Consider the following 55,727-nt stretch of genomic DNA (forward strand, 5'->3'; position numbering starts at 1 on the left):
ACCGCCCTGCGCGAGGCGCACGAGGAAATCGGCCTTGACCCCGCGCAGGTCGAACTGATCGGCCGCATGCCGACGCATGAGACGGTGACCGGCTTTGCCATCACCCCGATCATCGCCCGCATCAATGGCCCCTTCACCCCGATCCCCGAAACCGGCGAGGTCGAAGAGGTGTTCCGCGTGCCCTTCACCCATGTCGCCGACCCCGCCCGCTTCCGCATCGAGCGGCGGATCTGGCAAGGCCAGTGGCGGGCCTATTACACCGTGCCCTGGGGCCCCTATTACATCTGGGGCGCAACGGCGCGCATCCTGCGCGGTCTGGCCGGCAGGCTGGCCCCATGAAGATCGCGGGCGACTGGCTGACCCGGTCCGGCACCCGCGCCCTGTGCACCGCCCTGGAGGCGGCCGGACACCAGGCGCTGTTCGTGGGCGGCTGCGTGCGCAATGCGCTGCTGGGCGCGCCGGTTGCAGATCTGGACATTGCCACCGACGCCACGCCCGATCAGGTCAGCCATATCGCTGCGGCCGCCCGGCTCAAGGTGGTGCCCACCGGGATCGACCATGGCACCGTCACCGTGATCGCCGGCCAGATCCCGCACGAGGTCACGACCTTCCGCCGCGATGTGGAAACCTTTGGCCGCCATGCCACCGTCGCCTTCTCGGACCGGATCGAGGAAGATGCCGCGCGGCGCGATTTCACCATGAACGCGCTTTATGCCCGGATCGACGGCACGGTCATCGACCCGCTGGACGGCCTGCCCGATCTTCTGGCCCGCCGCGTCCGTTTCGTCGGCGATGCAACCGCCCGCATCAACGAAGATTACCTGCGCATCCTGCGGTTCTTCCGCTTTCACGCCTGGTATGGCGACCCGGCCAACGGCCCCGACCCCGAGGCCCTGGCCGCCATCGCTGGCGGGCTGGACGGGCTGGCGCATGTCTCGCGCGAACGCATCGGTCACGAGATGCGCAAGCTGCTGGCCGCCCCCGATCCTGCCCCGTCGCTCGCCGCGATGCAGGCGACCGGCGTTCTGGCCCGCATCCTGCCCGGCGCCGATGCCCGCGTTCTGGCACCGCTGGTCCATCTGGAAGACGGCCGCCCGCCCCGCTGGCAACGCCGGCTGGCCGCGCTTGGCGGCCCTGCCCCCGATCTGCGCCTCTCGCGCGCCGAAAGCGCGGCGCTCGACCATATCCGCCGCGCCATGACGCTCCCGCTGCCCGAGGCCGCCTGGCGACTGGGCGCGGATGCCGCCACGGATGCCGCCCTGATCACGGCGGCCACACTGGGCCAGCCGCTGCCTGCGGATACAGAAGCCACCATCGCCGCCGCAGCAGCAGCCCGCTTTCCGGTGACGGCGGCCGATCTGCTGCCATCCATCCAGGGCGCCGCCCTTGGCGCCACGCTGAAACGGCTCGAATCGCGCTGGATCGCCTCGGGCTTCGCGCTGGACCGCGCGGCCCTGCTGGCCAACGACCAGACGGACTGACCCCGGCCCGCTTTCGCCTTGATCCAAATATCCTGCGGGGGAAGCGGGCCGGTTCCCCGAACCGGACCGCGCGGGGGTGCAAAACCCCCGCAGCAACATTGGCCAGACGGCGCTAGGTCTCGCGGTCCACGGAACGGATCAGCTTGCGCTCCAGCACCCGCAAGACCTGCGCCAGATCATGCCCGCGGCGCAAGACCTGGCCATCGGGACCGACGACTGCATATTGCCCCTGTTTCTGGCGCAGCTTCGGGCGCTTTTCGATCCGGTAGAGCGGCGTCTCGGCCGTGCGGCGAAACACCGAGAACACGGCCAGATCGCGCAAGGCGGAAATCGCATAGTCGCGCCATTCCCCGGCCGCGACCATCCGGCCATAGATCGACAGGATCTGCCCCAGCTCGTGCCGGTCAAAGCTGACCACCTCGGGCAGGCGTTGCGACAGCGGGAACGGGATGGGGCCTTGCTCTGTCATGGTGTTGTCATGTTACCCCGCCGCGCGACGGGATCAACGACAAACCGTCAGCCGTTCTCGCGCAGCACCGATCCGGCCAGATAGAGCGAGCCGCAGATCACCACCCGCGCGTGAGGGTCTATGGCCACGATGGCGGCCAGCGCGGCAGCGACGCTTTCGGCCACGTCGGCGACGATCCCGACACCGGCCGCCGCCGCCCGCGTATCCTCGGCCGGCAGGGTGGCCTTTTCGCCGGGGATCGACACGGCACGCAGGCTGGCCAGATGCGGCGCCAGCGGGCGCAGGAAGCCGGCGATATCCTTGGTGTTCAGCATCCCGCAAATCGCATGGGTCGGGCGCGCGGGCATGGCGGCCAAGGTCGCGGCCAGTGCCTCGCCCGCTGCCGGGTTGTGGCCGCCATCCAGCCACAGCTCGGCCAGCGGCGCGGCCTGCACCAGCGGCCCCTGACGCAGCCGCTGCATCCGGGCAGGCCAATAGGCGCGGCTTACCGCTGCCTCGCAGGCCGCCTCGGGCATGCCCAGATGGCGCAGCACCGCCAGCGCGGCCCCCGCATTGTCGATCTGATGCGGCCCCGGCAGGTTCGGCGGCGGCAGATCCAGCAGACCGTTCTGGTCCTGGAACACCAGCCGGTCGCGCTCGCGCCAGCTTTGCCAGTCACGGTTGGCAACGATCAGCGGCGCGGCAATCGCCTCGGCCCGCGCCTCGATCGCCTCCAGCCCCTCGGCGGTCTGGGGGCCGACCACGCAGGGCACGCCGGGCTTGAGGATGCCGGCCTTTTCGCCCGCGATCTCGCGCACGGTTTCGCCCAGGAATTGCTGGTGATCCAGCGACACCGGAGTGATCACGCAAACAGCGGGTTTTTCCACCACATTCGTTGCATCGAACCGCCCGCCAAGGCCCACTTCCAGCAACAGGTAATCGGCCGGCGTGCGGGCAAAGGCCAGAAAGGCCGCGCAGGTGGTGATCTCGAAATAGGTGATGGCATCGCCCGCATTCGCGTCCTCGACCTCTTCCATCAGCGCGGTCAGGTCGGCATCGGTGATCAGCTCGCCCGCGACCCGGATCCGTTCGTGAAACCGCGCCAGATGCGGCGAGGTATAGGCGTGGCAGACCTTGCCCGCCGCCTCGAGCCCGGCGCGGATCATTGCCTGGGTGCTACCCTTGCCGTTGGTGCCGGCCACATGGATCACCGCCGGCAGCCGCAGATCGGGCCGACCCAGCCGGTCCAGCAGCGCATACATCCGGTCAAGCCGCAGGTCGATGATCTTGGGGTGCAAGGCCATCAGCCGTTCCAGAACGGCATCCGACCCGGCGCGGGCGACGGTCGTGGTCATGTCAGGTCTTTCTGCTGCGGTCCGGTCAGAGCGGCGCGCGGGTGATCGCCGACAGATCGCCGTTCACATCGAAGGTATGCGCGACGATCCCGGTCACCCCAAAGGCGCCCAGCCGCGCCGCGTGCTTGTCGCGGTAGGCGGCGGCAGCGGCCGGATTGTCAAAGACGTAGATGCCGCCGGCGCGCCCTTCGGCTTCGTTCTCGGTCCAGATCTTCCAGATCAGGCCCGGCTCGGCCGCGATGTCCTGCGCCAGTCCGCCAAGCGCCTTGGTCATGCCGTCGCCCCAGGGGCCGGCAAAGGGGAAATCGAACTGAACCAGCGTGAGGGCCATGGCTGCATCCTCTGGGTTATCGCGACACGCGCAGCATAGCCGGGGCGCCCCCGGCAGGCAACGGGCCAGGCTCAGGCGGCCGGCGCCTCGGGTTCTTCGATGGGCTGCGGATCGGCCGGGGGCAGATCGCCCTTGATGGCCGGCGGCAGGTTGGTCAGCATCCGCAAGATGGTGACCAGCTCGTCCCGCAGGTTCTTGCGATGCGTCACCCGGTCCAGCATCCCGTGATCCAGCAGATATTCGGCGCGCTGGAACCCTTCGGGCAGCTTCTCGCGGATGGTCTGCTCGATCACGCGGGGGCCTGCAAAGCAGATCAGCGCGTTCGGCTCGGCGATCTGCACATCGCCCAGCATGGCATAGCTGGCCGTGACCCCGCCGGTCGTCGGATGCGTGAGCACGACGACATAGGGCAGGCCGGCCTCCTTGAGCATCTCGATGGCGACGGTGGTGCGCGGCATCTGCATCAGCGACAGAATGCCTTCCTGCATCCGCGCGCCGCCAGCCGCGGCAAAGACCACGAAGGGCCGTTTCAGTTCCACCGCGCGGCGGGCGCCAGCCACGAAGGCGTTTCCGACATACATGCCCATCGAGCCGCCCATGAAGGCGAAATTCTGCGCCGCGGCGACGATGGGGGTGCGCAGCACCTCGCCTTCGGCGACCAGCATAGCCTCTTTCTCGCCGGTGGCCTTCTGGGCGGACTTCATCCGCTCGGGGTAACGCTTCTGGTCCTTGAACTGCAGCGGGTCGGCCAGCGGTTCGGGCACCTTGACCTCGACGAAGATCCCGCCGTCGAACAGCGCCTTGAACCGATCACGCGGGGTGATGGCCATATGGTGATCGCAGTTCGAGCAGACGTTGAGGTTTTCCGCCAGTTCACGGTGGAACAGCATGGTCCCGCATTCGGGGCATTTGGTCCACAGGTTCTCGGGCACTTCGCGGCGCGAGAACAGCGAGTTGATCTTGGGTCGGACGTAGTTGGTGATCCAGTTCATCGCGGGCCCTCGAGATAGCGGCATAGAACCCCGCAGATAAGGGGTAGGGCCGGGAAATGCAATCGCAGCAAAGGCGGCGGGGCGGCGGCCCGGCGCCTTGGCCGGATCGACAGGCGATCAGCCTATGCGCGCGGCCCCGGCCCCGGAGGGGGTTTGCCCCCCTCCGGACCACCCCGCAGGGTATTTGGAAAAAGGCAAGGACGGGTGAGCGGGCGTGTCAGCCCCGCCGCCTTGCCGCGCGCTGGCGCAGGTCTTGCCGGATGCCGCGCCGCCCTAGTTGCCCTTGCGCAAGGCGAAGCGCTGGATCTTGCCGCTGGCAGTTTTCGGCAGTGCGCCCACGAAATGCACCCGGCGGGGATATTTGTAGGGGGCAATCGTCGCCTTGACGTGATCTTGCAGGATTCTCACCTCGTCCGGGCCCGGCTGAACGCCGTGGGCCAGCACGACATAGGCCGAAACGATCTGCCCGCGCGCATCGTCCGGCTCGCCGATCACGGCGCATTCCAGAACGTCCGGGTGCTTGAGCAGCGCCGCCTCGACATCCGGCCCTGCGATGTTGTAGCCGGCCGAGACGATCATGTCGTCGTTGCGGGCGGCAAAGTGGAAGTAGCCGTCCTCGTCCTGCCAGAAGGCATCGCCCGTCAGGTTCCAGCCGTTCTGGACGTATTTCAGCTGGCGATCGTCGGCCATGTAGCGGCAGCCGATCGGGCCGCGCACGGCCAGGCGGCCAATCTCGCCGCGCGGCTTCTCGTTCCCCTCGTCGTCGACGATCCTGGCCATGTAGCCGGTCAGCGGCTTGCCGGTGCAGGCGGGGCGGTGATCCTCGAAGCGGTTCGAGATGAAGATGTGCAGCATCTCGGTGGCACCGATGCCGTCCAGCATGGGCTTGCCGGTCCGCTCGATCCATTCCTCGTAGACCGGGCCGGGCAGGGTTTCGCCCGCGCTGACAGCGGCGCGCAGGGACGACAGATCCGCGCCTTCCTTCATCGCCTTGATCATCACCCGGTAGGCGGTGGGCGCGGTAAAGCAGACGGTCGCCTTGTATTGCTGGATCAGGTCGATCATGTTGGGGGGCGAGGCGTTTTCCAGCAGGCACGCCGCCGCGCCAAAGCGCAGCGGGAACACCGCCAGCCCGCCAAGACCAAAGGTGAAGGCCAGCGGCGGGGAACCCACGAACACATCTTCGGGCGTCGGGTTCAGCACCTCTTTGGCATAGGCATCCGCGATGATCAGGATATCGCGGTGGAAATGCATCGTCGCCTTGGGATGGCCCGTGGTGCCCGAGGTAAAGCCCAGCAGCGCCACATCATCGCGCCCGGTCCTGACCGCATCGAAGCGCACCGATTTCTTCAGCGCGGCGCGGTCAAGTTCGGCATCGTGGTTTGCGGTGCCGTCAAAGCCCACGACCGTATGCAGATGGACCGAACCCTTGGCGCATTCGACCATCTCGTCCATCAGGCGGGTGTCGCACAGGGCGACGCCGATTTCGGCCTTGTCGACGATCTGGGCGATTTCCCCCGCGCGCAGCATGGGCATGGTGTTCACCACCACGGCGCCAGCCTTGGTCGCCGCCAGCCAGCAGGCCACCATCGCCGGGTTGTTGGCGGACCGGATCAGCACCCGGTTGCCCGGCTTGACGCCGTAATCCTCGACCAGCGCATGGGCCAGACGGTTCGTCCAGTCCGACAGTTCCTTGTAGGTGCGCACCCGGCCATTGCCGATCAGCGCCGTATGGTCGCCAAAGCCCCGCTCGACCATGCGGTCGGTCAGTTCCACCGCCGCATTCAGCCATTCGGGATACTGGAAGCGGTCGAGCAGCAGCTCGGGCCACTGATCAAAGGGCGGCAGGTTGTCGCGCGTGAACGTATCGACATGCCCCGAAGGGCCAAGCACATGGCCAGTCATTGATGTCTCCCGGTTTGGTCGGCCTCTGACGGGCCATTATTGAAGGACGCGCCCCGATCTTGCGGGGCGCGCCAGATCCCGATCAGTCGGGAATGACGGCGGTTGCCTCGATCTCGACCTTGGCGCGGTCCTCGACCAGTGCCACCACTTGCACCAGCGCCATCGCCGGGAAGTGCTTGCCGATGGTCTCGCGGTAGGCGCGGCCGACCTCGCGAATGCCGTCCAGATATTCGCGCTTGCTGGTCACATACCAGGTCAGGCGCACGATATGTTCGGGCTTGCCACCCGCCTCGGCCAGCACGGTGACGATGTTCGACAGGGTCTGGCGGACCTGGCCTGCGAAATCATCCGTCTCGAATTCCTGCTGGCCGTTCCAGCCGATATGGCCGCCAAGGAAAACCATCTTGCCACGAGCGGCAACGCCATTGGCATAACCGACAGCAGGCTTCCAGCCCTTGGGGTTGAGGAATTCGTGCGGGCTTGTCGCCTCAGCCATCTTGGCCTCCCATCTCGAGTTGCGCGTGCAGTTTGCTGCGGATGTCCTCGGGCCAGGCAGCCGCCTTGCCATCGTCGATCCACACAAGGGTATTTTCGGTGATCAACCGCACCTCGTCGCCCATGGCGGCGGTGATGCGGACCTTCAGACTGGACCGGCCAACGCCGGTGACGACAAGCGTGAACGGCACCTTGTCGCCCAACCGCGAGGGCGCCATGAAGTTGCAGTTGATCGAGACCGTCGGCACCCCGTGATGGTTGCCGCCCGTGTGCATCCGGGCAAAGGAATAACCGACGTAGTCTTCGAAGAAATTCTCGACGACCGAATTGATCATCTCGAAATAGCGGGGATAGAACACGATCCCCGCCGGATCGCAGTGATTGAACTCGATCGGGACGATGCGGGTATAGCTCATGCGTCCAGCGCCGCCCGCGCGATGACCACCTTCTGCACGTCTGTCGCGCCTTCATAGATGCGCAGGGCACGGATCTCGCGATACAGGCTTTCGACGATGAAGCCCTTGCGCACCCCGTCGCCGCCATGCAACTGCAAGGCGGTGTCGATGACACGCTGCGCGGCCTCGGTCGCGTTCAGCTTGGCCATGGCAGCTTCGCGGCTGACACGGGGGGCGCCCATGTCCTTGGTCCAGGCAGCACGATAGACCAGCAGCGCGCTGGCATCGACGTCCAGCGCCATGTCGGCGATATGGCCCTGCACCATCTGCAACTCGTGCAAGGGCGCGCCGAACAGCTGGCGCTCCTTGACCCGTGCCAGCGCCTCGTCCAGCGCGCGGCGGGCAAAGCCCAGTGCAGCGGCGCCAACGGTGGACCGGAACACGTCCAGCACCGACATGGCCACCTGGAACCCGCGCCCCGGCTGGCCGATCATCGCACTGGCCGGCAGGCGGATGTCGTTGAACCGCAGATGCGCCAGCGGATGCGGCGCCACCACCTCGATCCGCTCGACGATTTCCAGACCGGGGGTATCGGCGGGCAGCAGAAAGGCCGACAGGCCCTTGGCGCCCGGCGCCTCTCCGGTGCGGGCAAAGACCACATACAGATCGGCAATCCCGCCGTTCGAGATATAGGTCTTCTCGCCGTTCAGGATGAATCCGTCGCCATCGCGCACCGCCGTCGTCGCGGTGCGCGCCACATCCGACCCCGATCCCGGCTCGGTCAGCGCAAAGGCGGAAATCGCCTGGCCGGCGCGGGTCTTGTCCAGCCACTTGCGCTGCTCGGGCGTGCCGAAAAGCGAGACCGCGCCCATCCCCAGCCCCTGCATGGCAAAGGCGAAATCGGCCAGCCCGTCATGGCGCGCCAGCGTCTCGCGAATGATGCACAGGCTGCGCACGTCCAGCGCCTCGCCCTCACCCGCGCCGGAATGCTTCAGCCAGCCGCCCTGCCCCAGCATCGCCACCAGCGACCGGCAGGCCGCATCGGTGTCGGAATGGTCCACATGCAGATTGGCCGCGCACCAAGCGTCCAGCCCCTCGGCCAGCGCGCGGTGCTTGTCCTCGAAGAACGGCCAGCTCAGAAAACTACGATCTGCCATTTTGCCTTTTCCCAAATACCCTCGGGGGTTTCCAAAGGGGGCAAACAGCCCCCTTTGGGCGGGGGGTGCGGGGGGCAGCTGCCCCCCGCGACCTCAATTCCCTTCGAACACCGGCTTTTCCTTGGCCACAAAGGCATTGTAGGCGCGCACGAAATCCTGCGTCTGCATGCAGATCGCCTGCGCCTGCGCCTCGGCCTCGATGGCCTGCTCCAGCCCCATGTTCCATTCCTGGTTGATCTGGGTCTTGGTGATCCCATGGGCAAAGGTCGGCCCGGCGGCGATCCGCTGCGCGAGCTTCAGCGCCTCGGCCTCCAGCGCCTCGGGGGCGTGCAGGGCGTTCCAGAAGCCCCAGCGCTCGCCCTCGTCGGCGCTCATCACCCGGCCGGTATACAGCAGCTCCGCCGCCCGGCCCTGGCCGATGATGCGCGGCAGCATGGCGCAGGCGCCCATGTCGCAGCCGGCCAGACCCACGCGGGTGAACAGGAAGGCGCATTTGGCATCGGGCGTTGCCACCCGCAGATCCGAGGCCATGGCGACAATCGCCCCTGCCCCCACGCAGATCCCGTCCACCGCCGAGATGATCGGCTTGCCGCAGCCGATCATCGCCTTGACCAGATCGCCGGTCATGCGGGTAAAGGCCAGCAGCTCCTTCATGTTCATCTTGGTCAGCGGGCCGATGATTTCATGCACATCGCCGCCAGAACAGAAGTTGCCCTGGTTCGAGGCAAAGATCACCACATCCACATCGGTCGCATAGACCAGCTTTCGGAAGGTGTCGCGCAGTTCGGCATAGCTTTCGAACGACAGCGGGTTCTTGCGCTCGGGGCGGTTCAGCCGGACGGTCGCGATGCGGTCCTTCACCTCCCACAGGAAATGCTGCGGCGTCAGGCCGGCCATCTCGAATTCGGTCATTCCTTTTCTCTCCCCATGCGTTTCAGGATGGCGGTCAGCGCATCCAGATCGGCCTCGTCCACATGTTCAAAAATCCGGCTCAGCTCGGATTCGTGCCCGGCGGCCCAGCCTTCAAAGACGCGCTCGCCCTCGGGGGTCAGCGCGACATAGACGGTGCGGCGGTCGGTTTCCGACGGCGTGCGCTTGGCCAGCCCGTCCTTTTCCAGCCGGTCCACCACCGTCGTTGCATTGCCGTTCGAGACCAGCAGCATCCGGCTGAGCTCGCTCATCGTCACCCCGTCGCGGCGGCGCCACAGCGCGGCCATCACATCGAACCGCGGCAGCGTGGTATCATGGGTCAGGCGCAGATATTCGCGCAACTGCCCCTCGGCCGCCCGGGTCACCCCAAGCAGACGGATCCACATCTTCAACCGGCGCTTCGACAACGGGTCTGTCATACCTCTCCCCCGGCAATCGCGATGGACTGTCCGTTCATGGCATCGGAACCCGGCCCGCACAACCACAAGGCGGCGGCCGTCACCTCGGCAGGCTGCACAAGGCGGCCCTGAGGGTTGGTCGCGGTCAAGGCGCCCAAGGCATAGGCACGGTCCTTGCCGGTCTTTTCCATGATATTGGCGATGGACCGTTCGGTCATCTCGGTATCGAGGAAACCGGGGCACAGCGCATTCACCGTGACCGGCTTTTTCGCCACCTCTTGCGCCACTGACCGCACCAGCCCCACAACCCCGTGCTTGGCCGCCGCATAGGGCGCGACATAGCCATAGCCCTTGAGCCCGGCCGTCGAGGCAATGGCGATCAGCCGCCCCCAGCCCGGGAACTGCCGCAGCCCTTCGCGAAAGGTCAGGAAGGTTCCGGTCAGGTTGACCGCCAGCATGGCGTTCCAGTGATCCATCGTCACCCGGCCCAGCGGCGCGCTGTCAGACGCACCCGCATTCGCGATCACGATGTCGCAAGGGCCAGCCTGGTCGAACATCGCCTTGACGCTGGCCTCGTCGGTCACATCGGCGGTGATGGCGCGGGCGCCCGGCAGGGCCCCCGCAACTTTTTCCAGCGGCTCGGCCCGGCGGCCGGTCACCACGACCTCGGCCCCGGCGGCGGCAAAGCCGCGCGCCAGATCCGCGCCCGTGCCGGTGCCGCCCCCGGTGATCAGAACCCGCTTGCCTGCCAGCATCATGCCCGGATCGTCTCCTGTTGCCGCTCGCGCAGACGATACAGCAGATCGCGCCCGCCCTTGTAGGGCTGCGGCCAGTCGACGGCGGTGTCGCCCTGCTCGGCCGCGGCATGCAGCGTCCAGTAGGGATCGGCCAGATGCATCCGCGCCAGCATGACCAGATCGGCCCGGCCCGCCATCAGGATGCCGTTCACCTGATCCCAGTCCGAGATATTGCCGACCGTCATGGTGGGTATCCCGGCCTCGTTGCGGATGCGGTCCGAGAACGGGGTCTGGAACATCCGGCCATAGATCGGCTTTTCGGCCGGATCGGTCTGGCCCGAGGACACGTCGATGATATCGGCGCCGGCAGCGCGGAAGGCCTTGGCGACCTCGACGGCTTCCTCGGGCGTGACGCCCCCCTCGATCCAGTCATGGGCCGAAATCCGCACCGACATCGGCTTGTCCGCCGCAAAGGCCGCACGCATCGCGCGGAACACCTCCAGCGGATAGCGCAGGCGGTTTTCCAGCGATCCGCCGTATTCATCGGTCCGGGTGTTGGTGATCGGCGAGATGAACGAGGCCAGCAGATAGCCATGCGCCGCGTGCATCTCGATCATGTCGGCCCCGGCGCGATCGGCCATCTGGGCCGCCGCGACGAACTGCGCCTTCACCGCCTCCAGGTCTGCCTTGTCCATCGCCTTGGGCGTCTGACTGGCCGGCTTGTAGGGAATGGCACTGGCGCTGAGGATCGGCCAGTTGCCCTCGGGCAGCGGCGCGTCGATCCCGCCGCCTTCCCACGGCACGCAGGTGGATGCCTTGCGCCCGGCATGACCGATCTGGATGCAGAACTTCGCGGTGGTTTCGGCATGGATGAAATCGGCCAGCCGCTTCCATGCTGCCTCGTGCTCGGGGGCATAAAGGCCGGGGCACCCGGGGGTGATGCGGCCGACATCCGACACGCAGGCCATTTCGGTATAGATCAGGCCCGCGCCGCCCTTGGCGCGCTCGGCATAATGGATCAGGTGCCAGTCGGTCGGGCAGCCGTCCACCGCCTTGTATTGCGCCATCGGCGACATCACGATGCGGTTCTTCAGCGTCATGTTGCCCAAGCGGAAGGGCGCGAACATCGGGCGGCGGCCCTTTTGCCCGCCAGCCTGGTCCTGGAACCAGTCCTCGGCCTCGGCCAGCCAGGCGGCATCGCGCTTGCGTAGGTTTTCATGGCTGATGCGCTGGCTGCGGGTCAGCAGAGAATAGGCGAACTGGATCGGATCCATGTCCAGATAGCGCTCGACCTGTTCGAACCATTCCAGGCTGTTGCGTGCCGCCGACTGCAGGCGCAGCACCTCGACCCGGCGCTCTTCCTGGTAGCGCTGGAAGGCCTTTTCCATCGTCGGTTCGGAATGCAGATATTCCGCCAGCGCGATCGCACTGTCGAACGCCAGACGCGAGCCCGACCCGATCGAGAAATGCCCGGTCGCCGCCGCATCGCCCATCAGGACGACGTTTTCATGATACCACTTTTCGCAGATCACGCGCGGGAACTGGATCCACACGGCCGAGCCGCGCAGGTGGTTGGCGTTCGACATCAGATCGTGGCCGCCCAGATGCTTTTCAAAGATCTTGCGGCAGGTCTCGACGATCTCTTCCTTGGACATATGCTCGAAACCCCATTTGTCCCAGGTCTCGGGCAGGGTCTCGACGATGAAGGTCGCCGTGTTGTCGTCGAACTGGTAGACGTGGGCCCACATCCAGCCGTGTTCGGTCTTTTCAAAGATGAAGGTGAAGGCGTCGGCAAATTTCTGGTGGGTGCCCAGCCAGATGAACTTGCACTTGCGCACGTCGATATCGGGCTTGAACACATCCTTGTATTCGTTGCGCACGATGCTGTTCAGACCGTCGCAGCCAACGACAAGGTCATAGTCCTTGCGGTATTCCTCGGCCGTCTTGAAGGTGGTTTCGAATTCCATCTTCACGCCCAGCTCGCGGGCGCGCTGTTGCAGCAAGATCAGCATGGCCTTGCGGCCGATCCCGGCAAAGCCATGACCACCCGACACGACGCGCGTGCCGTTGTGGATGGTGGCAATGTCATCCCAATAGGCAAAGTTCGACCGGATCGCCTCGGTCGAGACGGGGTCGTTCTTCTGCATGCGGCTCAGTGCATCGTCCGACAGCACGACGCCCCAGCCAAAGGTATCGTTCGCCTTGTTGCGCTCCAGCACGGTGACATCGTGCGAGGCATCACGCAGTTTCATGGAGATGGCGAAGTAGAGACCGGCAGGACCGCCGCCAAGGCAGAGAATCTTCATCGGGTTCCTCCGAATGGGCGTTATGGGGCTCAGGCTAGCGCCGCCCGGATATTATTTCAATCTTAAAATTTCACACCTTCAAGATTCCGCTTTGCACCGGGTGGCTTGCCTGCACACGGTTTCTTTGCGATTGCGCCCCTGTCACCAGTTCGGAGCCCGTCTCATGGAATTCCAGCCAGAGTTCGTCGAAACCATGACGGGCCATGCCCGGCTCGTGCTGGATCTGGCGATCGACTGGCTGACCAGCCCGGCCGCCTGGTCGCAGTTTGCCCTGCTGGTGCTTGCCTGGCTGCTGGCCCGGCTGATCACGGCGCGGATGCGCCCGCATCTGGTGCGGCTGCTGACCCCCGCGCCGGGGGCGGCCCGCCTGCTGGCGCCCTCGATGCGGGTGCTGTGCAGCCTGCTGCCGCTGATGATGCCGCTGCTGGCCTTTCTGTTCACCGCCGTGGGCGAGGAGCTGACGCGATCCGTCTTCGGGTCCGGCACGGTCATTGCCTTTGGCAAGCGCATCTTCCTGTTCCTTGCTGCCCGCATCCTGGTCAACGAGGTGCTGACCGACAGTTTCCTGCGCCTCATGGGGCGCTATGTGCTGCTGCCGATCATGGCGATCCATGCCGTGGGCCTGCTTGATCCGGTGTCGGCCCGGCTGCATGAGGTGCGGGTGGAACTGGGCGACATCCGCTTTACCCTGATGGGGCTGATCCGCGGGGTGATCGCCGGCGCGCTGCTGTTCTGGGCCGGGGCCTGGTCCAACCGGCACTCCGAGACCTACATCAATCGCCAGGACGAGCTGCGCCCCGCGACGCGCGAACTGGCCAGCAAGGCGGCGCAGATCGCCATCTTCGGCACGGCCTTCCTGATCCTGATGCAGATCATGGGGATCGACCTGACCGCCATCGCCGTTCTGGGCGGCGCGCTTGGCGTTGGCATCGGCCTTGGCCTGCAACAAATCGCGGCGAATTTCGTCTCGGGCGTGATCTTGCTGCTCGAAGGGCAGACGACCGTGGGCGACTATGTCGAACTTGACGACGGGCAGGCCGGCACGATCATCAAGATGACCGCCCGCGCCTGTATCCTGCAGACGGTCGATGGCCGCTGGATCGTGGTGCCGAACGAGAATTTCATCACCTCGCGCATCGTCAACTACTCTGACGCCGGGTCCGCCCACCGCTACGAGGTGGACTTCTCGGTCGCCTATGAAACCGACATCCACCGCGTGCCCCCGCTGATCGAGGCTGCCGTCGGCGCCCTGCCCTTTGTGCTGGACCAGCCCGAGCCGGTGGAATGCGAACTGAAGGGCTTTGGCGACAGCGCGGTGAATTTCAGCGTCGAATTCTGGGTCAACGGGATCGAGGATCTGACCGACAAGTTCCAATCGCGCGTGCTGTTCGCCGTCTGGGATGCGCTCAAGTCCGAAGGCATCCAGATGCCCTTTCCGCAGCGTGTCATCCATATGGCCAAGGCATGAAGACCGCGCTGGTCATCGGGGCTGGTCCCGCCGGGCTGATGGCGGCCGAGGAACTGGCCCGCGCCGGCTGGCAGGTGACGGTGGCCGAGGCCAAACCCTCGCCTGCTCGCAAGTTCCTGATGGCGGGCAAGTCGGGCCTCAACCTGACCCGCGGCGAGCCCTTGCCCGCCTTCACCGCCCGCTATCCGCAAGGCGCCGACTGGCTGGCGCCGATGCTGGCGGCCTTTGGCCCGGCGCAGGTGCAGGACTGGGCGCGCGGACTGGGGCAAGAGGTGTTCACCGGCTCGACCGGCCGGGTGTTTCCCGTGGTGATGAAGGGCTCGCCCCTGCTGCGCGCCTGGCTGGCCCGGCTGTCGGGCTTGGGGGTGGTGCTGCGCACCCGCTGGCGATGGACCGGGTTTCAAGGCGCGGCGCTGGCCTTTGACACCCCCGACGGGCCGCGCCTGCTGACGCCCGACCGCACGATCCTTGCGCTTGGCGGCGCCAGCTGGCCGCGCCTCGGGTCCGATGCTGCCTGGGTGCCCTGGCTGGCCGCGCGCGGGGTGGTGATCGCGCCGTTCCACCCCTCGAACGCCGGGCTTGTCGTGGACTGGTCCCCCCATATGGCCCGCCACTTTGGCGCGGCGCTCAAGGGGATCCGGTTAACAGCTGCCGACTTTTCCAGCCGGGGCGAGGTGACGATTTCCGCGCGCGGGCTGGAAGGTGGCGGCCTTTACCCGCTGACCCCGGCCCTGCGCGATGGCGCGGCGCTGATCATCGACCTCATGCCGGATACAGACGCCGCCACACTGGCCGCCCGCCTGACCCGGCGCGGCAAGGACAGCCTGACCAACACCCTGCGCAAGGCCGGCCTTGACGCTGCCAAGATCGCACTGGCCCAGGACTGCGCGCGCCCGCTGCCAACCGATCCGCAGGCGCTGGCCAGGCGGCTCAAGGCCCTGCCCATCCCGCACAAGGGCCCCCGCCCGATGGACGAGGCGATCTCGACCGCAGGCGGCATCCGGCGCGATGCAGTGGACGACGGGCTGCAACTGCGCGCCTTGCCGGGGATATACGCGGCAGGCGAGATGCTGGACTGGGATGCCCCGACGGGCGGCTATCTGCTGACGGCCAGCCTGGCCAGCGGCCGCTGGGCGGGCCGCGCGGCGGCGGGTGTCGATCCGGCCACAGCCTTTTCGACTTGATCCAGATATCCTCGGGGGCTTCTCTGGGGGCTTCTCAAGGGGGTGGAAAACCCCCTTGAGCGGGGGGCGCGGGGGGCTGGCCCCCCGCCCGCCCTCAGCCGCGCCCAGGCACCAGCAAGCCGCGCTGAACGGCGGGGCGGCTCAGGAACTGCTCCAGATAGGCCGGGACGTTCTTCAAGGTATCATACCCGGTGATGTCCCCTGCCTTGTAGAAATCGCGCAGCGTCCGCAGCCAGGGGGCAATCGCCATGTCAGCGATGGAATAGTCGCCCGCCACCCAGTCGCGCCCTTCCAGACGGCCCTCCAGCACCTTCAGCAGACGCTCGGCCTCGGCGCGGTAGCGCTCTTTCGGACGCGGGTCCTCGATCTCCTTGCCGGCGAAGGTATGAAAGAAGCCCAGTTGCCCGAACATCGGCCCAAGCCCGCCCATCTGGAACATCAGCCACTGGATGACCTCGTAGCGGTTCGCATCGGGCAGGAACTTTCCGGCCTTTTCCGCGAGGTAGACCAGGATCGCCCCGCTTTCGAACAGCGCCAGAGGCTTGCCGCCCGGCCCGTTGGGGTCAAGGATCGCCGGGATCTTGTTGTTCGGATTGAGGCTCAGGAACTCGGGCGACATCTGGTCGCTGGTGGCGAAATCCACCAGATGGGCATCATAGGGCAGCCCGCATTCCTCCAGCATGATCGACACCTTGACGCCATTCGGCGTTGCCAGCGAATACAGCTGGATCGCATCAGGATTGCGGGGGGGCCATTTGTGGGTGATGGCAAAATCGGCAAGTGCGGTCATCGGGGGCTCCATTGCGCTTCGGGACAGAGCTAGTCCGAAATTCCCCCTGATAAAAGCGCCTGCCCTGTGCGATACTGCGCGAAGGCTTGTGCCTGGCGTTCCATGAGGGCCCGCGCCGGCTGAAACAGCACGTGCAGAAATTGCATAGGGGACAGTAATGCTTAACGAATTCAAGACATTCATTGCCCGCGGCAATGTCATCGACCTTGCCGTCGGGATCATCATCGGTGCCGCGTTCACTGCCATCGTGAACTCGCTGGTGGCAGACCTGATCAACCCGATCATCGGCCTTGTCACCGGCGGGATCGACTTTTCCAACCTGTTCATCGACCTCTCCGGCACCGATCCCGCCTCGCTGAAGGCGGCCCGGGATGCCGGCGCGCCGGTCTTTGCCTATGGCTCGTTCATCACGGCGGTGATCAACTTTCTCATCATCGCCTGGGTGGTCTTCATGCTGGTCAAGGGCGTCAACCGGCTGAAAGCGCCGCCGCCTGCCCCGGCGCCCAAAGGGCCCACGACCGAAGAGCTGCTGATCCAGATCCGCGATGCACTGAAGGCCCGGGCCTGATCAGCGCCTCACCCCGGCGGCTGCAACTGTGGCCGGCCGGGGCCTCCGGCGGGGATATTTGGGGCAAGGCGAAATGACACAATGCCCCACGAAGTGCCGCGCCGACGCGCCGCGGACCCTGGTGGGGCATTGGTTTGCTCAGGCCAGTGCCTCGGATGGCGAGATGGAGGGCAGGCCCAGTGCCTCGCCGACGGCGGCATAGGTCAGCTGGCCGGCATGGACGTTCAGCCCGGCCAGCAGATGCGGATCCTCGGCGCAGGCGCGGCGCCAGCCCTTGCCAGCCAGCGCCAGCATGAAGGGCATGGTCGCATTGCCCAGCGCCATGGTCGAAGTGCGCGCCACCGCCCCCGGCATGTTGGCCACGCAATAGTGGATCACCCCGTCGACCGTATAGATCGGATCGGCATGGGTGGTCGCCTTTGACGTCTCGAAACAGCCGCCCTGGTCGATGGCGACATCCACGATGACCGAGCCCGGCTTCATCGTGGAAAGCTGCGCGCGGCTGACCAGCTTTGGCGCGGCGGCGCCGGGGATCAGCACGGCGCCGATCACCATATCCGCCTCGGGCAGCAATTCGGCCAGCGCGGCGGCGCTGGAATATTGCGTGGTCAGGCGGCCCTGAAAAATATCGTCCAGATACGACATTCGCGGGATCGAGCGGTCCAGCACCGTGACATTCGCCCCCATGCCCACCGCAACCCGCGCCGCCGCGGTGCCGACGACCCCGCCGCCGATGATCATCACATTGGCCGGCCGCACCCCCGGCACACCGCCCAGCAACACGCCGCGCCCGCCATTGGCCTTTTGCAGCGCCCAAGCCCCCATCTGGGGCGCCAGCCGCCCGGCGACCTCGGACATCGGGGCCAGCAGCGGCAACCCGCCAGTGCGATCGGTCACGGTTTCATAGGCAATCGCTGTGACGCCCGAGGCCAGCAGATCGCGCGTCTGATCCGGATCCGGGGCAAGGTGCAGGTAGGTGAACAGCAATTGCCCCTTGCGCAGCCGCGCGCGTTCGACGGCCTGAGGTTCCTTGACCTTGACGATCATCTCGGCGCTGGCAAACACCTCATCGGCGGTCGGAACGATGCTGGCGCCTGCTGCCACATAGTCGGCATCGGCAAAACCGGCCCCCGTTCCGGCGCCAGCCTCGACCATCACCTGATGGCCGTGGGCGACGGCTTCGCGCGCGGCCTGCGGCGTCAGGCCCACGCGGAATTCCTGGGGCTTGATCTCTTTCGGACATCCGATCTTCATGGTTCCTCCCTTGAACTGAAACCGGTCTTGGCGCCGGATCCGCAGGAATGATGCGCGCGAATCGATGCAAACGGCTTGGGATTTTGCGGGACGCCAGCCCCGAACCGCGCAAGCCCCTTGCGCCATGGCCCAACTTCATCGAAAATTCTTCGCATGAACGACCTTGACCCCACCGACCGCCGCATCCTGACCGTCCTGCAGCGCGACGGGCGCATCTCGAATGCCGATCTGGCCGAACAGATCAACCTGTCCGCATCGGCCTGCCATCGGCGCGTACAACGGCTGGAAGAGGAAGGCTACATCGACCGCTATGTCGCTTTGCTGGACGCGCGGCGCATGGGGCGCCCGACCACGGTGTTCGTGGAAATCACGTTGCAAGGACAGGCGGATGAACTGCTCGACGCTTTCGAGCGCGAGGTGGCCAAGGTGCCCGATGTTCTGGAATGCAATCTTATGGCCGGCTCTGCCGACTATCTGCTGAAGATCGTCGCGCAAGATACCGAGGATTTCGCCCGCATCCACCGCCAATACCTGAGCCGTCTGCCAGGCGTGGCAAAGATGCAGTCATCGTTTTCGCTGCGGACCGTCCTGAAGACCACCGCCATCGCGGTCTGAGCCCGGCAGGCCCCTTCGGGCCCGCCAATTCCTCAGAAGGACAGCGATGCCCCTGCCGGAGCCCCCAGTTGCACCGGGCGGCCGACAAAGGTCTTTTCCCCGTCGCGGATCGCGATGCGACCATCGCCAAAGGCGCGGACAAAGATGCCCTGAACAGAAACGCAACTTCCCAGAGTAATCGTGCGAATCATGTGATATCCCCAGACTTTCCCCGATTGAGCCCTGATCCCAGAATTGCGCATTCCGGTAAACAAATCACCAAGGATCTTCCGCCGCTGCGCAGAATTGTGGCGATCTGGAAACAGTTTCATCACGACAAGACCGTGCCTCGCCTGTCGCTGCCCGAAACCGGGGGCTGAATGCAATGGCCCCGGGGCTTCCCCCGGGGCCAAAAGGTCACGCCGTGACGGGCTCAGCCCTCGGCGTCTTCCTTTTTCTTCTCGGCGATTTCCTCGCCGGTTTCCTGGTCGACCATCTTCATGCCAAGCCGGACCTTGCCGCGCTCGTCAAAGCCGAGCAGCTTGACCTTCACTTCCTGGCCTTCCTTCAGCATCTCGTTCGGGTGCTGGAGGCGCTTGTTGGCGATCTGGCTGACATGGACCAGCCCGTCACGCTTGCCGAAGAAGTTCACGAAGGCGCCGAAATCGACCAGTTTCACCACCTTGCCGGTGTAGATCTGGCCGATTTCCGGCTCTGCCACGATCGACCAGATCATGTCATAGGCCTTCTTGATCGCAGCCGCATCGCTGGAGGCGATCTTGATCACGCCATCATCGTTGATGTCGACCTTGGCGCCCGACACTTCGACGATCTCGCGGATGACCTTGCCGCCCGAGCCGATCACTTCGCGGATCTTGTCGGTCGGGATGGTCAGCGTCTCGATCTTGGGGGCGTATTCGCTGAAGCCCTGCGGGGCGGACAGCGACTTGGCCATCTCGTTCAGGATGTGGACGCGGCCGTCCTTGGCCTGGGCCAGAGCCTGCTTCATGATTTCCGGGGTGATCCCGGCAACCTTGATGTCCATCTGCAGCGAAGTGATGCCGTTCGTGGTGCCGGCGACCTTGAAGTCCATGTCGCCGAGGTGATCCTCGTCGCCCAGGATGTCGGTCAGCACGGCCCATTTGCCGTCTTCTTCCAGGATCAGGCCCATGGCCACACCGGCCACCGGCGCCTTCAGCGGAACGCCCGCATCCATCATCGCCAGCGAGCCGCCGCAGACCGAAGCCATCGAGGACGAGCCGTTCGATTCCGTGATCTCGGACACGACGCGGATGGTATAGGGGAAATCGGTCGGCGCCGGCAGCACGGCCTGAAGCGCGCGCCAGGCCAGCTTGCCATGGCCGATTTCACGGCGACCGGGCGAGCCCACGCGGCCAACTTCACCAACCGAATAGGGCGGGAAGTTGTAGTGCAGCAGGAAGTTCGACCGATAGTTGCCGTTCAGCGCGTCGATGATCTGCTCATCCTCGCCGGTGCCCAGCGTGGTGACGACCAGGCCCTGGGTTTCGCCGCGGGTGAACAGCGCCGAGCCATGGGTGCGCGGCAGGATCCCGGTTTCCACCACGATCGGGCGAACGGTTTTCGTGTCGCGCCCGTCGATGCGGATGCCGTTGTTCACAACGTCGCCGCGCAGGATCGAGCTTTCCAGCTTCTTGATCGCCGAGCCAAGGTTGATGTCGGCCAGGTCTTCTTCCGACAGGCTGGCCTTGATGGCGGCAACCGCGGCCGAAATGGCGTTGGTGCGCTCCTGCTTGTCCTTGATGGCAAAGGCGGCGCGCATCTGCGCCTCGCCCGCCGCTTTCACCTTGCCATAGATCGCGGTCAGATCCGGCGGGGTGAAGTCGAAGGGCTCTTTCGCGGCGACTTCGGCCAGGTCGATGATCAGGTCGATCACCGGCTGCATCTGCTCGTGGCCAAAGACCACGGCGCCCAGCATCTCTTCCTCGGTCAGCTCGTAGGCTTCCGATTCCACCATCATCACGGCGTCCTTGGTGCCGGCGACGGCCAGATCCAGTCGCTGCTCGGGCTTGGAGCGCAGCTGGGTCATGTCATCCATGGCCGGGTTCAGGACATATTTGCCATCGACAAAGCCGACACGGGCCGCGCCGATCGGGCCCATGAACGGCACGCCCGAAATCGTCAGCGCGGCCGAGGCGGCGATCATCGCGACGATATCGGGGTCATTCACCAGGTCGCACGACAGCACGGTCGCCATGACCAGCACTTCGTTCTTGAAGCCTTCGACGAACAGCGGGCGGCAAGGACGGTCGATCAGACGCGAGACCAGCGTCTCCTTTTCCGACGGCCGCGCCTCGCGCTTGAAGAAGCCGCCAGGGATCTTGCCGGCGGCGTAGTATTTTTCCTGATAGTGCACGGTCAGGGGGAAGAAGTCCTGGCCCGGCTTTGCCTGCTTGGCAAAGGTCACGTTGGCCATGACCGAGGTTTCCCCCAGCGTGGCGATGACCGAGCCGTCTGCCTGGCGGGCGACCTTGCCCGTTTCCAGCGTCAGCGTCTCGCCGCCCCACTGAATGGATTTCTTGGTTATGTTGAACATTCGGTTTCCTCTTCGGAGCTCTCCCGGCCCCTGCCGGGTCTCCGCTTTTATGGCGGCCCCATTGCCGCCGCCCCAATCCTTCGCATGTGCCCGGGGCCAAGGGCGTCACGTCACAGATGGGGGCGGCACATACAGGAAAACAGGGGGTTTGGGAAGCGTCACGTTCGATGCAGAACGGAAACACAAGGACATGCTCCATATTGACAAGGCGCGCAAAATCGCCATAATGAGCAATACCGCACGATTCATCAAAACGGATCACATTGGCAATTTGACGCAAATCCGTGGTCCGAGCGTAGGAGAGGCTAGTCGAACATGGCACTTAGGCAATTTGAAACAAGCGGCGAGTCCCAAGCTTCAAGAGCAAGGTGGATCTGGCAAATCCTCAGCGGCTATGTCGCTTTTGGAGGTCGCGATCCTTACGCCGACCATCTGCCACCCGGTGTAATGTCTTATCGTTACCTTCGTGAGATTATGGGCTACGAGCCAGGCGCTGAAAAAACGCTTGGGGGGCCCCTAGGCTACATCAAGAGGTATTGTGAGACTAATGACCTTCCGCTTCTTAACTGCGTGGTGGTCCGAAAGGACTCTGGAATTGCCGGCTGGGAGGATATGTTTCAGAGTCAGGAGGCCCATCTTCGAGAGCAAAAACGCGTCACCGACCTCAGCTATGGCTGGGTAAACATGCGTGCGCCTACGACTAGTGAATTTCGTAAGCTTGGAGCCTTCAATCCTGAGTGACGACGAACTTTGTTATACTTAGGCCAAAAAGAAAACGCCCGCGCCTTGCGGCACGGGCGTTTCCTGAAACCTTGCGGCTGGCCTTAGCGGCGCAGGCCCAGACGGCCGATCAGCGTGGTGTAACGCGACTCGTCCTTGCCTTTCAGATAGTCCAGCAGCTTGCGGCGCTGAGCCACCAGCTTGAGCAGACCGCGACGCGAGTGGTTGTCCTTTTTATGGGACTTGAAGTGCTCGGTCAGCGTGGCAATGCGCGAGGACAGGATCGCGACCTGAACTTCGGGCGAGCCGGTGTCGCCTTCCTTCGTCGCGTATTCCTTGATCAGGCGGTTCTTCTCTTCGACGGTAATCGACATCGGGGGCTCCTTTTCAGGTCTATGGCACAAGCCGGGATGTCGTCCAGCAAGGCCCGTGGAGATACCCGCCGTTGCAGCGGATGGGGGCTGATAGGGGAAATTGGCCGGAAAATAAAGACCCAAGTTCGGGCGCGGGCCCGCTGTGCCCGAAACCCGCGCAGTTCGCGCCTTGTTCTCGCCGCGATTCCATGATAATTTCCAATATAAATCAGCATGTTAACCTATATCATGGTTAATTTTCAACCTTGACGCGCGCGGGGGTGTGGCGATGTTCGGTCTGTTCGGTGTGCTGGGCTTGTTGATGGCCGGGGTGGTGGGCAGCAGCCTTATTGTGCGCCCGCCAGAGGGTGAGGCTGACGACGATGCGGCGCCGGCCGAGTCGACTGACTCTGCAGCTGACGACTCGGCGCCCGATGAACAGCTGTGGGATGCCGGGGCCGACGATCCGCCCGCCACCGACGACAGCTTGCAAGACGGCACGGCGGACCCGGCGCTGGCCGACACCGCGCCCCCGGCTGCTGCCGCGCCGCCCGCCGGGGAAGATGCGGGGGCCGAGGATCTGGCAAACCAGATCACCGGCAGCCCCGGCACTGACGGGCTGGAGGGCACGGCGGGGCGCGACATCCTTTATGGCGGGCGGGGCGACGATCAGCTGAACGGCGCTGCGGGCGAGGATCAGCTGTTCGGCGGGGCCGGGGCCGATACGGTTCTGGGCGGCCATGACGCCGACCATCTGTCCGGCGGCGACGGCGACGATACCCTGTGCGGCCAGGAAGGCGACGATCGGCTGGACGGCGGGGAGGGCAATGACACCCTGCTTGGCGGCAATGGCAACGACACGCTGCACGGCGGCGCAGGCGATGACTGGCTGTCTGGCGGCATGGGCGATGACCTGATGCAGGCCGGACCGGGGCAAGACACGCTGGACGGCGATGCCGGCAATGACACGCTTGTCGGGGCCTTTCATGGCACGGCGGGCGATGGCGCCAATTATCTCAATGCTGGCGAGGGCGATGACGTGCTGCGCATCGGGGCCGGCGATGTCGCCTCGGGCGGCAATGGCATGGACCGGTTCGAGCTGAGCCACGACATGCAGGGGCAGGTTGCGCGAATCATGGACTTCGACATCACGCAAGACGAGCTGGTCGTGGTCTATGACGGCGCCGTGCCGCTGGTCACGCTGGCGCCCGGCGGGGTCGCGGACGAGGTTGTCGTTCTGCTGAACGGCAAGCCCCTGGCCGAGGTGGTCGGGGGCAGCGGGCTCACGGTCGATGCGATCCGGCTGATGCCTGGCTAAGCGCCGCGAAAGAAGGGCACTAACAGATCCAGCACCGCCTGCGGGTTTTCCTCTTGCACGAAATGGCCCGAACGACAGGGGCCGCCCTGCACATCATCGGCCCAGCGCCGCCAGATGCCCAGCGGATCGCCGGTGCGCGCGGGAAAGCCATGTTCGCCCCACAGGTAGCACACAGGCGCCGCGATCCGCGCGCCAGCGGCCCGGCTTTCCCGATCAAGCCGCCGGTCGGTGGTGGCCCCGGCGCGATAGTCGGCGCACATGGCATGGATGCGCGCCGGGTCGCGGATCTGCGCCCGGTAGCTGTCCAGCGACTCGGGCGGCAGGGCGTTCAACGTGTGGTCCAGCGTCCACGCCGCCAGGGTATGATCCAGATAGGCCACCGGATCGGCGCCGATCATCCGCTCGGGCAAGGGGGCGGGCTGGGCAAGAAAGGTCCAGTGATAGGCCGCCATCGCCAGATCGGCCGTCCAGGCCGCCCAGAAATCGCCGGTCGGCACGATCTCGATGATCCCCAGCCGGTCCACCCGCGCCGGGTGGTCCAGCGCCAGCCGATAGCTGACCCGCGCGCCGCGATCATGCCCCAGGATGTTCGATTTCCTCAGGCCCATATGGTCCATCAGGTCCACGATGTCCTGCGCCATGCGGCGTTTTGAATAGGTGGTATGGCCCGCATCGTCGGGCGGCGCCGCACTTTGGCCATAGCCGCGCAGGTCGGGGATGATGACATGGAAGTCGCGCGCCAGATCAGGCGCCACACGCGCCCAGCACATGCCGTTCTGCGGATAGCCATGCAGCAAGATCAGCGGCGCGCCGCTGCCGGCCTGCTGCACCGACAGATCGACATCGGGCAAGCGGATGGTGTCACGGACAAAGCCGGGGATTGTGGTCATGGGCGCTCCTCCTGCCCGCAAGGCTGCACCGGGCGCCGCCATCTGACAAGGACTTGCGCGGGGCCCTGCCCCGGCGCAGGCTGGCCATGATCGGTCCAGGGAGAAGCCGCATGACGCTTGCGCTGTATGGTCACCCGTTTTCCTCCTACACCCAAAAGGCGCTGATCGCGCTTTACGAAAGCGGCACGGATTTCGAGTTCCGCATCATCGGCCCGGACACGCCCGCCCATGTCGAGGACTGGATCCAGCGCTGGCCGCTGCGCAAGTTCCCCATGCTGCTGGACGACGAGCGGCAGTTCACCGAGACCAGCATCATCATCGAGTATCTGCACCTGGCGCATCCCGGCCCCGTGCCGCTGATCCCGGCCGACCCGATGGCGGCGCTGGCGGTGCGGTTCATGGACCGGGTGTTCGACCTGCATGTGATGGATCCGGTGCAACTGGCGGTGGATACCGCGCTGGGGCGTTACCCGATGCCGCCGGACGAGGGCCGACGCATGGCGGCCGAGCGGCTGGAGCGCGCCTATGGCTGGCTGGACAGCCAGATGACCGCGCGCGACTGGGCGACGGGTGAGGCGTTCACGCTGGCCGATTGCGCCGCGGCACCGGCGTTGTTCTATGCCGACTGGGTGCATCCGATCCCGCCAAGTTGCCCGGCGCTGCGGGCCTATCGCCGCAGGTTGCTGGCGCGCCCCAGCATCGCACCCGTGGTGGACGAGGCGCGGCCCTACCGCCATCTGTTCCCGCTGGGCGCCCCCGAACGGGACTAGTCCCAGGCCATCGGCGCCACGGAATAGGCGGTATACAGCGGATGGCGGGGCTGGCCCTGCCCGGTCAGGCCCAGATGGTGCAGCCGATGCCCTGCCCCGCGCAGCAGCGCGATCACCTGCGCATCGCGCCCCCGGTGCGCACCATGGTTGCCCCAGCCGCAGACCAGCAGATCGGCCCCCGCCAGCGCCTGCAGCAGGGCCGCGTCGGCATGGGGGCCGACCGGATCGCCCGCCCGCTTCAGATCACGCGGGTCGGTGGCGCGATAGGCAAACAGATTGCCGATGGCGATGCCGCCGAACCCCGTGGCCCGCGCCCGCGCGCTGCACCGGGCGATGGTCGGATCGTCCTGCGCCTCGGTCGCGGTCGAGGGGTTGAGCATCACCCAGCCCATCACCGGCCCATCGCCCCAACGGCGGTGCAAGGCATGGCGATAGGCCCCGCAATCGGAGTAGACAGCCTGAGAGCTGATGCCCCCCGTCCTGTGGTTGCGCAAGATCATCCCCCCGTGATGCCGCCTTGCGCGCCTGTTGACAAGCCGGCCCGCGCCGCGCAGAGGAAAGCGATGATCTGGACCCTTTCTCAGGTGGCTTTGGGCGGTGCCATTGGCGCCGTGGCACGGTTTGCAACCGTGTCCGGTGTCGCGCGGCTGGCCGGCATCGACTTTCCTTTCGGCACCATGGCGGTGAATGTCCTCGGCTCGTTCGTCATGGGCGCGCTGTGGATCTGGCTGGACATGCAGGGGCTGACCCGCCTTGCGCCCTTGCTGATGGCAGGACTGCTGGGCGGGTTCACGACGTTTTCGGCCTTTTCGCTTGACACGCTGCGCCTTTGGGAAAGTGGCGCGGCGTGGTCGGCGGCGGGCTATGCGGCAGGATCGGTCGTCCTGTCGATTGCGGCACTGGTCGCGGGTGCGACCCTGATACGGGGGATGGCGGCATGAGCAGCGTTCAGATGGTCACGGTTTCCGAAGCCGAGGGCGAACAGCGGCTGGATCGCTGGATGAAGAAGCGCTTTGCCCAGCTGACGCAGGGCGCGGTGGAAAAGATGTGCCGCACCGGGCAGGTGCGGGTCGATGGCGCGCGGGCCAAGGCCAGCGACCGGGTGGCCCCCGGCATGGTCGTGCGCGTGCCGCCGCTGCCCGATGCCCCGCCCCCGCCGCGGGCCGAGGCCGGAATCTCGGACGCCGATGCGCGGATGATCCAGGACTGCGTGATCTTCAAGGATCAGCACCTGATCGTGCTGAACAAGCCCGCCGGCCTGCCCAGCCAGGGCGGCAGCGGGCTCGATCATCGCCATGTCGACGGGCTGACCCCCGCGCTGATGTTCGGCTACAAGGAAAAGCCGAAACTGGTGCACCGGCTGGACAAGGATACCAGCGGGCTTCTGGTGCTGGCCCGCACCGACCGCGTGGCCCGCGCCCTGTCCGAGGCGTTCCGCCACCGCAATACCCGCAAGATCTATTGGGCCGCCGTTGCAGGCGTTCCGAACCCCAAGATGGGGTCCATCAAGTTCGCGCTGATGAAGGCCCCCGGCCATGGCAAGGCGGGCGAAGGCGAAAAGATGGTCTGCGTCCATCCTGCCAAGATGAAGGACTATCCCGACGCCAAGCGCGCCCATACCGATTATTCGGTGATGGAGGTGCTGGGCACCCGCGTATCCTGGGTCGGCCTTGCGCCGATCACCGGCCGCACGCACCAGCTGCGCGCGCACATGGCCGAGCTGGGCCACCCGATCATCGGTGACGGGAAATACGGCGGATCGAGCCAGGAAAACCTGGGCGATGGCTGGGGCTCGCAACTGGGGGGCGAGATCAGCCGCAAGCTGCACCTGCACGCCCGGCTGCTGAGCTTTGAGCATCCGATCACCAAGAAGATGATGACCTTCACCGCCCCCCTGCCCGATCACATGGCCAAGACCTGGAAAACGCTGGGCTGGGATGTGAACTCTGTCCCGCCCGATCCGTTCGACCTGACCAACTGGCCCGGCGTGACCGGCCCGAGGGGGCGCGGATGAGCGGCTGGAAGGCAAAGCGGTTCTGGTCGGCCGCCACGGTGGAACCCGACGGGGCGGGCTGGGGCATCCGGCTGGACGGGCGCCCGGTCAAGACCCCCGCCAAGGCCCCGCTGATCGTGCCGACCGAGGCGATGGCGCAGGCCATTGCCGCCGAATGGGACGCCCAGCAAGGCGAAGTGCGGCCAGAAACCATGCCGCTGACCCGCGCCGCGAATTCCGCGATCGACAAGGTGACGCCGCAATTCGATGCGGTCGCCGCCATGCTGGCCGATTACGGTGGTACCGATCTTCTGTGCTACCGCGCCGAAGCGCCCGAGCCGCTGATCGCGAGGCAATCCGCGGCCTGGGATCCGCTGCTCGACTGGGCGGCGGTGGAACTGGGGGCGCCGCTGACGGTCGCCACCGGGATCCTTCCGGTTGCCCAGCCCTCTGACAGCCTTGCACGCCTGACGCAGGCCGTGCAGGCGCACGATCCGTTCCGCCTGACCGCGTTGCACGATCTGGTGGCCATCTCGGGCTCGCTGGTGATCGGCCTTGCCATCGCGCGGGGCCGGCTGGATGCAGCGGCCGGCTGGCAGGTCTCGCGCATCGACGAGGACTGGCAGACCGAACAATGGGGCGCCGACGACGAAGCCGCCGCAGCTGCGGCCGTCAAGCGCCAGGCGATGCAGGACGCGGCACGATTCCTGTGGCTTTGCGGGCCCGTGGCCGAGCCTGCGCAATAGTATTTCGCGCAAGGCAGCCCATCGGCAAGGTTTCGCCCCGGAAACGCTTCATTCCAAAGAACTTTCTGCAAATGCGAAGGGTTCTGCGACGCGAGCCTTGACGCCACATGTGGCTTCGTCGCACTATCCCCGACACCCCATGTCTGGGAGGCTGAAGGCGATCTTCGGCTACCGCGGGGCTCAAAAACAAAGATCCGCCGCTCTGCCGGCGGCAACTCAGGAAGAGGTACGCATGAAAAAATCCGTATTCCTTGGCACGCTCTCGCTGACCGCCCTTGTGGCCGGTTTCGCGTCGGCTGCCACGCTGGACGATGTCAAGGCGCGTGGAACCCTGAACTGCGGCGTGTCGACCGGCGTCAACGGCTTCTCGGCGCCTGACTCGAACGGCGTCTGGCAGGGCTTTGACGTGGCCATCTGCCGTGCGGTCGCAGCGGCCGTCCTGGGCGATCCGATGAAGGTCAACTTCATCACCACCACCGGCCAGACCCGCTTCTCGGCGCTGGCGTCGGGCGAGATCGACATGCTGGCCCGCAACACCACCTGGACCTTCAGCCGTGACACCGACCTGAAGTTCACCTTTGCCGGCGTCAACTACTATGACGGCCAGGGCTTCATGGTGAAGAAGGAGCTGGGCGTTTCCTCGGCCAAGGAACTCGACGGCGCGACCGTCTGCATCCAGACCGGCACCACGACCGAACTGAACCTGGCCGACTACTTCAAGTCGAACAACATGAAGTATGAGCCCGTTCCGATCGAGACCAACGCCGAAGCGCAGCAGCAGTATCTGGCCGGCGCCTGCGACGTCTACACCACCGACGCTTCGGGCCTTGCCGCGACCCGCGCGACCTTCGCCGATGCGGAAAACCACATCGTCCTGCCGGAAATCATCTCGAAAGAGCCGCTGGGGCCGCTGGTTCGCCAGGGCGACGACCAATGGGCCGACATCGCCCGCTGGACGCTGAACGCGCTGATCGCCGCGGAAGAATACGGCGTGACCTCGGCCAATATCGAAGAGCTGGCCAAGGGCACCGAGAACCCGGAAATCAACCGTCTGCTGGGCACCGAGGGTGAGCTGGGCGCGATGATCGGCCTGGACAAGGATTGGGCCAAGCGCGCCATCAAGGCGGGCGGCAACTATGGCGAGATCTTCGCCGCCACCATCGGCGAGGCCACTCCGATCGGCCTGGCTCGCGGGCTGAACGCACAATGGACCCAGGGCGGGCTGATGTACTCGCCGCCCTTCCGCTAAGACCACCGAAGGGGCGCGCACACCGCGCCCCTTCCGCCTTTTCGTTCTGCGACAATCAATCCGCCCCGGCCATGGCCGGAGAGTGCAAAGCGCCTGGCGGATCAGGGGGTACATCAATGGCGACCATGCCCGACGTCCGCAAGGACGGGTTTCGGCTCAGCATGCTGCTTTACGATACGCGGTATCGCTCGATCACCTTGCAGGTCATCTTTCTGGTGCTGTTCGCAGCCGCCGCCTGGTGGCTGATCCACAATACGGTTGAAAACCTCAAGGCGCTTGGCAAGGACTTCAGCTTCGGCTTCCTGACGGTCCGGTCCGGCTATGACATCAACCAGCGTCTGATCGAGTACAGCAGCGACAGCCCGCATTGGCGCGCCTTTCTGGTCGGGCTGCTGAACACGCTGCTGCTGGCGGCGCTGTCTTGCGTGACGGCCACCGTTGTCGGCGTTCTGGCCGGCGTGCTGCGCCTGTCCAAGAACTGGCTGGTCGCCCGGCTGATGACGGTCTATGTCGAGACCTTCCGCAACATTCCCCTGCTGATCTGGATCTTGCTGATCTTCGCGATCATGACGGAATCCATGCCGGCCCCGAATGCGTTCCGGGGGGAAAATCCCGCCTCGTCCATGCTGCTGTTCGACAGCATCGCGGTCACGAACCGCGGGGTTTACGTCCCCGAGCCGCTGTTCACCCGCTCGCTTGGCAATCTGGATCTGGGCGTGTTCCTCGTCTCGTGGGACTTGCTGGTGATCATTGCGGTGCTGCTGGCCTGCGTCCTTGCCAATCGGGCCCTGCGCAAGAATGCCGAAACGGTGCAGAACGCGACCGGCGTGCGGCCCGTGACCTGGTGGAAATCGCTGCTGATCTTTCTTGTCCCGCTGGCGGCGCTGAAGTTCGCGCTGGGGTTCCATCTGGGCCTGCCCGAGCTCAAGGGCTTCAACTTTGCGGGCGGCACGCATCTGCGCAACTCGCTGATCGCCATGTGGTTCGCGCTAACGGTCTATACCGGCGCCTTCATCGCCGAAACCGTGCGCGCCGGGATCCTGGCCATCTCGCGCGGTCAGTCCGAAGCGGCAGCCGCCCTTGGCCTGCGCCCCGGCCGCATCATGAGCCTGGTCATCCTGCCCCAGGCGCTGCGGGTGATCATCCCGCCGATGATCTCGCAATATCTGAACATCACCAAGAACACCTCGCTGGCGCTGGCCGTGGGCTACATGGACATCCGCTCGACGCTGGGGGGCATCACCATCAACCAGACCGGCCGCGAGCTGGAGGGGATGCTGTTGATGATGCTGACCTATCTGGTGATCAGCCTGGTCATCTCGATGGCGATGAACCTCTATAATTCCTCTGTGAAGCTGAAGGAGCGCTAAGATGGCCGTGACCTTCGTGCGCAAGGAAATGCTGCCCCAGCAACCGCCGCCCAGCAGTCAGGTGGGCCCGGTGCGCTGGGTGCGGGAAAACCTGCTGTCCAGCCCGCTGAACATCTTTCTGACGCTGGCCGCGATCTATGTGATCTATGTGATCATCGACCATGTCGGCCCCTGGCTGATGAATTCGGTCTGGAACGCGGGCAGCCTGGCCGAATGCCGCCAGATTCTGGCTGGCGAATCCGGTGCCTGCTTTGCCGTGATCAACGACCGCTGGCGCCAGCTGCTGTATGGATTCTATCCATCAGACATGTACTGGCGGCCCAACTTGGCCATGGTGCTGCTGCTGGTGGCCGTGGCGCCTGTCCTGTTCGACAAGCTGCCGCGCAAGATGATCTGGTTCTCGGCGGTCTATCCGTTCATCGCCTTCTGGCTGCTGTGGGGCGGCTCGCTGTGGCTGCCGCTGGCGGTGATCGCGGGCTTTGCCATCGGCTATGCGGTGTTCCGTGGGCTGAGCCCGATGACGAACGGCGCGCTGGCCGTGATCGCCGGGGCGCTGGCCGCGCTGATCTGGTGGTTCGTAGCCGCCGCAGCGGTGTCGGACGTGCTGCAGTCGGTGATCCCGCTGGGCATCGCTGCTGTTCCCAGCCGCGAATTCGGTGGGTTCATGCTGTCGATCATCATTGGTGTGACGGGCATCGCACTGTCGCTGCCGCTGGGCATCATGCTGGCGCTGGGGCGCAAGTCCGACATGCCGCTGATCAAGATGATCTGCGTCGGCTTCATCGAGTTCATCCGGGGCGTGCCGCTGATCACGCTGCTGTTCACGGCCTCGCTGCTGCTGAACTACTTCCTGCCGCCCGGCACCAACTTTGATATCATCCTGCGGGTGATCATCATGGTGACGCTGTTCGCCGCCGCCTATATGGCCGAGGTGATCCGGGGCGGTCTGGCTGCCCTGCCCCGCGGCCAGTATGAGGCGGCGGATGCGCTGGGGCTGGATTACTGGAAGGCGCAGCGGCTGATCATCATGCCGCAGGCACTGAAAATCTCGATCCCCGGCATCGTGAACACCTTCATCGGCCTGTTCAAGGATACCACGCTGGTGGTGTTCATCGGCCTTCTGGATCCGATCGGCCTGTCGAACGCCATTCGCGCCGACAGCAACTGGAACGGCATCTACTGGGAGCTGTTCATCTTCATCGGCGCCTGCTTCTTCATCTTCTGCTTCGGCATGTCGCGCTATTCCATGTATCTGGAACGCCGGCTGAAGACCGACCATCGGTAAGGAACCCCCCATGTCCGAACTTGCACTCGACCATGAAATCGACCGCAGCAAGATGACGGTCTCGAACGAGGTCGCCATCCAGATCGCCAGGATGAACAAGTGGTACGGCCAGTTCCACGTTCTGCGCGACATCGACATGACGGTCCATCGCGGCGAACGCATCGTGATCTGTGGCCCGTCGGGGTCGGGGAAATCGACGCTGATCCGCTGCATCAACCGGCTGGAGGAACACCAGTCCGGCCAGATCGTGGTGGACGGAACGGAACTGACATCGGACCTCAAGAACATCGACAAGGTGCGGTCCGAGGTCGGGATGGTGTTCCAGCACTTCAACCTGTTCCCGCATCTGACAATCCTGGAAAACTGCACGCTGGCGCCGATCTGGGTCCGCAAGGTTCCCAAGAAAGAGGCCGAGGAAACCGCGATGCACTTCCTGCGCAAGGTCAAGATCCCCGAGCAGGCGCACAAGTATCCTGGCCAGCTGTCGGGCGGCCAGCAGCAGCGGGTGGCGATCGCGCGGTCCCTGTGCATGAAGCCGCGCATCATGCTGTTCGACGAGCCGACCAGCGCCCTTGATCCCGAGATGATCAAGGAGGTGCTGGACACCATGATCGAGCTGGCCGAGGAAGGCATGACCATGCTGTGCGTGACCCACGAGATGGGCTTTGCCCAGGCGGTGGCGAACCGGGTGATCTTCATGGATCAGGGCCAGATCGTCGAACAGAACGAGCCCAAGGAATTCTTCAACAATCCCCAGTCGGACCGCACCAAGCTGTTCCTGAGCCAGATCCTCGGGCACTAGGCGCGCAAGCGGGGGTTTTGCACCCCCGCGCCGTCTGGTTCACGAACCAGACGGCTTCCCCCGCAGGATATTTGCAGACAGATGAAGGAGCGGCGGGTTTGCCATGACCCGCCGTTCCTGCTTTATGGCCGCAAGTCAGTGGAGGCGGGCATGAGCTTTACCGTGGCAATCGACGGGCCGGCAGCGGCCGGCAAGGGCACCATCAGCCGGGCCGTGGCCGCGCGGTTCGGCTTTGCGCATCTGGATACCGGGCTGCTGTATCGGGCCGTCGGGGCGAAGGTGGCGGCCGGGGCCGCGCCCGAGGCTGCCGCGCTGGCGCTGGTTCCAGCCGATCTGGAAGGCCCCGGACTGCGCACGCTGGAGGCGGGCCAGGCCGCAAGCCGTGTCGCCACCATTCCCGAAGTGCGCGCCGCGCTGGTCGAATTCCAGCGCCGCTTCGCCCGCCAGCCGGGTGGGGCCGTTCTGGACGGGCGCGACATCGGCACGGTGATCTGCCCCGAGGCCGAGGTGAAGCTCTATGTCACCGCCAGCGCCGAGGTGCGGGCGCATCGCCGCTGGCTGGAGGTGGGGGGCGAGCCGGCGCAGGTTCTGGCCGAAGTGCGCGAGCGCGATGCCCGCGACATGGGCCGCGCCGATGCCCCGCTGCGCCCGGCTGACGATGCCGTGATCCTCGACACCTCGGATCTGTCGATAGACGCCGCGGTTGCGCAGGCGGTCGCGCTGATCGAGGCGCGGCGGAAAAGCGGGTAAGATTGAACCTGTTAAGGCGCCCCTAACGCTGCCTGTGCCACGACTGGTCTCGGGTGAGACGAAAGGGTGAATGAAATGGCCAGGCCAGGCAATGCCGCGCCGGTCATCATCAAACGAAAGAAGGTTGTAGCGGGCGGTGGGCACCATGGCGGGGCATGGAAGGTTGCCTATGCCGACTTTGTGACCGCCATGATGGCCTTCTTTCTGCTGATGTGGCTGCTGAACGCGACGACTGAAAAACAGCGCAAGGGAATTGCGGATTACTTCAACCCCGTGGTGCCGGTGAACCGTGTATCGGGCGGCGGCGATGGTGCCTTTGGCGGCGAGAGCCTGTTTTCCGAAGAAGTGCTGGCCCAGTCCGGCACCGGCGCCAGCGCGATGCGGCCCAGCGACGAACGTCAGGCCATGGGGCTTTCCGGCGAGAACGAGGCTGCGGCCGAAGAGCGGGCGCTGAAGGCGCTCGATTCCGCGCTGCGGGCGGTCGGGGGCGAAAGCATGACGATGGAGCGGCTGATGCGCCATGTCGTCACCCGCCTGACGGATGAGGGGCTGGTGATCGAACTGTTCGACTTGCCTGATTCCCCACTGTTCGAAGGCACCACTGCAACCCCCCGTCCGGTGCTGGAAGATCTGTTGCGCGTGGTCGTCGACAGCTTTGCGATGGTCGGAAATCAGATCGCCGTGCAGGGATTCGTGCAAAGTTATCCGATCACGCTGATCGAAAACCCGGCCTGGGAACTTTCGGCAGCACGGGCACAGGCGAGCCGTGAAATCTTGCAAAGGGCGGGCTTCACACCCGAACGAATCCAACGGGTTACCGGATTTGCCGATCGCAAGCCGGTCGTTGCCGACCCGATGGCCGAACGCAACAACCGGCTGGAACTTGTGCTGCTGCGCAATCGCAGGTGACAGGCTTTGGCCGCGTTAGCCGGAAATTAAGCCCCCGGGCGCATTCTGCCTTGCGACAGATGAAGTCGCAGCAGCAGAAAGGTGCGATCCGATGACGATTTCCTCCTCGCTCAATGCAGGCGTGGCCGGACTGAATGCCAATGCGGCGCGGCTGGCCACGATATCCGACAACATCGCCAATTCGGCGACCTATGGCTACAAGCGGAACACCGTCGATTTTCACGCCATGGTGGTGGATTCGGCCAATGCCGGCAAGTATTCGGCTGGGGGCGTGCGCACGACGGCCCTGCGGCTGATCGACGATCGCGGCCCGCTGGTGCGCACTGACAGCGCGACGGACCTTTCGGTCGATGGCCGCGGCTTTCTGCCCGTGACCTCGCTGGCCTCGCTGGCGGGCGATGGCAGCCCGACGCAGATGCAGCTGGTCACCACCGGATCGTTCAAGGCCAATGCTGACGGCTATCTGACCACGCCGGCCGGCCAGGTGCTGATGGGCTGGCCTGCTGCCGCCGATGGCAGCATCGGCACCCAGACCCGTGAAGCGCTGACGGGGCTGGAGCCGATCCGGCTGAACATGAACCAGTTCACGGCCAACCCGACCACGGCGATCGGCCTGTCCGTCAACCTGCCCGCCACCTCGACACTCGCGGGTGCCGACGGTGCCGGGCAAGAGGTGGCGATGCAGTATTTCGACAATCTTGGCCTGTCGCAGACGCTGACCTTCAGCTTCACGCCCTCGGTGCCGGCCAGCGGTGCCTCGAACAGCTGGACACTGAGCGTGCATGACTCCGCCTCGGACACGATGATCGGCGAATACACCATGACGTTCGAGGACAGCCAGACGGGCGGCGGCCTGCTGCAATCGGTGACCACGACCTCGGGCGGGGCCTATGATCCGACGACGGGCACGATGGAGCTGACGGTCGCCAGCGGCCCCATCGCGCTGACCATCGGCAAGCCGGGGCAGCTGGACGGGATGACGCAGCTGTCCTCGGCCTTCTCGCCGGGCACGCAGACCAAGAACGGCACCCCGGTCGCCTCGATGATCTCGGTCGAATTCGATGCCGATGGCAACCTTTATGGCGTTTACGATCAGGGCTTTACCCGCAAGCTCTATCAGGTGCCGGTGGCCGATGTGCGCAATCCCAACGGCCTGACCGCCGTCGGCAATCAAGCCTATGAGGTGTCGCTTGCCTCGGGTGGCTTCTATCTGTGGGATGCCGGTGATGGGCCGACCGGCGCGATGTCGCCCTATAGCCGCGAGGAAAGCGCGACCGATGTTGCGACCGAACTGACCCAGCTGATCCAGACCCAGCGCGCCTATTCGTCGAACGCCAAGATCATCCAGACGGTCGACGAGATGCTGCAGGAAACCACCAACCTGAAACGCTGACCTGACGGAGGATCGCGATGAGCCTGTCGCAAAGCCTGTCCGCCGCCGTCTCGGGCCTGACCGCTGCATCGCGCGGCGCCCAGGTGGTGGCGACCAACCTTGCCAACCTGCGCACCGAAGGGTTCGGGCGGCGCGACATGTCCCTGACCAGCCTGACCGGAGGCGGTGTTCTGGCCAATGCTGTCTTGCGCACCAGCACGCCCCTGATCACCGCCGACCGGCGAAACGCACAGGCCGAGGCGCAAGCCCAGGGAACGCAGGCCGACTTCCTGCAATCGCTGGAGGGGTGGCTGGGAACACCCGGCACGGCCGGGGCATTGACGACCAGGATCAATGCGTTCGGCGCCGCGCTGACCTCTGCCGCCGCCGCGCCATCGTCCGAGGCGTCCCTGACAGGGGTGCTGGATGGCGCGCGCGGACTGGCCACCGCACTTGGGGATATCTCGGGGCGGATCCAGCAGGCGCGCAGCACCGCTGACCGCGCCATCGCGGCGGATGTCGCCAGCCTCAACGATTCGCTGATGCGGGTGTCGGACCTGAACCGTAGTATCGTCAAGATGACCGCGGCCGGACGCGACGCCAGCGCCCTGGTCGATCAGCGGCAGGTTCTGGTGGATCGCATCGCCGAAATTGTCCCCTTGCGCGAGGTGCAACGCGAAAACGGACAGATTGCGCTGTATTCGTCTGGCGGGGCAACGCTGCTGGATGGGCAACCAGCGACGTTCGGCTTTTCCCAGGCCGGGATGATCGCAGCAGACTCCGGGCCACTGTCCGGCCTGACGCTGAATGGCCGCCCGGTCTCGGCCAACGAGGGCGGCGTGATGGCAGGCGGCCGGATGGAGGCGAACTTTGCCATCCGCGACGATCTTGGCCCCGCAGCACAGCGCCAGATGGATGCCATCGCCCGCGATCTGATGACCCGGATGGAGGCAGCGGACAGCACGCGCGGAACCGCCGCCGGCCTGTTCACTGATGCGGGCCAACCCTTTGATCTTGGGCGAGAGGTCGGCCTTGCCGCGCGACTTTCGGTCAATGCGGCGGTCGATCCGGCCAGGGGGGGCGATTTGTGGCGATTGCGTGCGGGGGTGGGTGCGACAGTTCCGGGCGATAGCGGCGATGGCAGCCTGCTAAGCGCGCTTGCCGCCGCACTGGACGCCCCGCAACCCGCCGCCTCGGGCGATTTCCTTCCCGGGTCGCGCAGCCTGTCGGGCCTTGCCGCCGAATTCCTCTCGGGCACGGCGACGACGCGCCTGACAATGGAAAGCGCCAGCGCCGTGGCCGCCAGCCGCAGCACGACCCTGACCGCGCTTGAGGCCGAATCCGGCGTGGACAGCGACCGCGAGATGCAGCTCCTCCTGATGATCGAACGCGCCTACGAGGCGAATACCAAGGTCATTCAGGCGGTCGACGGAATGCTTGCCAGCCTGTTGGAGATCTAAGTCATGACCATGGTATCCTTGGGCGACCTTGCCCGCAGCCTGATGCTGCAACGCCACACCACCGCCAGCAACGACCGGCTGAACCGCGTGACGCAAGAGCTGGCAAGCGGGCGTCACAGCGACATTGCCGCGGCCAATCGGGGGGACATGTCGCCTTTGGCCGCGATCGAGGGCGCATTGTCGCGGATTGGCAGCTGGCAGGTAAGCGCGAAATCGCTTTCGGTCAAACTGGATGCCATGCAATCGGCGCTTGGGGCGCTGAACGGCATTGCCTCCAGCATGGCCGATACGCTGGTGACAGCTGGCGGCGCAACCCAGGAGACTCAGGTGGCCCTTGCCGCCCATAGCGCGGGCGAGCATCTGGAGGCGGCAATCGGATTGCTGAATGCCCGATCGGCCGATCAGTCGATTTTTGCCGGCACGCGCGGCGATGGCCCTGCGATGATCGGCGCAGATGCACTGATGGCGGCCCTGTTGCCTGCGGTTTCGGGGGCAGAAACGGCCGAAGAGGTGCAGGCCGCGGTGCAAGCCTGGTTCGACGATCCGGCCGGCTTCGATGCGGTCGCCTATCGGGGCGGGCAACCGCAACCGGCGATTGCCGTCGGCCCCGGCGAAAGTGCATCGCCTTCGGTCACCGCCACCGATCCGGCGCTGAAATCGCTGCTGTCCGGGCTTGCGATGTCCGCGGTGATGGATCACGGCGTGCTGAACGGATCGCCCATGGAATCGCGCAAACTCGCCCGTCTGTCGGGTGAGGCGCTGATGAGCACCGCGACCGAGCGCACCATGCTGGCCGCCCGGGTCGGGATCACCCAAAGCCGCCTGACGCAGGCCCAGACCCGCAACTCGGCCGAAGAAACCGCGCTTGGCATCGCCCGCGCTGGCCTTGTGTCCAGTGATCCCTATGCCGGCGCCACCGAACTCGAGGCCGCACGCACGCAGCTGGAAACCCTGTATGCGCTGACCGCCCGGCTCTCGGGGCTCAGCCTGATCGGGTCGCTGCGATGATCCGGCTGCTGCTCTTGTGCCTGATGATCGCCCTGCCCGCAGGGGCTGCGCCGGTCCGGTTGAAGGATCTGGTCGAATTCGACGGAGTTCGCGGCAATGATCTGGTTGGCTATGGCCTGGTCGTCGGCCTTAACGGCACGGGCGATGGATTGCGCAATGCCCCCTTCACCGAAGAGATCATGTCAAATCTGCTTGAACGGCTTGGGGTCAACGTGACGGGGGAACAGTTGCGCCCCAAGAACGTCGCCGCCGTGATGATCACCGCCAGTCTGCCGCCGTTCTCCCGCGCGGGGGGGCGCATTGATGTATCTGTTTCCGCCATCGGCGACGCCAAAAGCCTGCTTGGCGGAACACTGGTGATGACCCCCCTGAACGGTGCCGACGGACAGATTTATGCCGTGGCGCAGGGCGCCGTGCTGGCAGGCGGCGTCTCGGCCGAGGGCGAAGCCGCGCGGGTCGTTCAGGGTGTCCCCACCTCGGGCGTGATTCCCGGCGGCGGGCGTGTGGAACGCGAGGTCGATTTCGATTTCTCCTCGCTGTCCGCAATCCGGCTGGCCCTGCGCAGCCCGGACTTTACCACAGCAGCCAGGATCGAGGCCGCCGTCAACGCGGAATTCGGTCGTCCGATTGCCGCCATGCTGGATGGCGGGACAGTCGCGATCGATATTTCTGCCGCCCGCATGCGATCTGCGGCGCATGTCATGGGGCGGATCGAAAACATCCCGGTCGAACCGGAACGCCGAGCCCGCGTCGTGGTCGATCAGCGTTCGGGCACGATCGTCATGGGGGCCGATGTGCGCATAAGCCGTGTCGCTGTCGCACAAGGCGGCCTGACCCTGCGGGTCGAAGAAGCCCCGATCGTCGTGCAACCCAACCCCTTCAGCCGCGGCGAAACCGTCGCCGTGCCCAGAAGCACCGCAGGCATCGACCAACGCAACGGAACCGGCCTGGCCGAGGTCTCTGGCGCGACAAGCCTGTCCGAGGTCGTGGCTGGTCTCAACGCACTTGGGGTGGCACCGCGCGACATGATCGACATTCTCAAGACAATCAACGCCGCCGGTGCATTGCATGCCGAACTTCTGGTCCAGTGAGCGCATCGGATGAACTGCTGCATGGTCAGGCACCGCCTATCCTGGGTCCAGTCTCAAGACAGTCGCAGCGTGCGCGATGGAGGAAAGGAAAAGCGTTGGGCACCTGTCGCACCGCGTTGCAATCGGGCGCCGGTCCTTGAGCCTGCTGAAGATGATCTCGATCCGATTGCGCCCTGTGTCGCGGCGCCTGTGATGGCGTACGAACAGGGTGCACGACCTCCGACCGGCGAGGCAGGAACGTATCCCCCGGTCTTTCAACGCTTCCCCGAACCAGTTGGCAAGATAAGCCCGGTCCGCAATCTTCCATGCCTCGGCGGGCAGACCATGCAACAGAGCGGTGGCTTCGGCATGGTCGCTGGCCAAGCCCGCCGACATCAGGAAGCGGATCGGGCGGCCCATGGCATCCGCCAAAGCAAGCAGCCTGATGTTCAGCCCTCCCTTGGTCCGCCCGATCAGGCGCCCGCGTCGGTCATCAGGCCCCCCTTTTCGCCCGCAGGCTAGGGACCGTGCCATGCGCCTTCAGACATGTCGCATCGCTCATGACGACCTTGTCCTTGCACCGCCAGAGGCCAGAACCGCCCCCCGGAAAGCTGCATCGCCCCCCTGCGGTTGCAGAGCGTCTTGGGGGGGCATGTCCCGGCCGGGCGTCATGGCACCGCAGCCTATTGCGCGTGATGCTGCGTCGTCGGGAAAACAGTCCCCGATGGCTTGGCTACCCTCCTGCGTCTTGCCCATGCCGCGCCACTCCTCGGCATCTGGATGACCATGGCCCTTGTGCGGATGAAGCCGCGATATCTGCGTATCGCGCGGCCTGAACAGTTGCGCCTCCTCCGTTTCATCGGTTTGCGCTATCGGCTCAGGTGCGCCGACCCTGCTTCAGCAGATCAACGCGTCGTTACCCTGGGCTGCAGGGCGGTCCATGATCCTTGCCAAGACTGGCTTCACGCGGGGCCGCCTGGAACGTCGGCGAGGCCCACGCGTCTCGTGACGGCCGGTGCGGGTTCGGCTGGAAAGACGCGTCTTTGCTCTGATCCGTGTTCAAAAATGACCTGCGTGCCTGTCACGCGGCGATCAAGGAGACCACGCACCCAAGCGCAGGCCGAACAAGGCCTGATCAGACAGGCAAGGCCTGCGTCAGCCAAGACCTAACCGCTGTCGCGCGCCACGAGATCCGCACCGAAGATGCGAATTGTGCCCTGGACCGACTGACCCGCCGCCGCCGCCTCGAGCAGCGCGACCGTTTCCGTCGCCATGCGAAGAAGCGGCTGAGCAAGGGTCGTCAGTCGATAGGGTTGCCAGCCTGCATTCGGAATGTCGTCAAACCCTATGACCGCCAGGTCCTGCGGCACGTCGATCCCCAAGGCACGGCAGGCATCGAGCACCGCGAGGGCCATGATGTCGTTGGCGCAAAACAGCGCATCTGGCCGGTCAGGCCGGGCGAGCGCGGCATGCGCCAGATCAAAGCTGCGGCGATAGTCGTAGCCGCCGTTCCAGTCGAAGGCGAGTTGCTTCCCCGCCTCGGCCAGCTGGTCGCGAAAGCCCCGGCCCCGTTCCAGATGGGTCGAGGTGTTGACGATCCCGCCCATGAAACCGATCCGCCGCCGCCCTGCCTGCAGGAACCTTTGCGCCACCAGCCGCGCACCGCCATAGTTGTCGCAGGTCACCGCCGTCATGTCGGCGTCAATCTGCACCCGGTTGAACAGGATCGCCGGCACCCCGTTGGCCCGGCAGCGCTGTGCCAAGGTGGACGAGATCGTGGAGGACAGGATCACCACTGCCGGGCTGCGCAGATCCAGGATCTGGCGCAGCGCCTCGTCCAGGTCGACCCCTGGCGGCGCGACATAAAGCAGCGCACGCTTGCCCGCCCGCGCCAGTGCCGAGGCCATCACCTCGATTGCCATCGGATAAAAGGGGTTCGACAGGTCTGATGCGACCAGCGTCACGGTCTGTTCAGCCCCGCGCGACAGACGGTCGGCAGGGCTTTGATAGCCGATCTCGGCCGCGACGCGCAGGATCGCCGCGCGCTTGTCGGCCGCCAGCGGCGCCCCCGCCCGGAAGGCGCGCGACACGGCCGCAACCGAAACGCCCGCGCGTTCCGCCACCTGTTTCGCTGTTGGCCTCGTCATGACCTTGATGAAATTTTTTCACTCATGGATGATTCATTATCAAAGTCAGTGCGCCGCCGATAGACTTTTGCAAGACCCATCAGCAAGGCAATCGCAATGGCCATCACCTATCTCAAGCGCGGCAAACCCGAGGCGGACCGCGCCCGCGACGATCTCGCCACCCGCAGCGCGGTCGAGGCGATCCTTCAGGACATCGAGGCGAATGGCGATGCCGCCGTGCGCGCGCTTTCGGAAAAGTTCGACGGCTATTCCCCGGCCGCCTTTCGCCTGACACAGGCTGAAATCGATGCGCTGATCGCGCAACTGACCCCGCGCGAGATCGAGGACATCAGGTTCGCGCAAGAACAGGTCCGCAATTTTGCCCGCGCGCAGCTGGCCTCGATCCGCGACATCGAGGTCGAGACCCTGCCCGGCGTGATCCTGGGCCATCGCAACATTCCGGTGCAGTCGGTTGGCTGCTATGTGCCGGGCGGAAAATTCCCGATGGTTGCCTCGGCGCATATGTCGGTGGCCACCGCCTCGGTCGCGGGCGTGCCGCGGATCATCGCGGCCACCCCGCCCTTCAAGGGCAAGCCGAACCCGGCGGTGATCGCCGCAATGCATTTCGGCGGCGCGCATGAAATCTATGTGCTGGGCGGTATCCAGGCCATCGCGGCAATGGCGCTTGGCACCGAAACCATCGCGCCGGTCGACATGCTGGTCGGCCCCGGCAACGCCTATGTTGCCGAGGCCAAGCGCCAGCTGTTCGGCCGCGTCGGCATAGATCTGTTCGCAGGCCCGACCGAGACGATGGTGATCGCGGATGACACGGTCGATGGGGAACTTTGCGCCACCGACCTGCTGGGGCAGGCTGAACACGGCTACAACTCTCCGGCCGTGCTGCTGACCAATTCGCGCAAGCTGGCCGAGGCGACGATGGCTGAAATCGACCGCCTGCTAACGATCCTGCCCACCGCGGACACCGCCAGCCGCAGCTGGCAGGACTTTGGCGAAGTCATCGTCTGCGACACGCATGAGGAGATGCTGCAGGTCGCCAATGACATCGCCTCGGAACATGTGCAGGTGATGACCGACCGCGACGACTGGTATCTGGCGCACATGCACAGCTATGGCGCGCTGTTCCTGGGCCCCCGCACCAACGTCGCCAATGGCGACAAGGTGATCGGCACCAACCACACGCTGCCGACCAAGAAGGCGGGCCGCTACACTGGCGGACTTTGGGTTGGCAAGTTCATCAAGACCCACAGCTATCAGCGCATCCTGACCGACGAGGCGGCGGCGATGATCGGCGCCTACGGATCGCGGCTGTGCATCCTTGAAGGCTTCGTGGGACATGCCGAACAGTGCAACATCCGCGTGCGCCGCTATGGCAAGCGCAACGTGCCCTATGGCGCGGCGGCGGAATGACCCGCTTTTCGCTGGCGGGCAAACGCGCGCTGATCACAGGCGCGGGGCGCGGCATCGGCGAGGGGATCGCGCGCGGTCTGGCCGAGGCGGGGGCAGAGGTGATCCTTTGCGCCCGTTCCGCCCCTGAACTGGATGCGGCGGCCCAGGCGATCCGCGCCGCAGGTGGCCAGGCGCGGGTGCTGGTCTGCGATGTGACCGACACCCGCGCCTTTGCTGCTGCCGTGGCGGCGATGCCCGCGCCCGACATCTTCGTGAACAACGCTGGCACCAACCGGCCCAAACCGCTGTCCGAGGTAACGGAAGACGATTACGACGCCGTCATGGGCCTGAATGTGCGCGCCGCGATCTTTGCCGCACAGGCGGTCAGCGGGGCGATGGTGGCGGCGGGTCTGCGCGGCTCGATCATCAACATGTCCTCGCAGATGGGGCATGTGGGGGCGGCGAGCCGCACGCTTTACTGCGCCTCGAAATGGGCGCTGGAGGGGTTTACCAAGGCGCTTGCGGCGGAACTTGGCCCCAAGGGCATCCGCGTCAACACGATCTGCCCGACCTTCATCGAAACGCCGATGACCAAGCCGTTCCTTGAGGATGCGGCCTTCCGCGCCAGCGTGCTGCAAAAGATCAAGCTGGGCCGGATCGGCACGGTCGACGACATCGTCGGCGCGGCGATCTACCTTGCCAGCGATGCCTCCGGCCTGATGACAGGCTCTGCCCTGATGCTGGATGGCGGATGGACGGCGGATTGACCGCCGCCCGTCACGGCATGTAGCCGCCGCCGTTCACCCACAGCACCTGCCCCGTCATGAAGCCGCTGTCCGGCCCCAGCAGGAAGCGGATCGGGCCGACGACATCGGCGGGCGTCGCGATGCGTTGCAGCGGCGTCGCGGCGCGATAGGCCTCAAGGTTCACCACTGCCGGGCCATCCTCGGCCGACCGGCCGGTGCCGCCGCGCAGGAAGGCAGTGTCCACCACCGCCGGCGCAACCGCATTGACCCGGAGCTGGGGCGCATGTTCCAGCGCCAGCGTCTTGGTCATCGCCACCACCGCAGCCTTGGACGCCGAATAGGCCCCGAACCCCGGACGCACATGCGCCGCAAGGCCCGAGGCGACCATCACGAAACTGCCCGTGCCGTCCTTCACCAGCCGCGGCATCGCGGCGCGCGCGGCCAGATAGGCCCCGCGCAGATTGCCCGCGATGATGTCGTCGAAATAGGCAGCCTCGGTATCGGCCAGCGGCACCACGCGGCTGTTGTAACCGGCCAGGTTCACAAAGCCATGCACCGGCCCGCCCAGCGCATCCAGTTCGGCAAAAGCCGCCGCGATCGAAGCCTCGCTGGTGATGTCGACCCCGATCCCCGTCAACCCGTGCGCCGCGATCGAGGCTGGCAGGTCCATGACGACCGTGTCAAACCCATCGCCCTGCAACTGCGCCAAGAGCGCCCGGCCAATGCCGCCCGCCCCGCCCAGAAGAACGATCCGACGTGCGCTCATGCCAAAGCCCTCTGCGCAGCCAGGGTGGAAAGATAGGCAAGCGTTTCGGATTCCGTCACCACATCGGCGTATTTCGCGTTCATGTCGAACAGGTTCGCCTCATGCGGGCCGGGGTGGCGATCGCCGCAAGCCTCGGCCACGACGATCGTGCGGAAGCCGTGCGACATCGCATCCACGCACGACGCCCGCACACAGCCCGAAGTCGTCAGCCCGGTCAGGATGACGCTGTCATGCCCGCCCGCTGTCAGGGTCGAGGCCAGCGAGGTGCCGAAGAACGCCGAGGGATACTGCTTGGACACAACCAGTTCATCCTCGCGCGGGGTCAGGCCGCAGGCAAAGGCGGCCGTGGGCTCGCCCTGCATGAATGCCTTGAGCGGCAGCGCCTTTTCAAAGAACCGCCCGCCATCACGCCCATGCAGCCCGCGCTGATAGGTTACCTCGGTCCAGATCACCGGCACACCCGCCGCATGGGCCGCCTCGCGCAGGCGCAGCGCCGAATCCAGCGCCGCATCGACCCCGGCATACAGGGTGCAGTCCGGGTCGAAATAGGCCTGCGCAAAGTCAATCAGGATCAGCGCCGGGGTGCGGCCAAACCCCACCCGGTTGCCATAGGCCTTGCGGTAATTCTCGTTCAGATCATCGGTCATCGGCTGTCCTTTCAGACCTGGGCAAAGCGCTTCTCGAACTCCCAGACCTCGGGGAAGCCCAAAAGCTCGTTGAAGCCTGCAAAGTTGTAAAGCTCGACCGCGTCGGTGGTCTCGCCGTGGTCCTTGAGATCGGCATAGGCCTTGCGCAGCGCAGCCCCCATGGCAAGGAAGCCGACGGCGGGATGGATGCCGATGGCATAGCCCAGGTCCTTCAGCCGGTCGGCCGGCAAAAGCGGCGTGCGCCCGCCGTTGACCATGTTGGCGAACAGCGGCGCGTCGATCTCTTCCGCCACGCGGCGCATCTCTTCCTCGGATTCCGGGGATTCGACAAAGACAATATCGGCGCCCGCCTTGGCAAAGGCCTTGCCGCGCCTGATCGCTTCATCAAGGCCCAGGCCAGTGCGGGAATCGGTGCGCGCGATGATCAGGAAATCGTCGCTGCGCCGGGCATCCACGGCCACCTCGATCTTGCGGACCATATCCTCCAGCGGGATCACGCGGCGGTTGGGGGTGTGGCCGCATTTCTTGGGAAATTCCTGATCCTCGAGCTGGATCGCGGACACACCCGCCTGTTCATAGCCCTGCACAGTGTGGCGCACGTTCAGCAGGCCGCCATAGCCCGTATCGGCGTCAGCGATCACCGGCGTCCTGGTGCGTTCGACGATGCGCGCGATCCGGGTGATCATATCGGTATAGGTCGCGATCCCGGCATCGGGCATCCCCAGATACGAGGCAACAGTGCCATAGCCCGTGACATAGAGCGCCTTGAACCCCATCTGATCGGCGATCAGGGCCGAGATCAGTTCGAACACCCCGGGCGCAAGGACGAACTCGCCCGAGGTGACAGCGGCCTTCAATGCTGGGTTCGCCATGTGCAGGTGCCTTTCCTTGGCTGCATCAATCAGACCGGCGGCCAGCCCGGCCTCAGTCATCATGCCCAATTGTCGCTATAAAAAATTATTTGTCCATATCAATATGAGGGGGCGAATAGGCTTTCCGCGTGGTCCCGGCCCCTCATTTTGCCATTTTTTCCGACACTTCCCGCCGCATCCTCCCGGAAGCCCTGTCATGACCGGACAACGTGGGCTATAAGGAGGGCAAAGTTCAAGGTGAAACGCGATGAAGGCTCCTGCACAATTCACTGATTCCGACAATGGCGGCCCGCGCTACTCGCGCATCCATAAGGAATTGAGCGAGCGGATCGTGTCCGGCCAATACCCCCTTGGCGAACTGATGCCGACAGAGATCGAACTGGCTGCGGAATTTGACACCAGCCGGTCCACCATCCGCGAGGCGCTGCGCTGCCTGACCGAGGATGGCTATGTCGAGCGCCGTCAGGGCATGGGAACGCGCGTCATCTCGACCAAGGCGCAGACCGGCTATTACCAATCCTTCAACTCGCTGCACGAACTGTTCCAGGTGGCGCTGGATACCTACATGGTGATTCTCGGCCAAGAGGCTGTGATCCTTGACGAAACCCTTGCCAGCCGCGTCGGCGGTCATGCCGGGGAACGCTGGTTCCACGTCTTTGGCATTCGCTGGACAGCGCCGGGCGGGCGGCCGATCTGCTACATCGAAAGCTATGTGCCCGAGCGGTTCGAGAGCCTGCTTCCCGAATTCTCGGACCTTCAGGGGCCGTTCTTCGACCTGCTCGAACGCCGCTCGCACGAAACCATCAAGGAAGCGCAGCAGGAGATCCGCGCGCTGGCCATGCCCACCTCGATCTCGCGCCTGCTCGGCCTGCCGGACGGGTCGCTGTCACTGCAATTGCTGCGCCGCTACATCACCGAAAACGGGGTGCTGATCGCCTCGTTCAACTGGCACCCGGCGGACCAGATGACCTACATGATGAAAATCAAGCGCGCCCGCCCGCAATCGGGCGAGTGATCACATGATCGACGGCCGCTCGACAGCCGGGCTGCGCGCGCCCGCAGCGGCGGCAGCGGGTTCCAAAGCCTCGTCCCACAGCCGCGCGATGAAGCGCGCGCCGGTCACGCCGTTCGATTGATCCGAACACAGCCAGCCGATGCCGCGCCGCATGATGGACGGCGGCAGCAGGTTGCCATCGGCCCCCTTGCGGTCCAGCCCGGGCGGCAACAGCGCCGTGTCGGCCGCACCGCCTGGCAGATAGACGTTCACATCGACCCCGGTTCCCGCCAGATCCTGCGCCCAGACGCGCGACGCCGCCTCCAGCCCGGCTTTCGAGGGGCCATAGGGGGCATAGCCGCGCCGCACCATGGTCTGGTCCGACGTCGAGATGTTGATGATCTTGCCGAACCCGCGGGCAATCATCCCGGGCGTGACCGCGCGCGCCATGTAGAAGGCGCCATTCAGGTTCACCTCGATGATGGCGCGCCAATCTTCGGGGCGGGCCTCCCAGAAGCGGGTGGGAACGGTGTTGAACGTCTCGCTGATCAGGCGCATGCCGCGCCCGGCATTGTTCACCAGCACATCCACGCGGCCAAAGCGCGCCTCGGCCTCGGCAACCACGCGCTCGGCCTCGGCAGGGTTTGCGGCATCGGCAATGATGCCCAGAGCGCGATCCGGGCCGATCCCGGCCAGGGTATCCTGCCAATCGGGGCTGTCGGCCGAAGCCGTCAGCACCACCCGCGCCCCGGCCTCGGCCAGGTCCAGCGCCATTTCCCGTCCCAGACCGCGCGAGGCGCCGGTGATCAGCACGACCCGGTCGCGCAACGATGGATGATGTGTCATGGGGCCCTCATATGCCCAGACGCGGCAGCGCGGGGGGCTGCAGCGCGATGATGGTGGATTTCATCTCGGTGAACATCGCGCGAGAGCCCTTGGCCCCCTCGCGCCCCAGCCCGGACTGGCGCACGCCGCCAAACCCCGTGCGAAGGTCGCGCAGGATCGGGGTGTTGACCAGCACCGTCCCGGTCCGAAGCCGCCCGGACACGCGCATCGCCCGTTCCAGTTCCTGCGTCCAGACATAGCCGACCAGGCCAAAGCGGCTATCATTGGCGCGCGCGATCACCTCGTCCTCGTCGTCAAAGACCTGGAAGGTGGCAAAGGGCGCGAAAATCTCTTCCTGGCAGATCGCCAGCGCATTGCTTGGCGCGCGCATCACCGTGGGCTCCAGATAGAACCCGCCGCCCGATCCCTCGCACGGCTTGCCGCCGGCCAGCAACTTGGCCCCCTCGGCAAGACCCGAGGCGACGTAGGATTGCACCCGGTCCAGCTGCGCCGCGTTGATCATCGGGCCGATCTCGGTTTCGGGATCGAACGGATCGCCAATACGCAACGCCTTGGTGCGGGTTGCAAATTCATCAATCACACGATCCGCGACCGAGCGATGCACAAAGATCCGGCTGCCCGCAAGGCACATCTGCCCGTTGTTCATGAAACTGCCCAGCATCGCCCCATCCACCGCCCGGCCCATGTCGGCATCGGCGAAGATGATCGAGGCCGACTTGCCGCCCAGCTCCATCGCGCCGCCCTTGATGCCGCGCGCAAGCGCAGTCAGGATGCGCGCGCCCGTCTCGGTCCCGCCGGTGAAAGACACCATGTCGATGTCAGGATGCCCCGACAGCGCAGCCCCTGTGACAGCGCCGCTGCCATTGACCAGATTGATGACGCCATCGGGCAGGATGGCGCGGTCATGCAGGATCTGGAACAACCGCGCCAGGGTCAGCGGCGTGATTTCCGATGGCTTCACCACGCAGGTGTTCCCAAAGGCCAGGGCCCCGGCCATCTTCATCGCGGTCAGCCCCAGCGGCATGTTCCACGGCCCGATCAGCGCGCAGACCCCGATCGGATCATAGGTCACCAGGCTCAGATAGCCCGGCTCCTGGGTGTAGACGTCCCCGCCCTGCTGGTTGATGAATTCGGCAAAGAACCTGAAATTCTGGGCCGCGCGCGGCACATGCATCCCCCGCGTCTGCCGCAGCGGAATGCCGGTATTCAGGGTCTCGAGCGCTGCCAACTCATCAGCGTGGTCCAGAATGGCCGCATGAATGTCCATCAGGACCTTCTGCCGGTCCGCAACGCTGGCACGCGCCCAGGGTCCGGTCTCGAAGGCCGCGCTGGCGGCGGCAACGGCGCGATCGACCTCGGCCGCGTCAGCCTCGTGCAGGGTGGCGACCACGGCGCGGGTGGATGGGTCGATCACCGGGATCGGCGCACCGTGGGTTGCCACAAAACCCCCGCCCACATAGCTGGTCACGGCACGCGGCGCGCGAGCCAGTTCGGCGCGCAGGTCCTTCATGCGAACTCCTCCGGGGATCAGGCTTTCGGGGGAATGTGGTCTGCGTGGTTTTGAAGATACCAATCCGCGATTTCCTCGCGTTTGGGGAACCAGACGCCGTCGAACTGCTTGGCGTAGCGAATGAAGTCGCGCAGGGCGCGGATCCGGAACGGCTGGCCGATCACATGCGGATGCAGGCCAATGTTCATGAAGCGCCCGCTTGTCGCGCTTTCGGCATAAAGCCAGTCGAACTGCTCCTTGAACATCTGGAAGCCGGTTTCCACCGTCAGCCCTTGCCGCAAGAAGCTGAAATCGTTGACCTCGGAGGTATAGGGGATCGACACCATCGGCTTGCCCGACCGCGTCTTGACCAGATAGGGCTGGTCGTCGTTCAACAGGTCGGTGACGAAGGTCAGGCCTTCCTCGGCCAGAATATCGATGGTGTTGAGCGTCGAGCGCAACGAGCTGGACAGCCAGCCCCGCGCCTTTCGACCCACGGTCTGTTCATAGACCTGCAAGGTGCGGCGGATCACATCACGCTCGGCCGCTTCGTCGAACATGTAATCGGTCAGCAACTCGTCCTGCACATAGTTGTGCGCGACGATTTCCCAGTTGCGGGCAAGCGCGGCGTCGATCACCTCGCGCCGCTCCAGCGCCATCTTGGCGTTCATCGTGCAGCTGGCGGGAACGCCCTCGGCATCGAACACGTCGAACATCCGCCAGACGCCGACGCGCTGGCCATATTCGCGCCAGGTGAAGTTCGGGTTGTCATAGACATTCCCCGGCAGGTTGCCGCCAACGATGCCGGGCCCGCCCGGATAGTAGGGTTTGTCGGTGGGCTGGACCGGATCCCAGTATTCGAAATTGATCGTCAGAAGCACCGCAAGCCGTTGATCACCCGGCCATTTCAGCGGCTTGCGCGCGGACATCGGAACAAAATCATACTGCATCGGCCCAGCCTCCCCGGTTCAGTGATGCGACAACAGCGAGCCGAAGCCCTGCACCTTGTCTTCGATCCCGTTCATCCGCAGGGCGTGCCAGTAGGTCGCGGTGTTGATCGCGATGACCGGCTTGTCGAGCCAGAATTCCGCGATTGCACCGACACGCGCCATCGCAAGGTTCGTGCCCGCCTGCACGATCGCCTCGACCGAGGGGTCGTTCACCTCGATGATCGCATCGCGCAGGGTCTGTTCGCTTTCATGCGCTATCAGCATCGGGCTCTTGCACTTCAGGCCCTTGACCGTGACCACCTCGTAGCCGCAATCGGTAAAGAACTTGCGCACCTGCTCATCCCCGATCGGCATGTAGGGGGTGATGACCGCGATGCGCTTGATGTCGCCCATCTTCGAGAGCGCGGCCTGGCAGGCATCCGAGCCCATCGCGACCGGCATTCCGGCACGGTCCTCGACCTGCGCCTTCAAGGTGTCGGCGCGTTCCTTGCCGTCCCAGAAGGTTTCCGCCGACATGCCCATGATCAGCGCGCCGGGCGAGCAGGTCTTGACCGCGTCGATCGCATCCATCGTCGCCGCGCGGATCCGCATCACCAGTTCGTTGAAATCGTCGTCCGAATGGACCGGATCATCCGGGATCACGATGCGCGAGAAATGGTTGGTCACCCCGACCGGGCGCATGCTGTCGAATTCCGGCTGCACCGAGGTGTTGGTGGACGGCGCAATGACGCCGAATTTCATGCGGTATCCAAGGCTGTCAGTCATCTTTTTCCCCTGTTGCCGAAAGCGTCACGCGACGCTTTCGAGTTCCTTGAGCGACCCCAGCATCGACGACCGCATCAGGTAGTCCTTGTGCCGGACCGGATCGGCCACGATGGCGCGCAGATCATCGTGATAGGCCTTGCGCGCGGCCGGGTCGGTCTCGGCCATGATCTGCCGATTGCGCAGCGATTGCGCCTGAACCGTATCGATCGCTGCCTTGCGGCGCTGGCGTTCATAGCGGCCCATGATGTCCAAAGGCGCGCCGTTCCAGACCTGGGCCAGCTTTTCGGTCAGGTTCACCGCGTCATGCACGCCGCCGTTCATGCCCATCCCGCCCAGCGGGTTGTTCAGGTGCGCCGCATCGCCTGCCAGGAACACCCGCCCGGCCACATAGCTTTTCGCGACACGCTGATGCACGCGGTAGGCGGTCGAGTGGACGATGTCATAGCGATCCGGGTTGGGGCACAGCGCCTGCAGGCGCGATTCCATGACGGCGGGGTCTTTCACCTGCTCGTCCGACAGGCTGGGATCGGTCGGCAGCAGCACCCGCCACAGCGAGGGCGTGCGCAGCAGCACCGCCCATTCGCTCGGGTCGGTGACATAGGCAATCGGGGCAAGATCGGGGATCGCCTTGGCAAAGTCGAAATGCGTGGACATCGACAGGAAGATCTCGGGGATGGTCAGCCCCTCGAACTCGATATTCAGCGACTTGCGAATATTGCTGTGCGCCCCGTCGCAGGCGATCAGGTAGCGCGCACGCAGCTCGCGCGTGCCGCCATCGGGGGTAGAGATCGTCAACGTCACATCATCGTCAGTCTGGCTGACCGACAAGCCGCGGCTGCCATACAGGATCTCGACCCCGCCATCGCGCATCAGCATGTCGCGCAGATGTTCGGTCAATTTCCACTGCTCGCACTGCAGGCGGTAGGGGTGGTTTGTCTCGCCTTTCAGGATGCCCAGATCGAATTCGGCCACCAGACCTTCCTTGCGGTCGCGGAACTGCCACTTGGGGCAGACCAACCCGCGCTCGACAAGGCGGCCGGACACGCCAAAGCGGTCCAGCATGTCCAGCGTCGGCGGATGGAAGGTCGAGGCCCGCAGATCCTTGGGAAGATCATCGCTTGCCTCGATCACGGTGACAGGAATTCCCGCTTCGGCAAGGCATGTCGCCGCCACCAGCCCGACCGGACCCGCCCCCACAACCAACACGCGATCTGCACTGCCGGACATCCGCGCCACCTCCGTTCATCCTGACTCTGTGCCGACACTCTGTCCAAAAGGTAGTGACAAATCAACAATTCTTTTGGGAAAGAATGGTATTTTTGCCCGCCTTACACCACAGGATTTGACGCGCCATCGACGCGCAGGATCGTGCCATTGACGGCCGAGGCGGCATCGCTGGCCAGAAAGGCCACGACCGCGGCGATCTCTTGCGGCGTCGGCACCTGACCAGAGGGAAAGGCCTTTGCCAGCTCAACCCGGACCTGCGCCGGGTCGGTGCCTGCCTGGGTGGCGCGCGCCTGAACCATCTGCTCGAACCGCTCGGTCGCCACTGCGCCCGGGTTCACGCCCACGACCCGCACACCGCGGCTGCCATAGGCATGGCCAAGCCCCGTGGTCAGCAGCATCAGCGCGGCATTGGCCGCCCCGCCCGGCAGATGGGTGACCGAGGCCACCTGCCCGCCTGCGCCGATCACATTCACCACAACACCGGCGCCCTGCCTGGCCATCGACTGCAGCGCCGGCATGATCGCGTTGACATAGGTGAAATACTTGGCCTCCATCCCGGCCCGCAAGGCGTGCGCCGACAGCTCGGCCAGCGGCGCCTGCCGGGCGGCGCCGGCGGTGCAGACCAGCACCTCGACCGGCCCCTGCTCTGCCTCGGCGCGGGCGATCGCGGCCGCTGCCGCCCGGGGATCGGCCAGATCCACACCGCCGCTGCGCGACAGCACCGTGACCCGCTCGCCTGCCGCCCGGAACCAGTCGGCACAGGCCGCGCCAATGCCACGGCTTCCGCCTGCCACGATCACATGACGGCCGCTCATTCCCTGGCCGCCCGCAGCGTCAGGAAGCGGCCATCGCGCATCAGGATGTGCTGCAACAGCACCGCCAACCCAAGCATTGCCACGCTGTAGTCGAGAGCGGAAAACAAAAGCCGATCCAGCGGGAACATGATTGCCACCCCCAAGGCCAGCCAGACCGCCCGCGCGCGCCATCCCAGCTTGCGGTGGCCATGGCCCAGAAAGGCCGCGGCGATCAGCGACAGTGACACGATCGTCGACACGAACACATAGACCGCTTGCGGCCAGGTGGTCTCGAGCAGCAGGCCCGGCTTGTAGATGAAAAAGAACGGCAGGAAGTAGGACAGCCAGCCGAACCTGAACGCCGCGATCCCGGTCTTGTGCTGGTTGGCGCCGCCGATGCTGGCCGCGGCAAAGGCCGCCAGCGCGATCGGCGGGGTGATCATCGACAGCATGCCGTAATACAGCAGGAACATATGCGCCGGGATCGGCGGAACGCCAAGCTCGACCAGCGCAGGCGCGGTCAGCGTGGCCAGCAGCAGATAGACGCCCGTCGTCGGCAGGCCCAGCCCCAGCAGCAGCGCGATCCCTGCCGACAGCAGCAGAAGCGCGAACAGGCTCTCGGACCCGAAGGTCATCAGGTAATAGCTGAGCGTGAAGCCAAGCCCCGTAAGCGTCATCAGCCCGATGATCATGCCTGCGGCAGCCGTGATCAGCAGGACCTCGGAGGTTGAGACGCCCGCATCGACCAAAGCCTTCAGAATCTGGCGCGGGCTCATCCCGCCGTGGCGCAGGCGCAACAGATAGGCGCCCAGCGCCAGCACAACCGTCACCCCCGTGGCATAGACCGCCGCGACCTCGGCCGAGTGGTTGAAGGCAAAGATACCCAGCATCAACGCCACGATCGCCAGCACACTGATCCAGCCCTCGGCCAGGATTTCCAGAAAGGGCTGGCGGCGGGTGGCCTCCATGCTGGCCATGTTGTCGCGCCGCGCCATGAAGTCGATCTGCACATAGATCGAGACGAAATACAAAAGCGCAGGCAAGGCGGCGGCCACGATGATGTCACGGTACGGCACCCGCAGAATTTCCGCCATCAGGAAGGCGGCCGCACCCATCAGCGGCGGCATCAGTTGCCCGCCGGTCGAGGCCACCGCCTCGATCGCCGAGGCATTGGTGGCTGAAAATCCCGCCCGCTTCATCACAGGGATCGTCACCACCCCGGTCGTCATCACGTTCGAAACCGCGCTGCCCGAAATCATCCCCGTCAGGCACGAGGCCGTCACCGCGACCTTTGCCGCACCACCGGGCCCCTTGCCCGAGATCCGGCCCGCAAGGTTCGAAAAGAACTCCGACCCGCCCGTTGCAATCAGGAACGCCCCGAACAGCACAAACAGCACCACGACAAACGCCGCAATCTGCAACGATTGCCCCCAGGTCGCCGAGGAATCCGTGCCCAGAAACCGCACCACATCGCCCAGCGGCTGCGGACGCCCCTGCAAGGCACCTGGCACATAATGGCCCGCAACCGCGTACAGCAGCAAAAGGCCAAAAATGACCACCAGCGTATAGCCGATGACGCGCCGCAGCCCCTCCATCATCAAGCCGATGACCACACAGCCCAGGATCAAGGCCTCGGTCGGGTACTGGTGCGAACGTTCGGAAAGGATCTGGAACCGCAGGAAGACGTGCAGCCCAAGCGCCAGTGACAGCGCGGCAAGGCCAAGATCCAGCTGCCAGAACCGGGCCGTTGGCGACAGGCTTCCGCGCAGAAAACACACGGCAAGCGAGGCGCACAGCATCAGCGCCGCAAGCTGCTGGGGGAAGATCATCAACCCGAGCTTCTGCGGAACGCCCAGCACGCCCGCAATCGCGATCAGCGGTACAACAATGGCAAGGCCGGCCAGTGTGGTTCTGGTTACCCTGCCGCGCAACCCGTGATCGGTCATCCCAGACCCCCTCGCTGTGAAAAGCGCCCCCCCGGTGCAGGAAGGCGCGGGCTGATGCGGCCTATTTGCCGCCCCAGATGCCCTTTTCGCGATAGAAGGCCTCGGCCGCCGGATGGTAGGGCAGCGTCGTCACATGGGCCAGCATCGCGGGATCGTATTCACCCCACAGCGGGCCACCTTGCTTGACCACCTCGGGGTTGTCATAGAGCGCGGCCAGAACCTTGGTCACCACCTCGGCCGGCAGGTCCTTGTGGCCGAACAGGGTGTAGTCATAGAACAGCACCGTGGTTTCCGGGGTCATGCCCGCAGCCGCCGGCCGATCCCCCCAGGTCTTCAGATTGGTGCCGGGCAGATATTTCGACAAGATCGCCTCGTCACCCGGCTTGAAGGACAGATAGCGCACCTTGCCCGCGCTGGCCTCGACATCCATGATCGACTGGGCGCCCACCGATCCAATCGTCACCTCGGTGGTGCCGTCCTTCACGTTCTTGAACTGCTGGGCGAAATTCGCTGTCGGCACCCCCTGCACGTCGGCATAGGTCACCCCCGCTGTTTCCATCGCGGCAGTAAAGAAGAACTCGCCCAAAGAGTTCTTCGGGAATTGCGGCACCTTGCGGCCCTTCAGATCGGCCAGTGTCGCGATTCCCGTGCTTTCGGGCACCACGATGCCTGCGTTGAACGGGATGATCGAGGCAAGCATCACCAGATTGGGATTGGGGTCTCC

General features: G+C 65.3%; 56 protein-coding genes (2 of these 56 only partly in view). 24 read left to right on the plus strand and 32 right to left on the minus strand.

Annotated elements, in window-relative coordinates:
- Positions 1-339, plus strand: partial view of an NUDIX hydrolase gene (locus G481_RS0110960; RefSeq protein ID WP_084450849.1) — the 3' portion only. 309 nt of this gene lie to the left of the window's left edge; the window shows 339 of its 648 coding nt (coding positions 310-648); the start codon falls outside the window, past its left edge; its stop codon occupies positions 337-339.
- Positions 336-1,481, plus strand: a complete 1,146-nt coding sequence (locus G481_RS0110965) for a CCA tRNA nucleotidyltransferase (RefSeq protein ID WP_028030069.1) — start codon at positions 336-338, stop codon at positions 1,479-1,481. The genes G481_RS0110960 and G481_RS0110965 overlap by 4 nt, the downstream gene beginning before the upstream one ends.
- 112 nt (positions 1,482-1,593) lie before the next feature.
- Here the strand turns inward: G481_RS0110965 and G481_RS0110970 are convergent, their stop codons facing one another.
- The 12 genes from G481_RS0110970 to G481_RS0111025 all read right to left on the minus strand — a co-directional run bounded on the left by G481_RS0110970 (position 1,594) and on the right by G481_RS0111025 (position 12,930).
- Positions 1,594-1,950: a DUF2794 domain-containing protein gene (locus G481_RS0110970; RefSeq protein WP_028030070.1), complete on the minus strand. Its 357-nt coding sequence runs from the start codon at positions 1,948-1,950 to the stop codon at positions 1,594-1,596.
- A gap of 47 nt (positions 1,951-1,997) precedes the next feature.
- Positions 1,998-3,284 carry a bifunctional folylpolyglutamate synthase/dihydrofolate synthase gene (locus G481_RS0110975; RefSeq protein WP_028030071.1) on the minus strand — a complete coding sequence of 429 codons (1,287 nt, stop codon included), beginning with the start codon at positions 3,282-3,284 and terminating at the stop codon, positions 1,998-2,000.
- Positions 3,285-3,309: 25 nt separating this feature from the next.
- Entirely contained in the window at positions 3,310-3,615 is a 306-nt protein-coding gene (locus G481_RS0110980) for a monooxygenase (protein ID WP_028030072.1), read from the minus strand.
- Between the two features lie 71 nt (positions 3,616-3,686).
- A complete protein-coding gene (gene accD / locus G481_RS0110985) occupies positions 3,687-4,607 on the minus strand; it encodes an acetyl-CoA carboxylase, carboxyltransferase subunit beta (protein WP_028030073.1) in 921 nt (306 codons plus the stop codon).
- A 273-nt stretch (positions 4,608-4,880) separates the two neighbouring features.
- Positions 4,881-6,512 (minus strand): AMP-binding protein, encoded by a 1,632-nt coding sequence (locus G481_RS0110990; protein ID WP_245594957.1) that lies wholly within the window; start codon positions 6,510-6,512, stop codon positions 4,881-4,883.
- Between the two features lie 82 nt (positions 6,513-6,594).
- Positions 6,595-7,008 (minus strand): RidA family protein, encoded by a 414-nt coding sequence (locus G481_RS0110995; protein ID WP_028030075.1) that lies wholly within the window; start codon positions 7,006-7,008, stop codon positions 6,595-6,597.
- Positions 7,001-7,423 (minus strand): acyl-CoA thioesterase, encoded by a 423-nt coding sequence (locus G481_RS0111000; protein WP_028030076.1) that lies wholly within the window; start codon positions 7,421-7,423, stop codon positions 7,001-7,003. The genes G481_RS0110995 and G481_RS0111000 overlap by 8 nt, the downstream gene beginning before the upstream one ends.
- Positions 7,420-8,559, minus strand: coding sequence for an acyl-CoA dehydrogenase family protein (locus G481_RS0111005; RefSeq protein WP_028030077.1), 1,140 nt, complete (start codon positions 8,557-8,559; stop codon positions 7,420-7,422). Before G481_RS0111005 ends, G481_RS0111000 begins: the two co-directional genes overlap by 4 nt.
- 93 nt (positions 8,560-8,652) lie before the next feature.
- Positions 8,653-9,471: an enoyl-CoA hydratase family protein gene (locus G481_RS0111010; RefSeq protein WP_028030078.1), complete on the minus strand. Its 819-nt coding sequence runs from the start codon at positions 9,469-9,471 to the stop codon at positions 8,653-8,655.
- Complete coding sequence (locus tag G481_RS0111015) at positions 9,468-9,908, minus strand: MarR family winged helix-turn-helix transcriptional regulator (RefSeq protein ID WP_028030079.1); 441 nt, start codon at positions 9,906-9,908, stop codon at positions 9,468-9,470. Before G481_RS0111015 ends, G481_RS0111010 begins: the two co-directional genes overlap by 4 nt.
- Positions 9,905-10,645 carry an SDR family NAD(P)-dependent oxidoreductase gene (locus tag G481_RS0111020; protein ID WP_028030080.1) on the minus strand — a complete coding sequence of 247 codons (741 nt, stop codon included), beginning with the start codon at positions 10,643-10,645 and terminating at the stop codon, positions 9,905-9,907. The genes G481_RS0111015 and G481_RS0111020 overlap by 4 nt, the downstream gene beginning before the upstream one ends.
- Positions 10,642-12,930, minus strand: a complete 2,289-nt coding sequence (locus G481_RS0111025; protein ID WP_028030081.1) for a bifunctional salicylyl-CoA 5-hydroxylase/oxidoreductase — start codon at positions 12,928-12,930, stop codon at positions 10,642-10,644. Before G481_RS0111025 ends, G481_RS0111020 begins: the two co-directional genes overlap by 4 nt.
- Before the next feature lie 163 nt (positions 12,931-13,093).
- Here G481_RS0111025 and G481_RS0111030 point away from each other — a divergent pair, with 163 nt between their 5' ends.
- Together G481_RS0111030 and G481_RS0111035 are read left to right on the plus strand one after the other, a co-directional pair.
- Positions 13,094-14,398: a mechanosensitive ion channel family protein gene (locus tag G481_RS0111030; RefSeq protein ID WP_028030082.1), complete on the plus strand. Its 1,305-nt coding sequence runs from the start codon at positions 13,094-13,096 to the stop codon at positions 14,396-14,398.
- Complete coding sequence (locus G481_RS0111035; RefSeq protein WP_028030083.1) at positions 14,395-15,582, plus strand: TIGR03862 family flavoprotein; 1,188 nt, start codon at positions 14,395-14,397, stop codon at positions 15,580-15,582. The genes G481_RS0111030 and G481_RS0111035 overlap by 4 nt, the downstream gene beginning before the upstream one ends.
- Before the next feature lie 94 nt (positions 15,583-15,676).
- Here the strand turns inward: G481_RS0111035 and G481_RS0111040 are convergent, their stop codons facing one another.
- Positions 15,677-16,372: a glutathione S-transferase N-terminal domain-containing protein gene (locus tag G481_RS0111040; protein WP_028030084.1), complete on the minus strand. Its 696-nt coding sequence runs from the start codon at positions 16,370-16,372 to the stop codon at positions 15,677-15,679.
- Between the two features lie 157 nt (positions 16,373-16,529).
- On the opposite strand from G481_RS0111040, the gene mscL reads away from it, so the two are divergent.
- Entirely contained in the window at positions 16,530-16,940 is a 411-nt protein-coding gene (mscL, locus tag G481_RS0111050) for a large conductance mechanosensitive channel protein MscL (RefSeq protein WP_028030085.1), read from the plus strand.
- 138 nt (positions 16,941-17,078) lie between these two features.
- Here the strand turns inward: mscL and ald are convergent, their stop codons facing one another.
- Positions 17,079-18,194: an alanine dehydrogenase gene (gene ald, locus G481_RS0111055; RefSeq protein ID WP_028030086.1), complete on the minus strand. Its 1,116-nt coding sequence runs from the start codon at positions 18,192-18,194 to the stop codon at positions 17,079-17,081.
- A gap of 153 nt (positions 18,195-18,347) precedes the next feature.
- On the opposite strand from ald, the gene G481_RS0111060 reads away from it, so the two are divergent.
- The gene (locus G481_RS0111060; RefSeq protein WP_028030087.1) at positions 18,348-18,809 is read left to right on the plus strand and encodes an Lrp/AsnC family transcriptional regulator; all 462 of its coding nucleotides are present in this window, start codon (positions 18,348-18,350) and stop codon (positions 18,807-18,809) included.
- Positions 18,810-18,841: 32 nt separating this feature from the next.
- On the opposite strand, the gene G481_RS26370 is transcribed toward G481_RS0111060, so the two are convergent.
- The 3 genes from G481_RS26370 to rpsO form a co-directional block, all read right to left on the minus strand.
- Positions 18,842-19,120 carry a hypothetical protein gene (locus G481_RS26370; protein ID WP_169728713.1) on the minus strand — a complete coding sequence of 93 codons (279 nt, stop codon included), beginning with the start codon at positions 19,118-19,120 and terminating at the stop codon, positions 18,842-18,844.
- Positions 19,121-19,221: 101 nt separating this feature from the next.
- Positions 19,222-21,363, minus strand: a complete 2,142-nt coding sequence (pnp, locus tag G481_RS0111070) for a polyribonucleotide nucleotidyltransferase (protein WP_028030088.1) — start codon at positions 21,361-21,363, stop codon at positions 19,222-19,224.
- A gap of 824 nt (positions 21,364-22,187) precedes the next feature.
- Positions 22,188-22,457: a 30S ribosomal protein S15 gene (gene rpsO, locus G481_RS0111075; protein ID WP_028030089.1), complete on the minus strand. Its 270-nt coding sequence runs from the start codon at positions 22,455-22,457 to the stop codon at positions 22,188-22,190.
- Positions 22,458-22,725: 268 nt separating this feature from the next.
- Here rpsO and G481_RS0111080 point away from each other — a divergent pair, with 268 nt between their 5' ends.
- Positions 22,726-23,754: a calcium-binding protein gene (locus G481_RS0111080; protein ID WP_028030090.1), complete on the plus strand. Its 1,029-nt coding sequence runs from the start codon at positions 22,726-22,728 to the stop codon at positions 23,752-23,754.
- Here the strand turns inward: G481_RS0111080 and G481_RS0111085 are convergent.
- A complete protein-coding gene (locus tag G481_RS0111085) occupies positions 23,751-24,644 on the minus strand; it encodes an alpha/beta fold hydrolase (protein WP_051294472.1) in 894 nt (297 codons plus the stop codon). The two genes, G481_RS0111080 and G481_RS0111085, sit on opposite strands and share 4 nt — an antisense overlap.
- Positions 24,645-24,754: 110 nt before the next feature.
- Here G481_RS0111085 and G481_RS0111090 point away from each other — a divergent pair, with 110 nt between their 5' ends.
- Entirely contained in the window at positions 24,755-25,414 is a 660-nt protein-coding gene (locus G481_RS0111090; RefSeq protein ID WP_028030092.1) for a glutathione S-transferase family protein, read from the plus strand.
- Here G481_RS0111090 and G481_RS0111095 read toward each other — a convergent pair.
- Positions 25,411-25,914, minus strand: a complete 504-nt coding sequence (locus G481_RS0111095) for a DUF1643 domain-containing protein (protein ID WP_028030093.1) — start codon at positions 25,912-25,914, stop codon at positions 25,411-25,413. The genes G481_RS0111090 and G481_RS0111095 overlap by 4 nt on opposite strands.
- Before the next feature lie 63 nt (positions 25,915-25,977).
- Here G481_RS0111095 and crcB point away from each other — a divergent pair, with 63 nt between their 5' ends.
- From crcB to G481_RS0111160, 13 genes are all read left to right on the plus strand, one after another.
- Positions 25,978-26,355 carry a fluoride efflux transporter CrcB gene (crcB, locus tag G481_RS0111100; protein WP_028030094.1) on the plus strand — a complete coding sequence of 126 codons (378 nt, stop codon included), beginning with the start codon at positions 25,978-25,980 and terminating at the stop codon, positions 26,353-26,355.
- Complete coding sequence (locus tag G481_RS23575) at positions 26,352-27,428, plus strand: RluA family pseudouridine synthase (RefSeq protein ID WP_051294473.1); 1,077 nt, start codon at positions 26,352-26,354, stop codon at positions 27,426-27,428. Before crcB ends, G481_RS23575 begins: the two co-directional genes overlap by 4 nt.
- Positions 27,425-28,153 (plus strand): ATP12 family chaperone protein, encoded by a 729-nt coding sequence (locus G481_RS0111110; protein WP_028030095.1) that lies wholly within the window; start codon positions 27,425-27,427, stop codon positions 28,151-28,153. The genes G481_RS23575 and G481_RS0111110 overlap by 4 nt, the downstream gene beginning before the upstream one ends.
- Before the next feature lie 232 nt (positions 28,154-28,385).
- Positions 28,386-29,402: an amino acid ABC transporter substrate-binding protein gene (locus tag G481_RS0111115; protein ID WP_028030096.1), complete on the plus strand. Its 1,017-nt coding sequence runs from the start codon at positions 28,386-28,388 to the stop codon at positions 29,400-29,402.
- 116 nt (positions 29,403-29,518) lie between these two features.
- On the plus strand, positions 29,519-30,772 hold the full coding sequence (locus G481_RS0111120) for an amino acid ABC transporter permease (protein WP_028030097.1): 1,254 nt from the start codon (positions 29,519-29,521) through the stop codon (positions 30,770-30,772).
- Between the two features lies 1 nt (position 30,773).
- Entirely contained in the window at positions 30,774-32,057 is a 1,284-nt protein-coding gene (locus G481_RS0111125; protein WP_028030098.1) for an amino acid ABC transporter permease, read from the plus strand.
- A gap of 10 nt (positions 32,058-32,067) precedes the next feature.
- On the plus strand, positions 32,068-32,859 hold the full coding sequence (locus tag G481_RS0111130) for an amino acid ABC transporter ATP-binding protein (RefSeq protein WP_028030099.1): 792 nt from the start codon (positions 32,068-32,070) through the stop codon (positions 32,857-32,859).
- Positions 32,860-33,009: 150 nt separating this feature from the next.
- On the plus strand, positions 33,010-33,609 hold the full coding sequence (locus tag G481_RS0111135) for a (d)CMP kinase (protein ID WP_028030100.1): 600 nt from the start codon (positions 33,010-33,012) through the stop codon (positions 33,607-33,609).
- 75 nt (positions 33,610-33,684) lie between these two features.
- Complete coding sequence (locus tag G481_RS0111140) at positions 33,685-34,518, plus strand: OmpA/MotB family protein (protein ID WP_028030101.1); 834 nt, start codon at positions 33,685-33,687, stop codon at positions 34,516-34,518.
- 91 nt (positions 34,519-34,609) lie between these two features.
- The gene (locus tag G481_RS0111145; protein ID WP_028030102.1) at positions 34,610-35,911 is read left to right on the plus strand and encodes a flagellar hook protein FlgE; all 1,302 of its coding nucleotides are present in this window, start codon (positions 34,610-34,612) and stop codon (positions 35,909-35,911) included.
- A 17-nt stretch (positions 35,912-35,928) separates the two neighbouring features.
- Entirely contained in the window at positions 35,929-37,350 is a 1,422-nt protein-coding gene (gene flgK / locus G481_RS0111150) for a flagellar hook-associated protein FlgK (RefSeq protein WP_028030103.1), read from the plus strand.
- A 3-nt stretch (positions 37,351-37,353) separates the two neighbouring features.
- The gene (locus G481_RS0111155) at positions 37,354-38,358 is read left to right on the plus strand and encodes a flagellin (protein ID WP_028030104.1); all 1,005 of its coding nucleotides are present in this window, start codon (positions 37,354-37,356) and stop codon (positions 38,356-38,358) included.
- The gene (locus G481_RS0111160) at positions 38,355-39,449 is read left to right on the plus strand and encodes a flagellar basal body P-ring protein FlgI (protein ID WP_028030105.1); all 1,095 of its coding nucleotides are present in this window, start codon (positions 38,355-38,357) and stop codon (positions 39,447-39,449) included. The genes G481_RS0111155 and G481_RS0111160 overlap by 4 nt, the downstream gene beginning before the upstream one ends.
- A gap of 36 nt (positions 39,450-39,485) precedes the next feature.
- Here the strand turns inward: G481_RS0111160 and G481_RS0111165 are convergent, their stop codons facing one another.
- Positions 39,486-39,962 carry a transposase gene (locus tag G481_RS0111165; RefSeq protein ID WP_084450851.1) on the minus strand — a complete coding sequence of 159 codons (477 nt, stop codon included), beginning with the start codon at positions 39,960-39,962 and terminating at the stop codon, positions 39,486-39,488.
- Positions 39,963-40,594: 632 nt separating this feature from the next.
- A complete protein-coding gene (locus G481_RS0111170; protein ID WP_028030107.1) occupies positions 40,595-41,575 on the minus strand; it encodes a LacI family DNA-binding transcriptional regulator in 981 nt (326 codons plus the stop codon).
- Positions 41,576-41,671: 96 nt separating this feature from the next.
- Between G481_RS0111170 and hisD the strand changes: the two genes are divergently transcribed.
- Both hisD and G481_RS0111180 read left to right on the plus strand, forming a co-directional pair.
- The gene (gene hisD, locus G481_RS0111175; protein WP_028030108.1) at positions 41,672-42,982 is read left to right on the plus strand and encodes a histidinol dehydrogenase; all 1,311 of its coding nucleotides are present in this window, start codon (positions 41,672-41,674) and stop codon (positions 42,980-42,982) included.
- On the plus strand, positions 42,979-43,728 hold the full coding sequence (locus G481_RS0111180) for an SDR family NAD(P)-dependent oxidoreductase (RefSeq protein ID WP_028030109.1): 750 nt from the start codon (positions 42,979-42,981) through the stop codon (positions 43,726-43,728). Before hisD ends, G481_RS0111180 begins: the two co-directional genes overlap by 4 nt.
- Positions 43,729-43,738: 10 nt before the next feature.
- On the opposite strand, the gene G481_RS0111185 is transcribed toward G481_RS0111180, so the two are convergent.
- Genes G481_RS0111185 through G481_RS0111195 form a run of 3 tightly spaced genes read right to left on the minus strand, consistent with a single transcriptional unit; the run spans position 43,739 to position 45,992 of the window.
- Entirely contained in the window at positions 43,739-44,473 is a 735-nt protein-coding gene (locus G481_RS0111185) for an SDR family NAD(P)-dependent oxidoreductase (protein WP_028030110.1), read from the minus strand.
- A complete protein-coding gene (locus tag G481_RS0111190; protein WP_028030111.1) occupies positions 44,470-45,120 on the minus strand; it encodes an isochorismatase family protein in 651 nt (216 codons plus the stop codon). The genes G481_RS0111185 and G481_RS0111190 overlap by 4 nt, the downstream gene beginning before the upstream one ends.
- 11 nt (positions 45,121-45,131) lie before the next feature.
- Complete coding sequence (locus G481_RS0111195) at positions 45,132-45,992, minus strand: isocitrate lyase/PEP mutase family protein (RefSeq protein WP_028030112.1); 861 nt, start codon at positions 45,990-45,992, stop codon at positions 45,132-45,134.
- Positions 45,993-46,239: 247 nt separating this feature from the next.
- Between G481_RS0111195 and G481_RS23580 the strand changes: the two genes are divergently transcribed.
- On the plus strand, positions 46,240-47,007 hold the full coding sequence (locus tag G481_RS23580; RefSeq protein WP_051294474.1) for a GntR family transcriptional regulator: 768 nt from the start codon (positions 46,240-46,242) through the stop codon (positions 47,005-47,007).
- On the opposite strand, the gene G481_RS23585 is transcribed toward G481_RS23580, so the two are convergent.
- From G481_RS23585 to G481_RS0111240, 8 genes are all read right to left on the minus strand, one after another.
- A complete protein-coding gene (locus G481_RS23585; RefSeq protein ID WP_051294475.1) occupies positions 47,008-47,832 on the minus strand; it encodes an SDR family NAD(P)-dependent oxidoreductase in 825 nt (274 codons plus the stop codon).
- Positions 47,833-47,839: 7 nt separating this feature from the next.
- The gene (locus G481_RS0111210) at positions 47,840-49,342 is read right to left on the minus strand and encodes an aldehyde dehydrogenase (protein WP_051294476.1); all 1,503 of its coding nucleotides are present in this window, start codon (positions 49,340-49,342) and stop codon (positions 47,840-47,842) included.
- A gap of 17 nt (positions 49,343-49,359) precedes the next feature.
- Positions 49,360-50,271 carry a polysaccharide deacetylase family protein gene (locus tag G481_RS0111215; RefSeq protein WP_028030114.1) on the minus strand — a complete coding sequence of 304 codons (912 nt, stop codon included), beginning with the start codon at positions 50,269-50,271 and terminating at the stop codon, positions 49,360-49,362.
- A gap of 18 nt (positions 50,272-50,289) precedes the next feature.
- Positions 50,290-51,036: a maleate cis-trans isomerase family protein gene (locus G481_RS0111220; RefSeq protein WP_028030115.1), complete on the minus strand. Its 747-nt coding sequence runs from the start codon at positions 51,034-51,036 to the stop codon at positions 50,290-50,292.
- Between the two features lie 24 nt (positions 51,037-51,060).
- The gene (locus tag G481_RS0111225) at positions 51,061-52,263 is read right to left on the minus strand and encodes an FAD-dependent oxidoreductase (protein WP_028030116.1); all 1,203 of its coding nucleotides are present in this window, start codon (positions 52,261-52,263) and stop codon (positions 51,061-51,063) included.
- Between the two features lie 101 nt (positions 52,264-52,364).
- Positions 52,365-53,078, minus strand: a complete 714-nt coding sequence (locus G481_RS0111230; protein WP_028030117.1) for an SDR family oxidoreductase — start codon at positions 53,076-53,078, stop codon at positions 52,365-52,367.
- Complete coding sequence (locus G481_RS23590; protein ID WP_051294477.1) at positions 53,075-55,003, minus strand: TRAP transporter permease; 1,929 nt, start codon at positions 55,001-55,003, stop codon at positions 53,075-53,077. The genes G481_RS0111230 and G481_RS23590 overlap by 4 nt, the downstream gene beginning before the upstream one ends.
- Before the next feature lie 61 nt (positions 55,004-55,064).
- Positions 55,065-55,727: the 3' portion of a TAXI family TRAP transporter solute-binding subunit gene (locus G481_RS0111240; protein ID WP_161630524.1), read on the minus strand. The gene runs 285 nt beyond the window's last position; 663 of the gene's 948 nt are visible here — the last part of the coding sequence; its start codon lies off the right edge, out of view; the stop codon is at positions 55,065-55,067.

Origin of the sequence: Gemmobacter nectariphilus DSM 15620, assembly GCF_000429765.1 — a bacterium.
In the GTDB taxonomy this organism is placed as follows: Bacteria; Pseudomonadota; Alphaproteobacteria; order Rhodobacterales; family Rhodobacteraceae; genus Wagnerdoeblera; species Wagnerdoeblera nectariphila.

Coding starts and splice junctions, on each gene's coding strand:
- G481_RS0111060 (WP_028030087.1), top strand. CDS start 18,348: ATGAACGACCTTGACCCCACCGACCGCCGCATCCTGACCGTCCTGCAG.
- flgK (WP_028030103.1), top strand. CDS start 35,929: ATGAGCCTGTCGCAAAGCCTGTCCGCCGCCGTCTCGGGCCTGACCGCT.
- G481_RS0110995 (WP_028030075.1), bottom strand. CDS start 7,008: ATGGCTGAGGCGACAAGCCCGCACGAATTCCTCAACCCCAAGGGCTGG.
- G481_RS0111220 (WP_028030115.1), bottom strand. CDS start 51,036: ATGACTGACAGCCTTGGATACCGCATGAAATTCGGCGTCATTGCGCCG.
- G481_RS0111115 (WP_028030096.1), top strand. CDS start 28,386: ATGAAAAAATCCGTATTCCTTGGCACGCTCTCGCTGACCGCCCTTGTG.
- G481_RS23580 (WP_051294474.1), top strand. CDS start 46,240: ATGAAGGCTCCTGCACAATTCACTGATTCCGACAATGGCGGCCCGCGC.
- G481_RS0111135 (WP_028030100.1), top strand. CDS start 33,010: ATGAGCTTTACCGTGGCAATCGACGGGCCGGCAGCGGCCGGCAAGGGC.
- pnp (WP_028030088.1), bottom strand. CDS start 21,363: ATGTTCAACATAACCAAGAAATCCATTCAGTGGGGCGGCGAGACGCTG.
- G481_RS0111110 (WP_028030095.1), top strand. CDS start 27,425: ATGAGCGGCTGGAAGGCAAAGCGGTTCTGGTCGGCCGCCACGGTGGAA.
- G481_RS0111230 (WP_028030117.1), bottom strand. CDS start 53,078: ATGAGCGGCCGTCATGTGATCGTGGCAGGCGGAAGCCGTGGCATTGGC.
- G481_RS0111125 (WP_028030098.1), top strand. CDS start 30,774: ATGGCCGTGACCTTCGTGCGCAAGGAAATGCTGCCCCAGCAACCGCCG.
- G481_RS0111130 (WP_028030099.1), top strand. CDS start 32,068: ATGTCCGAACTTGCACTCGACCATGAAATCGACCGCAGCAAGATGACG.
- G481_RS0111165 (WP_084450851.1), bottom strand. CDS start 39,962: ATGGCACGGTCCCTAGCCTGCGGGCGAAAAGGGGGGCCTGATGACCGA.
- G481_RS0111025 (WP_028030081.1), bottom strand. CDS start 12,930: ATGAAGATTCTCTGCCTTGGCGGCGGTCCTGCCGGTCTCTACTTCGCC.
- G481_RS0111120 (WP_028030097.1), top strand. CDS start 29,519: ATGGCGACCATGCCCGACGTCCGCAAGGACGGGTTTCGGCTCAGCATG.
- G481_RS0111010 (WP_028030078.1), bottom strand. CDS start 9,471: ATGACCGAATTCGAGATGGCCGGCCTGACGCCGCAGCATTTCCTGTGG.
- G481_RS23585 (WP_051294475.1), bottom strand. CDS start 47,832: ATGACACATCATCCATCGTTGCGCGACCGGGTCGTGCTGATCACCGGC.
- mscL (WP_028030085.1), top strand. CDS start 16,530: ATGCTTAACGAATTCAAGACATTCATTGCCCGCGGCAATGTCATCGAC.
- G481_RS0111035 (WP_028030083.1), top strand. CDS start 14,395: ATGAAGACCGCGCTGGTCATCGGGGCTGGTCCCGCCGGGCTGATGGCG.
- G481_RS0110990 (WP_245594957.1), bottom strand. CDS start 6,512: ATGACTGGCCATGTGCTTGGCCCTTCGGGGCATGTCGATACGTTCACG.
- G481_RS0111140 (WP_028030101.1), top strand. CDS start 33,685: ATGGCCAGGCCAGGCAATGCCGCGCCGGTCATCATCAAACGAAAGAAG.
- G481_RS0111040 (WP_028030084.1), bottom strand. CDS start 16,372: ATGACCGCACTTGCCGATTTTGCCATCACCCACAAATGGCCCCCCCGC.
- G481_RS0111095 (WP_028030093.1), bottom strand. CDS start 25,914: ATGATCTTGCGCAACCACAGGACGGGGGGCATCAGCTCTCAGGCTGTC.
- G481_RS0111210 (WP_051294476.1), bottom strand. CDS start 49,342: ATGAAGGACCTGCGCGCCGAACTGGCTCGCGCGCCGCGTGCCGTGACC.
- G481_RS0111085 (WP_051294472.1), bottom strand. CDS start 24,644: ATGACCACAATCCCCGGCTTTGTCCGTGACACCATCCGCTTGCCCGAT.
- G481_RS0111195 (WP_028030112.1), bottom strand. CDS start 45,992: ATGGCGAACCCAGCATTGAAGGCCGCTGTCACCTCGGGCGAGTTCGTC.
- G481_RS0111000 (WP_028030076.1), bottom strand. CDS start 7,423: ATGAGCTATACCCGCATCGTCCCGATCGAGTTCAATCACTGCGATCCG.
- rpsO (WP_028030089.1), bottom strand. CDS start 22,457: ATGTCGATTACCGTCGAAGAGAAGAACCGCCTGATCAAGGAATACGCG.
- G481_RS0111160 (WP_028030105.1), top strand. CDS start 38,355: ATGATCCGGCTGCTGCTCTTGTGCCTGATGATCGCCCTGCCCGCAGGG.
- G481_RS0110980 (WP_028030072.1), bottom strand. CDS start 3,615: ATGGCCCTCACGCTGGTTCAGTTCGATTTCCCCTTTGCCGGCCCCTGG.
- crcB (WP_028030094.1), top strand. CDS start 25,978: ATGATCTGGACCCTTTCTCAGGTGGCTTTGGGCGGTGCCATTGGCGCC.
- G481_RS0111190 (WP_028030111.1), bottom strand. CDS start 45,120: ATGACCGATGATCTGAACGAGAATTACCGCAAGGCCTATGGCAACCGG.
- G481_RS0111185 (WP_028030110.1), bottom strand. CDS start 44,473: ATGAGCGCACGTCGGATCGTTCTTCTGGGCGGGGCGGGCGGCATTGGC.
- G481_RS0111030 (WP_028030082.1), top strand. CDS start 13,094: ATGGAATTCCAGCCAGAGTTCGTCGAAACCATGACGGGCCATGCCCGG.
- G481_RS0110975 (WP_028030071.1), bottom strand. CDS start 3,284: ATGACCACGACCGTCGCCCGCGCCGGGTCGGATGCCGTTCTGGAACGG.
- ald (WP_028030086.1), bottom strand. CDS start 18,194: ATGAAGATCGGATGTCCGAAAGAGATCAAGCCCCAGGAATTCCGCGTG.
- G481_RS26370 (WP_169728713.1), bottom strand. CDS start 19,120: ATGAAACTGTTTCCAGATCGCCACAATTCTGCGCAGCGGCGGAAGATC.
- G481_RS0111090 (WP_028030092.1), top strand. CDS start 24,755: ATGACGCTTGCGCTGTATGGTCACCCGTTTTCCTCCTACACCCAAAAG.
- hisD (WP_028030108.1), top strand. CDS start 41,672: ATGGCCATCACCTATCTCAAGCGCGGCAAACCCGAGGCGGACCGCGCC.
- G481_RS0110970 (WP_028030070.1), bottom strand. CDS start 1,950: ATGACAGAGCAAGGCCCCATCCCGTTCCCGCTGTCGCAACGCCTGCCC.
- G481_RS0110965 (WP_028030069.1), top strand. CDS start 336: ATGAAGATCGCGGGCGACTGGCTGACCCGGTCCGGCACCCGCGCCCTG.
- G481_RS0111080 (WP_028030090.1), top strand. CDS start 22,726: ATGTTCGGTCTGTTCGGTGTGCTGGGCTTGTTGATGGCCGGGGTGGTG.
- G481_RS0111155 (WP_028030104.1), top strand. CDS start 37,354: ATGACCATGGTATCCTTGGGCGACCTTGCCCGCAGCCTGATGCTGCAA.
- G481_RS0111180 (WP_028030109.1), top strand. CDS start 42,979: ATGACCCGCTTTTCGCTGGCGGGCAAACGCGCGCTGATCACAGGCGCG.
- G481_RS0111215 (WP_028030114.1), bottom strand. CDS start 50,271: ATGCAGTATGATTTTGTTCCGATGTCCGCGCGCAAGCCGCTGAAATGG.
- accD (WP_028030073.1), bottom strand. CDS start 4,607: ATGAACTGGATCACCAACTACGTCCGACCCAAGATCAACTCGCTGTTC.
- G481_RS0111005 (WP_028030077.1), bottom strand. CDS start 8,559: ATGGCAGATCGTAGTTTTCTGAGCTGGCCGTTCTTCGAGGACAAGCAC.
- G481_RS23590 (WP_051294477.1), bottom strand. CDS start 55,003: ATGACCGATCACGGGTTGCGCGGCAGGGTAACCAGAACCACACTGGCC.
- G481_RS0111015 (WP_028030079.1), bottom strand. CDS start 9,908: ATGACAGACCCGTTGTCGAAGCGCCGGTTGAAGATGTGGATCCGTCTG.
- G481_RS23575 (WP_051294473.1), top strand. CDS start 26,352: ATGAGCAGCGTTCAGATGGTCACGGTTTCCGAAGCCGAGGGCGAACAG.
- G481_RS0111225 (WP_028030116.1), bottom strand. CDS start 52,263: ATGTCCGGCAGTGCAGATCGCGTGTTGGTTGTGGGGGCGGGTCCGGTC.
- G481_RS0111020 (WP_028030080.1), bottom strand. CDS start 10,645: ATGATGCTGGCAGGCAAGCGGGTTCTGATCACCGGGGGCGGCACCGGC.
- G481_RS0111145 (WP_028030102.1), top strand. CDS start 34,610: ATGACGATTTCCTCCTCGCTCAATGCAGGCGTGGCCGGACTGAATGCC.
- G481_RS0111170 (WP_028030107.1), bottom strand. CDS start 41,575: ATGACGAGGCCAACAGCGAAACAGGTGGCGGAACGCGCGGGCGTTTCG.